Here is a 57,354-nt window from a genome sequence, read left to right as displayed (position 1 = left end):
CATCGCCAAGATTCTGCGCGATGTGATGGAGCGGCACGACATTCCCGCCGCGGCGCTGACCCTGGTCGAAGACCTGCGCCGCGAAACCATGATCGAACTGCTGCAACTGAACGATATCGTGGATCTGGCGATTCCACGTGGTGGCGAAGGCCTGATTCGTTTTGTCGCCGAACACGCGCGCGTGCCGGTCATCAAGCACTACAAAGGTGTTTGTCATCTTTACGTGGATGCATCAGCCGACGAAGCACTGGCGCTGAATCTGCTGATTGACGGCAAGACATCGCGCCCAGGTGTCTGCAATGCGCTCGAGACACTGTTGATCCATCGCGATGTGGCGGAATCCTTCCTGCCCAAAGCGGTGCAGGTGCTCGAAGAGCATGGTGTCGAACTGCGTGGCTGCGAACGTTCACGTGCCCTCATGCAGGGCATGCACGCAGCCAGTGATGAAGACTATGCGGCCGAGTTTCTCGACCTGATTCTCGCCGTGCGAGTGGTTGATGATCTTGGCGCAGCGGTTGGGCATATCCAGCGCTTCGGTTCTGATCACACCGAGGTGATCGTCACCCGTGACGATGAGGCCGCACGTCGTTTCGTCCAGGCGATTCGCTCGGCCGTCGTGATGGTCAATGCATCGTCGCGGTTTTCCGATGGTGGCGAACTGGGGCTTGGTGCTGAAATCGGCATTTCCACCACCCGCCTCCATGCCTATGGCCCGATGGGTGCCGAGGCGCTGACCGTGGAGCGTTTCGTGGTACGCGGCGAGGGGCAGGTGCGGCACCCCTCCAGCCGGGTGGGCCGGACCTAGCCGACAGAACGTTTCAAGTTTCGCCCGCTTCCCGCCGATAGACGCTTGGGATCAATCAAGCCGCAAGGGGGAAACATGGATATCGAAAAATTCAAACGCGAACATGTAGATCTGCTGGCTGCGGTTACCGATCTTCGTGAACTGGTGCAGGCGGGTGTGCAAGAACATGCGGAAGCCATCGTCCATCAGCTCGTCACGATGAGCTCCGTCATCAAGCTGCATCTGGCAGCCGAAGATCGTGTGCTTTATCCGGCATTGATCAATGCCGCTGATCCGCGGATTGCGCATACCGGTAAGCAGTTTCAGGAAGAGATGGGCGATCTGGCTCAGGCCTATACGGCCTTCGTCTCGCGCTGGAATCTGCCGGCAAAAATCAGCAAGGACCCGCAAGGGTTCCGCAGTGACGCCAACAATGTATTCAAGGCACTGCATTTGCGCGTGCAGCGGGAGAACCGTGAGCTGTACCCGCTGGCAGAGCGGGTATAACCGTTACCTACCTGCACGAAAGCCGCCTGCGGATGGCGGAGGACAAAGGCCTGTTCTCTGCCATCGATGGGCTCTACGGCTGGGCTGCGGTAGGGCATACTGCCCTCACTTGGTACCGGGGCTGGTCCATGAAAGAGGGTGTTATCGCAGTGCCAAAGCGATTGCTAGGGTTGTTCTTGCCGCACCGGGCGGCTGTGCCGTCCGAGCAGGCCGATGCATCGACCACGGCGGAATCCGTCGTGGCGCAAAACACCCAGTCCATCGATTCGCAAGGGCTGTTCGTACTTGGCGCAGCGCGCAGCGGCACTACCGTATTGCAGAACGCCCTGAATGACTCGCGCGATATTTTCCTGTTCGGCGAGCCGTCGTTCCAGGATGACCCGGGCAAGGCGGATTTTGCAGCGCGCTATAACGCCATGCACCGGGCCTGGGGCAACCAGGAGACCAAGAGCAGCTTCTGTCCTGCCTTCTTCGGGGGCGATGCGCCATGGTCGGATTATCTGCGGCACCTGGCGACTCTGTATCGCTATGTGGGCAGCAAGATAGTCGTCAACCCCGAAAAGTCACAGGCAACCTGTCAGCGTGTTTTCGATTTCCATTGTCGTTATTTTTATCGCTCGCATTACATCTTTACCTTCCGCAATCCCATCGACGTATTGATGTCTACACGTGGTCTTGCCGAGTTGAATGGCGATGTGGCGGCGAGCTATGAGACGGTGCTGAGCAGCTTCGTGCGGGTTATTGCGTTATACATTCGCATGCTGCGCAACCTGCCTTCGGTTCATGCGGTGTTTCACGAACATATCGATGAAACCATCTTTCGCGACCTGGGATTGAAGCTCCGCGTTGATCTGGCGCACGCTGCCAGTTACTACGACAAGAAGCGGGTCAGGCACTACTCGCTTGATGATATTCCGGTGGATGCACGCGAATCGGCCAGGACGGTGGCTGAGCTTTACGAAGACCTCCGCAAGCACGCACTGGCTGGATTTGGATTAGTCCAACTCGAGCAAAATTCCGGGCACTTCGACATAGCCCATTACACGCCGCTAGGGGCTTTGCAGCGGCGTGTTGATCAATGGTTGGCGCAGCGTTGATGCCACGCTGCGCGGGCATGCATTCATGCCATGCACCGCATCCATAGCAGGATGGCCTTATTAGTACAGGGCATTCTTAAGCTCATCTTGGGCCCGCCTGAACGCGGCGGCGGCGGTACTATGCGCGTTCACTTCAGATAGCCACTCGGCTTTAGCGGTTTGCCGCGAAATCTCATCTGGGGCGGCGAGGACCTTGTTGTGGGCCGTAGTAACACGGTCTTGGATAAGAGCCAGCTCCACTGCCGCCTGCTGACAATTAACTCGAGCCTCACGGAGCCGGGCTTCGCGATCCTCTGGACCGTACTTCACTCCGCCCTTCAATCCGCCGTCGCGCTGCCAGCCGCCTTGGCCATCGGGCATTACTCGTTTGGAGGACTGCGTGTATACACCGGTGTCTGGATCGCGCGTATAGAGCGGCCGCGGACCAGGCTTGGGGTCGTTCTTCACGTAGAAGCCGGACAGCTCGCCCTGCAGCGTTACGGGAGCAAACAGGTTCCCCAATAGTCCGCCGGGTTGGCCGCTTGCGCCATGAGAGGAAAAATCCACTCCGGGGGTTACCGATACCGGGGTCAGGGCGTGTGGGATGTCCGCATGATCCACCTTCGGTGTGTCCGTGTGTGGATGGATATCTGTCGGGAGATGTGGCGAGCTGTGCGTGGAAATATGAAACATAAAGTGTGTCCTCCATGATGGAAAAGCAGTCCATTGCATGTCTCCTGATGCGTGGCCAATGAGGGAAAGTAATACTCCCTCCATACTCTGCGGCATCAAAGCGTGCATGGGATGGTCGCTTATCAAGCGACTGGTGTAAGGATAGGCGTGAATGTGCGTAGCAGTGGAATAGGTCTGCACTACGCATGATGAAATACCGACACATGCACGAAAGTCCGCCAAGGCTACGCAATCGCATGATTTGGCATGATCAGCCAAATGCGCTGGGATCTCTTCATATAGTCAATCCGTTTGTTCGGATGCACTACGAAAACGAGAGCGCCCTTTACAACGGGCGCTCTTTAGCGGTGAAGATGCACAGCAAAAGATTGCTGAACGCTTCGGCTCTCGGTAGTAAACCGACTTCTTCGCTCAAGCGGTGTTTTTCCATTGGCGTACTGCTTCAGCAAACGCGAGGCAATCGGTAAACCGGTTATAGAGCGGTGCTGGTGAAATGCGGATCACATCCGGCTCGCGCCAGTCGCCGATGATGCCGTGATCGATCAGGTATTCGAATAGCGCACGCCCTTGCGCACGTCCACCAAGCACTCGGATGGAAAGCTGCGCACCGCGCTGTGCGGGATTCTTGGGGGTAACGATTTCCAGCACATCCGCCAGCTGGCTCTGCACCAGCCATTCCAGGTAGCCGGTAAGCTGCAGCGATTTCTCGCGTAAACGTTGCATACCCGCGCGGTGAAAAATTTCCAGCGAGATACGCATCGGCACCAGGGCAAGAATCGGCGGGTTGGAAAGCTGCCAGCCATCCGCACCCGGTGTGGGCACGAATTCCGGTCCCATCTGGAAGCGTGTCGTCTTGTCGTGTCCCCACCAGCCGGCAAAGCGGGGCAGGGCAGCACGCGCGTGGCGTGCATGCACGAAGGCGCCACCCACCGCGCCGGGGCCGGCGTTGAGGTATTTGTAGCTGCACCAGATAGCGAAGTCGGCGCCGCTGTCATGCAGTTGCAGCGGCAGGTTGCCGACCGCATGCGCAAGATCGAAGCCCACCACGCAGCCGTGCCGATGCGCCAGTTCGGTGATGGCTTTCAGGTCAAACGCCTGACCCGTGCGGTATTGCACGCCCGGCAGCATGACCAGCGCGATGCGTGAGCCATGTTCGGCCAGCGCACGCTCGATCGCCGCCATGGAAATGGTGCCGTTCGGCTCATCGGCTTGCAGTTCGATCAGCGACAGCTTGGGACTGAAACCGTGGTAGCGGATCTGCGATTCCACCGCATAGCGATCGGTAGGGAACGAGCCCGCTTCAATCAGGATGGCATGGCGGTCCGGCGTGGGGCGATAGAAGCTCACCATCATCAGATGCAGGTTCACGCCCAGCGTATTCATCGCCACGACTTCTTCGGGCTGTGCGCCGACGACTTCGGCGAGGTGATCGCGCACGAATTCGTGATAGTCCATCCACGGCAAGCGGCCCTTGAAGTGGCCTTCCACCGCCAGCTCGCCCCAATAGTTCAGTTCGACGTTGATGGCTTCGCGTACGGCACGCGGTTGCAGACCCAGCGAGTTGCCGCAGAAGTAGTGGCTCTCGCCACCTTCGTGCGGCGGAATCAGGAATTCGTCGCGAAACGCGCGCAGTGGATCGGCAGCGTCGCGGGCCTGGGCCCAGGCAGCGGTGGCTTCATAGGAGGTGGACATCAGTGCATTCCAGCTTGGTTCGTGCAGGCCCCGTGCAAACCGGGGCGTGGCAGAGAGACAACGCGCAGGCGGTCAGGTGCCGAGCGTAGAGGCAATCGAGCTACAGTCCCGATCGAAGGCCGTAGCCCAGGCTTGTCCGGCCTGGCTTGCCGATGGGCGGGCGCAGCGCAACTGGATCGCATGACCGTCGCGGAACCAGTAGTGCTCCACATAAGTGTATGGCGAACCGCTTTCGCTGGCGGTGTAGACGAAACTGTTCTGTTCGCTCGAGGCGCTCTGGCTGGGCTGGTAGTCCTTCAGCTGTTTGGCCTTGGCCACGCCGTCGCCGACGTAGCTGTTGAAGTCTTGCAGGTTGGCCACCTGTTTCACGGTCACACTGACGCGTGCCAGCGTGCTGCTTGCGCTGGGCGAGGGATCGGGTACCTGGAACACCCGCACTTCCGGGTCGCCGTCGGCTTGCATGATGCCGACCCAGTTCGACGGTGTGCTGAAGTGCACGCTGCCGGATGCCATGCTGACATCGTCGGCTTGCGCTACGGCAATGCCGGCCAGCAGCAATACGGCAGTTACCATCATGTAACGCCTGAAATTCATGCGTGCTCCTGAGTTTCTGAATTGAACCGTTGTTGCGGCAGTCCCAGCCATTCCAGGGCAGTGCCGTGAAACAGGCGGGCGCGGGTAGGGTCATCCAGCTTCAGCGACTCGATGCCGCTGCCCGGCTCCTGCTCCCCCAACGGGAAAGGATAGTCGGTGCCGAGCATCACGCGATCGACCCCGGTCACATCCAGCAGATAACGCAGGGCCTGCGGGTCGTGCACGCAGGAATCGAAGTACAGGCGCTTGAGGTATTCGCGCGGGTTGCGTGGGTTGTCGGTGGCCACCAGGTCCGGGCGCATGCGGAAGCCGTGCTCGATGCGGCCGATGGTCCATGGAAAGCTGCCGCCGCCGTGGGCCAGCATCACGCGCAGCTTCGGCAACCGTTCCAGCACCCCACCAAAGGCCAGGCAACACGCGGCGCGCGATTGCTCGGCCGGCATGCCGACCAGCCATGGCATCCAGTACTTGGGCATGGTGGCAGCGCCCATCATGTCCCAGGGGTGCACCATGATCGCGGCGCCCAGGTCGGCCGCTGCCTCGAAGAACGGGAACAGTTCGGGCGCATCCAGATTCCACTCGTTGCAGTGCGAGCCGATCTGCACGCCGCACAAGCCCAGCTCGTCAATGCAGCGTTCCAGTTCGCGAATGGCCAGTTCCGGTGCTTGCAGCGGCACGGTGCCGATGCCGGCGTAGTGCCTGGGAAAATCCCGGCACACTTCGCCCATGTGGTCGTTAAGGTGCCGATGCAGTTCCAGCGCCTGATAGCCCGGCGCCCAATAGGAAAACAGCACCGGCACGGTGGAGATCACCTGTACGTTCACGCCGAAGCGGGCGTAATCGTTGATGCGATGCTGCGGGTCGAACGAGGACTCCCACACTTCGCGGAAGAACTTGCCGTCCTTGTAGATGCGATGGCGGCCGTCGTGATGATTCATCACCGGAAAGGCGTCATTGCCGTATTTGGCGGCGAGATTGGGCCAGTCGCGCGGGAGGATATGGGCGTGGGTATCGATTTTCAGCATTCGCCAAGTGTAGCGCCTGCGGGCTTCCGGAGCCTGTGCGGGGACTTGCCGCAGCGCGGTTTGGGACCGGCGTCTTGAGGGGTGTACTTGCTTGTCTCACGGGGCGTGGTCCCATGGGACGCGTCCGGGAGGGGCGCAATTCGATAATGCGTCACTCAGGGACGCACGTGCTGACTGCCGTGTGCGGTGATCGACTCCTGCGGTCCCCGCCCGACCACATAGGCAAGCGTGTTGATGTTGTCCACCAGACGGTCGCTGATGCGCACCAGCTGTTCCGCGCGTGGTTTGTCGTCGGCCATCGCGAGCAGGGTGGCCAGGCTGCGTTGAAGCTGGCGAAGCTCCGGCGCCGCCGGCGGCAGATGGTTATTGCGTAAGGCTATGGCCAGCGCGTGCAGGTGCGAGGCGGATCGATCGATGAAGTTGGTCACTTCCACCTGCTCCGGCAGGCTGTCGCGATCGTGCAGCAGGGCTTCCAGGGTCATGGTCGTGCGCACTAGCCGGTTGCCATTGAGGAACAGGGCATTGGCCAGTTCCAGCAAGGGCAGTGGCGTAGCCGGCTCGGCTTGCATGCGGTCCAGTGATGCCTGGGCATTCGTGCGCGCGGTGCGGGCGGCCGTGCGGGCCTCGCGATGGCCGTCACGGTGTTCCGGATGGGCCAGCGCGAGCAGGTAATCCGCATACGCGTCGAGCATGGCCGACAGCGCGGCGCGTGCGCGTCCGCGTTCCCAAGTGGGCCACGCGACGTAGGCGAGCAGGGCCATGCCGCTGCCGAGCGCGGTATTCAGCACGCGATCCAGCACCGCCGTGCCGGAATTCACTCCCTCGAATGAAAGAAAAATCACCACTGTGCCGGTCAGCGCGGCCACCGCAATGCCGTAGTGGGCGGTGGCGAGATAGCGAAACGCCATGCACAGCACCGCCATCAGGGCCAAGTGGGCCCAGGGGTCATGCGGGGTGATACGCAGCAACGCCGTCGTTATCACCAGGCCGAGAATGGTGCCGAGCACGCGCAGCAAGCCGAAGTTGAAGGTGGCTGCAAAATCGGGTCGCAACACGATGGCGGCGGTCATCGGCAGCCAATAACCATGCGGCAACTGCCAGACGCGCGAAACAAGCAGGGCGATGCTCAGGCACACCGCGCAGCGCATCGCGTGGCGGAATGCCACCGAATGCGTGGTGAGATTGGCGCGCAGGATGCTGAGCGCCGAGTCGCCGCGCAGCGCGCGAGGCAAGCGTGTTTCCGCGGCGGCGGCGCGTGTTTCGCCGCGCGATCCGGCCCAGTTCGCATTGCGTACTGCCGCCGCCAATTGGCCGGACAGCGCATGGATGTGCGCGGCGATGCTGTCATGGCGTGAACGATTGTCGAGCAGGGCGCGTTCGCTGGCCTGTAAGGTTTGCAGGGCACGTGAGGCTTGTTCGGGTGATTCGCCCGCTTCCAGCGCTTCGGCGATCGCCGTCAGCACGCGCGCGGCATCGGTGCGGAACATCGCGATGGTACTGGTTGCGCCATGCAGGTCGGTCATGGCGATCAATTCCAGCCGGATACGCTCGGCCAGTTCCAGCAGCACGGCAAACGCCTCCATGGCGCGGCCGCGCGCGTGATGCCGGCCAAGCAAGGTCTTTTGCAGGGTGGTCATGGCCTCGGTCAGCGCGGGGACGTCGGCATCATCCTGAGCGTGTTCCCTGGCAAAGGCCGCCAATCCGCGATAAACGGCGGCGAGGGCGTAGCGTTCAGGGCGATAGCGTTGCAGTGGCCATGCGGCGACCGAGAACAACGCCAGCAGCAGGCCGCCGGCGAAAATCAATACAGCGCCGCTCACCGATTCGTGAAGTGTCGCGGGCGACGCCGCGGTGACCACCAGCAAGATCATGCTGGTCATGCCCACGCGCGCCATGTCGGTACCGAACACGACCAGCAAGCCACCGAAAAAGCCAAAAGCTGCGGTCGCCAGCGTGATCGGCACGAGTTCTCCGCCGATCAGAAAGCCACACAGCGAAGCGAGTCCGGCGGCCAGTGAGGCCAGCAACAGCTGCCACAACCTTTGACGGTATGGGCCGGGCTGATCGGAGAACATGGTGTCCAGAGCGCCCGCGGCAATCGCCAGGCCGATTTCGTGATGGCCGGTCAGCATGCCGACCGCCAAGGGGAGCACGACCGCAGCGGTGTTGCGCACGACCACCCATGGCGGCACATCCGGACGCTTGGTCGCGGTCAGGCTCTGCAACACGCTGGCGCGTAGCGAATAGGCTCGGTTAGACATGGCGGGGAACGATGCCTTCGATGGCCCGATTCTGCCTTACCGGTGAGGACGATGTCGCCTGTCGATCAAATGACAAAGCAGTAGGCGTATCACCCTCTCCTTGAAGGGGGAGGGTGATACGCCGTAGTCTCAGGCGCGACCGGCAAATTCACCCGTCAGCGTATTCACCCACACCTTCTCATCGTTGGTGATGTACTCAGGTACCTGGATTTCGATGCCGGTGTTGAGCTTGGCGGGCTTGGTGCGCTTGGTGGCGCTGGCGCCCTTCAGCTCCGGGGCGGTGTCGACCACGGTCAGCATCACGCTGGTGGGTACCTGCAAGCCGACCGGCGCATCGTCGATCACTTGCACGTAATAGCCTTCCAGGCCTTCCACGATGTAACCGGCGTTGTCGCCGACCACTTCCGGGCCAAGCGTGTATTGCGTGTAGTCCTCGTTGTCCATGAACACGAACGCATCGCCATCCATGTACGAGAAGTTGGCCGGTCGGCGCGCCAAATCCACTTCTTTCAGGTCGTCGTCAGCGCGCAGGCTGAGGTCGAACTTGCGCCCGCCCGGAATCGAATACAAGGTGAAGCGGAAAGTGACGTTGCCGCCACGCGCCGTTGGCGAGCTGCGCTCGATATCGCGCACCTGGTAGACGGTACCTTCGTGTTCGATGACGTTGGCTTTCTTGACGTCGGAAGCTTTCATAAGAGCGAAGAGTGAGTAGTTAGTGAAGAGGAGTAAGAGAAAAGCTTGCGTAAATGACGAATGGGGGAGTGAAGCGAGTCAGGGCCTTTCTACTTCTCACTCCTCTCCACTCACTCCTGTCACTTGGGCTGCAACCGTACCGCGCCATCCAGACGAATCGTCTCGCCGTTGATATAGCGATTGCCAAGGATAAACGCGACCGTCGAGGCGTATTCGTCCGGCTTGCCCAGGCGCGAGGGGAAGGGGATCGATGCGGACAGCGATTCCTGCACCTGCGGCGGCATGCCGTCGACCATCGGGGTCCAGAAGATGCCCGGCGCAATGGTCGCCACGCGAATGCCGAAGCGCGAGAGCTCGCGTGCCATCGGCAGGGTCATGCCGACCACGCCACCCTTGGAGGCGGAGTAGGCGGCCTGGCCGACCTGTCCTTCGTAAGCGGCCACGCTGGCGGTGTTGATGATGACGCCGCGTTCGCCGTCTTCACCGACTTCATTGTGTTGCATCAGCGACGCACCAGCCTTGGCGACATTGAAGCTGCCAACGAGGTTCACCATCACCGTGGTGGCGAAGGTACCCAGCGCCATCGGGCCTTCCTTGCCCAGCATGCGGCCGGCCCCCAGGATGCCCGCGCAGTTGACCACCACATTCAGGCCGCCCATGGCGTCACGGGCCGCCGCCACATTGGCGGCGACGCCGTCTTCCGAGGTGACATCGGTGCGGAAGAAGCGTGCGCTGCCACCCAGGGCTTTGGCGGCTTCCTGACCCTTTTCCTCATTGACGTCGAACAGGGTGACCTGGCCGCCGTTCGCTACCAGGTGCTGGGCGACTGCGTGGCCGAGGCCGGAGGCGCCGCCGGTAATGATGGCCTTGACTTGATTGAGCTGCATGGGCGTTCCCGGGAACTGAAAAACGCAATGGTAGCGCACCGGCCACGGGGACCGCTTCGGGTCCTCGGCTGAACAGCGCGACGGAATATTCACGTAGCATTCGGGACGCTGACGCAATCTTGTCGTTCGCATCGAGGCCATGACTTCGAGACGGCACCAGCAAAGCCATGGATTGCCGTACCCGCCACAAGGAGAGTGTCCCATGCGATTCCCGTGCAGTTTTATCCCAACGAGGAGTACGTCATGAAGAAACAACTGGGAGTGATCGCCTTTTGCGGCGTGATGCTCGTCTCGTCACAGTTTGCCCTGGCTCAGGCTTATCGCCCTGGCCCGCCGCCCCCGCCACCGGCGCCTCGCTATCGCGGCATGTACGACCAGGGGCGCCATGAAGGCTGGTACAAGCGCGGCGGCTACGTCCCTGCACAATATCGCCGCGGCAGTTACGTGGTCAGTGATTGGCGCCGCTATCGCCTGAAGCCGCCGCCGCGCGGTTATCAATACATCCGCAGTGATAACGGCGATTTCCTGCTGGCAGCGGTTACGACCGGCGCGATTCTGAGCATTATCGCGGCCAGCCACTGAGCGTGACCCCTGTGGGAGGAGGCAAGCCGCGGCGGGTGTCGCCGCGGCTTGCTCTGTATGAGCGTGTCGCTCAGAGACAATCGATCAGGCCGTCGAAAAGGGACTCATCGGTCTGTGGGAGTTCGCTAAACAATGGCCGCTGATTGGCAAGTGCCTGAACAAGATCGACTGCATGCGTCTGCGGAGCGAGCGGCGAGACGCATGCCCATATTTTGGGCTGTGCAATGATTTTGCCATCGATTGGGTTGATCTGTTCCTCACTCGCGGCAAACAGCCAGGCGCATTCACCCACTATGCCTGTATTGGCATCGACCGAGCAGCGATATCGCAATTCCTGGATATTGGAATACTCGCCTTCGCAGAAGGTATCGCCGCAAACGTCGTTGAAATTTTTCATCAGAAAATAGGTTGCATCCGACCAGGCGTCCCGCTGTGAGCCCTGCAAGTAGTCATCCATGTCGACATAAGGTCCGGCATCACGTGAGTATGATCCGGCCGCATTTTTGGCCATGACTTGTGCCGTCATGCATAAAACGACAAGTGTGGTCAGGCCCAGGAACACGATGTTGAAGTTGATTGAACGAATACCCATAAGTCCATCTCCATTTGATTGAAGGGCGCCGTTGTTGACGCCGGACTATTGCGCACTAATGCGTCGATCTTTGGCATGCGCGCAATCCCAATCGGGATGAGGGCTTTTAATGCGGCGTGTGTCGGTAACTCCGCAGAGGCGTGTCAGTGATGGCTGGGTTTCGGGGCGTTTACGCTGATGGCCACCTTTGCGGGCAGTTTGCACTGGCGCGGCGCGATGGCTCTCGCGTGCCTGCAGGCTTCTTGGCCGGCGACGTAGGCTTCAGATCTGGAGCGCGCGGTGCAATGCCGTCGATGGAAGCATCGACGAGAACGCAAGGACTGCCGACGGCGGATTGGCTGGTGGCTGCAATTCCTTCTGCCACACCCCTACATCCCACCATTGTCCGAGCTTGTATCCGGCCTTGCGCCAGACGCCTGCAGTGGTGAAGCCCATGGTTTCATGCAGCGACACACTCACGTCGCCAGGCAGCGTGATCACGCCAACAGCCTGGTTGATGCCTTGCAAACGCATCACATCGAGCAGCACGCGATAAAGATGTCGTGCAATCCCGCGGCGCCGGGCATTGGCATGCACATAGATCGACGTTTCGGCAATCCAATCGTACGCAGCACGTTCACGGAAACGCGTGGCGTAGGCATAAGCCAGCACTTCGCCGTCTTCTTCCCACACCAGCCAGGGATAGTGTTGCAGGCGGGTCAGAATGCGTTGGCGCATCGCTTCCGCACCGGGTAGCTCTGTTTCGAACGTGATCGCCGTATCGGTAATGGTGGGTGCGTAGATAGCGTGGATGGCTTCGGCGTCTTCGGCGCGAGCGATGCGGATCATTTCATGTATTTCCAGTTACGGTGTTTGCCTTCAGCCAGCCATTCTAAGGCGGTGGCCATGCGTTTTTGCCGGGTGGCATCGGTCTTGGCTTCGATGATCCACTCGACGTATTCGCGTTGCGCGCTGGGGCTGAAGGCTTCGTAGTGCTTGCGTGCGGCAGCGTGCTTTTTCAGTAGCGCGCCGAAATCGGCGGGTAGCTTCGGCGGCGGCTTGGGCCCGACCTTTGGGCGAAGCGCCTGGCTGCCGGTATCTTTCAAGGCCATCGCCTTGCGGATGTAAGCAGTGAGTTCCTTCTTGCTCGGCAGCTCTTTCACCGAAACGATTTTGCCGAACTGGCCCATGCCTTCGTCGGCCGAGGTGCCAACCACTTCCCGGTAGTGCCGGAAGTGAAAACCACAGTGCTGCTTGAACGCCGCCATGGCGCATATCAGGCTTCCTTTGTAGCTGAAATGCGGGGAGCGCCACTTGATGGCTTCTTCCACCTCCGGACAAGTGGCATGAACGACAGCGCGCAGATGTTCGAGGATGGGGCGGGCAAAGTCGGGCGCCTGTGCGATGTAGGCATCGACTTCAGGATCGTAGTGGGGTATGGCCGATCTCATTCGGTGTACCTCATGTATCACAGCCTGTCGTGCCGGCGAGGGCGGAGGGCTTTACCAAGGCAAAGCGGGTTATCCAGTTTTTTGGTGACTTTACAGCTCCAGAATATAAAAGCGGTCGCAGCTGAAATGCCCGGTGCCACCCATGGGTGCAGCCAGCGTCGTGAACCCGTGTTTCCGATACAACGCCTGCGCGGCATCCATGCCGGTGAGGGTTTCAAGGTAACAACGCTTGAAATCGAAGCGGCGTGCGGCATCCAGGCAACGTTGCATCATGCTGGTGCCGGCGCCAATGCCGCGCGCTGCGGGCAGAAAGTACATCTTGCGCAGTTCGCAAACATCGGCGTCGCCGCCGTCCAGCGGGGCGATACCGCCGCCACCGATCACGGCGCCATCGCGCTCCACCACGAAGTAGGCACTACGTGCGCGTGCATAGGATGCGTGCATATCATCCACTTCGGCGTCATGGATGGCGAAGCCGGGACCGTCGGCGCCGAATTCTGGCATGACGGTACGGATGATGGCGGCTACCGCGGCATTGTCGCGCGGCTCGATCGGGCGAATGAGAAAATTGGGCATGACGACAAAGTACCAGTTCGCACCCAACGCTGAGGAGTGACGATCGTTGGGTTGCCTGGGTTCACCCGGATCACATCCGGGATTGAACCCGAACTGCTTCTTCAGGCGGTCGTACGCGCCTTGGTCACGCGGCTGGCGGTGGGCTTGTTGAGTTGGGCAGCCAGCCATGCGCCGGTGGCGACCAGCAGATCCAGATTGATACCGGTCTGCATGCCGATGCCGTGCAGCATGTACACCACATCCTCACTGGCGACATTGCCGGTAGCGCCTTTGGCATACGGACAGCCGCCGGTTCCGGAGACGGCACTGTCAACCACGCGCACGCCTTCATCCAGGCAGGCGAGGATGTTCGCCAGTGCCTGGCCATAGGTATCGTGGAAATGCACGGCCAGGGCGTGAATCGGAATTTCCTGCGCGACAGCGTGCAACATGGCGCGTGCCTTCACCGGCGTACCGACGCCAATGGTGTCGCCCAGCGAGATTTCGTAGCAGCCCATCTCGTACAGGCTCTTCGCCACGCGGACCACGTCGGCCACCGGCACCTCGCCTTGATACGGACAGCCGAGTGCGGTGGATACGTAGCCGCGCACTTTCACGCCATCTGCCTTGGCGCGTTCCAGCACCGGCTGGAAGCGCTGCAACGATTCAGCGATGGTGGCATTGATGTTGGCGCGGTTAAACGCTTCCGAGGCCGCCGTGAATACCGATACTTCGGTCGCACCGGCCGTCCGCGCAAGGCGGTAGCCATGTTCGTTCGGCACCAATACGGGATAGCCTACGCCCGGCACTTTGCGGATCTTGCGGAACACTTCATCCGCATCGGCCAGCTGCGGCACCCAGCGTGCGCTGACGAAACTGGTGGCCTCGATGGTTTTCAGTCCGGTGGTCGACAGCCGGTCGATCAACGCGATTTTTACATCAGACGGCAGCAAGGTCTTCTCGTTCTGCAGCCCATCGCGCGGGCCGACTTCAACGATGCGGACTTCAGAGGCGTTCATGCGAAGCTCCTGCTACCGGGCCAATATTCACGTTCACGGTTTGAAACGAACCAGCACGGTGTCTGCTTCCACAAACTCGCCCTGCGTAGCACTTACGGCCTCAATGGTGCCTGCGCGGGGTGCCTTCAAGGCCAGCTCCATTTTCATGGCTTCCATCACTAGCAGCTCCTGGTCTTTCTCAACGTTGTCGCCGATCTGAGTTTTTACCAAAACAATGCGTCCAGGCATGGGTGCAATGATATGGCTCGTGTCGCCGGCTTCTTTCGATTGCCAGATGAACGCAGGTGCACGAACGAATGCGTGGCGCTGTCCGTTGACATCGTGCAGGGATATTCGCTCCTGGTCGGCGTGCACCGGTACGCGAATGCCCTCGCCGTCGATGCGCACGCTGAGGATGCCGTTGGCATGGCGCGCACCCTGCACCTCGCCGTGTGACTCGCCGTACTGCAATTGGTAGTTGCCGTCATGGCCATGCGCTTCGATTTCGTAACGCTGCTCGCGCAACGAAAGCGCCACGATGCGCTTGCCGGCGTGGCCGATGCGCCAGGCATCGGCGCGCGACCACGGTGAATAGGGATCGTCGCTGCGCAGGGCGTCGTTGACGATGGTTTTTTCATCGTGAAGCAGGGCAGCGGTGGCGGCAGCAAACAGGACATGATCCGAGGGTGCGGCATCGCCGGTAAGAAATTCGCTAAGGTGGCGATCCAGATAGCCAGTGTCGATGCGGCCTTCGATCACCACCGGATGGCGCACCAGCCGCTCCAGGAAGGCGATGTTGGATTTCGGTCCGACGATGTCGCACTCGGCCAGCGCTTCACGCAGGCGTTGTAAAGCCTGCGTGCGATCGGCGTCGTACACGATCAGCTTGGCGATCATCGGATCATAAAAAATCGTTACCGTGTCGCCTTCGACCACGCCGCCGTCCAGGCGGACATGACGGGAAGGCGAGGGCAGTTTGAGCGTGCGCAGCTTGCCGGAGCCGGGCAGGAAGTTCTGGTCGGGATCTTCCGCATACAAGCGCACCTCGATGGCGTGCCCGCGAGCGCGGATCTGCTCCTGCTGCAACGGCAAGGTTTCACCCGCGGCAATGCGTAGTTGCCACTCGACCAGGTCCAGCCCCAGCGTTTCCTCGGTAACCGGATGCTCCACTTGCAGGCGGGTGTTCATCTCCATGAAGAAGAACGTGCCGTCCTGCCCCACGATGAATTCCACCGTCCCGGCGCCGACGTAATTCACGGCCTTGGCCGACGCCACCGCCGCTTCGCCCATCGCTTTGCGGCGTTCGGGCGTGAGGAACGGCGACGGTGTTTCTTCCAGTACCTTCTGATAGCGGCGCTGCGCGGAGCACTCGCGCTCGTTCAGATGGATCACGTTGCCGTGGGTATCGCCGAACACCTGGAATTCGACGTGGCGCGGATGCTCGACATAACGCTCAAGGATCACCCGCGTATCGCCAAATGAACTGGCGGCTTCGCGTTGCGCGGACGCCAACGCGTCGGCGAACTCCTTTTCGGTGCGCACGATGCGCATGCCTTTGCCGCCACCGCCCGCCGCCGCCTTGATCATCAACGGAAAGCCGGTCTTGCGTGCCTGTTCCTCAAGGAAAGCGGCGTCCTGATTGTCGCCGTGATAACCCGGCACCAGCGGAACCTGATGCTTTTCCATCAAGGCCTTGGCCGCTGCCTTGGAACCCATGGCATCGATGCTCTCCGGGCGCGGGCCGATAAAAGCGATGCCGGCATCGGTACAGGCGCGTGCAAAACCGGTGTTCTCGGACAGAAATCCGTAGCCGGGGTGGATGGCCTGCGCACCGGATTTTTTTGCGACGTCCAGAATCGCATCGCCGCGCAGATAGGAGTCGGCCGGGCGCGGGCCGCCGATCGGCCACGCCTCGTCGGCCAGCCGTACGTGCTGCGCGTCCTTATCTGCTTCCGAATAGACCGCAATGGTGTGGATACCCAGCCGACGGCAGGTGCGGATCACGCGGCAGGCGATCTCGCCGCGGTTAGCAATCAGTACGCGCTCGAACATGCGGGGTCCTTACGGGCTTACAGAATCTGCAAAGCGCATAAAACTAACAGATTTGCGTGTCTGATCCGATGCGCGGCGCAGCATTCCACCGCCCCTTCGTGGCTTTCACACTCCGATAATTCAGCAGCTCTCGGGTAGCCAATCACGCGCACTTGCCGTAGCGAGCCGGCACCAGGTGCTTGGTCCGTTGCGGAGGCAAGCTATTCGCCGGGGCGGGATGTTCGCCGATCTTCGCTCCAGGCGAATGGCTTACGGTGAAGTAACGAAGTTCGGCAGCGCCGGGATGATTGGGCGCGAGGTTCCCGTGCCGTCCCAAAGCAGCCATGAGTGGCAAAGGGAAGACGGAAAAGTAACGTGGCTTTGACGCCAGACTTTCAGCTATTCACCTTCCCAATAATCGACATTCTCGCCCTGGCGCACGACGACGCGGATAACTTGCGGCTTGCCTTCCTGGTCAGCGCCAAATTCACCCAGAATGCCGTACTTGTTGGAATCGGGGTATTCGCAGATCTCCGGCGAAAGCTTGCTGCTTACCGCCAGGTAGCGCATTTCGACGGTGCCGGTGTTGATGATCTGGTGCGCGCTTTCAGGGCCGCCGGGCGGGCAGGCGATGATGTCGCCTTGGCGGATCGGATACCGCTCGGCACCGATGCGAATTTCGCCTTCACCTTCCAGGACAAAGAACATTTCTTCGTTTACGCGATGATTGTGCAGGGGAAATGCGCGCTTCCCCGGCGGTACGGCCGTGACGTTATAGCCCAGCCTCTGTGCGCCAAGCGCCAGCGAGATGCGGCCCATGCGCGCCTCGAAACGTTGCGCAGTGTCGCCCGTAGGGCCAAAGCCCGGTGGGAAGGGTTGCAGTTCGATATCGGCGATATTGAGGATGCGTTTCATGCGGCGACTCCGAATCAAGCGTTGAAAGGCAGGTGCCGATAGCCTTGCACAGCCTGCTGCCAGCGTGATGTCAGTGGTCGTGCGTCCAGGCGGGCGCACGTTTGTCGAGGAAGGCGCTGAGCCCTTCCTGTCCTTCCGCCGATACGCGCAAGCGCGCAATCAGCGCGGCATTGTCATGATCGACACGCTCGACGACGTCTTCCGTCTGGCCGTGCATGCCAAAGGCCAGACGCTTGGCCTCGTGCTGTGCCACCGGCCCGGCTTTGGCGAGCATCTTGAGTACGTTGTGTACCGTGTCATCCAGGTATTCCGCCGGTACGGCCTGATGCAGCAAGCCGATCTGCGCGGCGGTATCGGCGTCGAAGATTTCGCCGGTCAGGAACAGGCGGCGCGCATGGCGCATACCGATCGCCGCAATGACATACGGCGAAATCACAGCGGGCACCAGGCCAAGCTTGACCTCGGTCAGGCCGAACTTGGCCGTGTTCACGCCAATCGCGATGTCACAGCAGGCAATCAACCCCACGCCGCCGCCGTAAGCAGCGCCGTTGACGCGGGCGATCGTTGGCTTGGGCAGGAATTGCAGGGTGCGCATCAGCGCCGCGAGGCGCAGCGAATCCTCGCGGTTTTCCATCTCGCTGGCCTTGGCCATGCCGCGCATCCAGTTTAGATCGGCGCCGGCGGAAAAACTGGCGCCCACGCCGGTCAACACCACCACCCGCACGGCGGGATCCTGGCCGGCTGCCTGCAGGGCGGCAGTCAGGTCGGCAATCAACCGGTCGTCGAAAGCGTTGTGCACTTCTGGGCGGTTGAGACGAAGTTCGCGGATGCCGGCATGGTCGGCGACTTGGACGGAGGAGGACATGGGTGAGAAATCCTTGGTCGGGCCGGCGCATCTTAAAGGAGCGCGGGCGGATAGCGATGTCGCCTGGGCATGGCGCGAAGCGCGTCTGCCACGACAACAACCTTGCCGGTGTTACCGGAACCCAACTCGAGCGAATGTACCTGGACCCGCACCGCTCGCCCCCTCCCCGCAGCCTATCCCTGACTCCCCACTGCAACGTACGTGAAAAACCAGTACAATGCGAACCATTCTTATTTAGAAGCGTAACAACCGTGCGCCTGTGTGACTTGCCGAAAGGTGCTTCTGCTGTGGTTGAACGAGTTGAAGATGCCCAAGCCAATGACCCGATCGCGCAGCGCCTGCGCGACCTGGGCTTTGTCGAGGGCGAGCAGGTGAGGCTGGTGGCGTACGGGCCGGTGGGCGCGGATCCGCTGCTGGTCCAGATCGGCTATACCCGTTTTGCCCTGCGCCGCACCGAGGCGGCGCGCGTCACCGTGCAGGAGGTTGCATGAGCACCGGCACCCTGCGCATTGCCCTGGTTGGCAATCCCAATTGCGGCAAGACGGCGCTGTTCAACCAGCTCACCGGCGGTCGCCAGAAGGTCGCCAATTACGCCGGCGTGACGGTTGAACGCAAGGAAGGCCGCTTCACCGCGCCGTCCGGTCGTGTGCTGCAGATCCTGGATCTGCCGGGCACTTACAGCTTCGACGCCACCAGCCCCGACGAGCAGATCACCCGCAACGTGCTGGAAGGCAATTATCCCGGCGAAGCGGCACCGGATCTGATCATATGCGTGGCCGATGCCACCAACCTGCGCCTGCATCTGCGCTTCGTGCTGGAAGTGAAGCGCCTGGGTCGCCCGGTGGTGCTGGCGCTGAACATGATGGATACCGCGCGTCGTCGCGGCATCGAAATCGATATTCCAGAACTGCAGCGACGCCTCGGCCTGCCGGTGGTGGAAACCATCGCCGTGAAGCGTGGCGGCGCAAGCGCGCTGATCCAGCGCGTGGATGGCGAGGTGCCGGTCGCCGCTCCGGCGATGCCGGACGATGCGGCCAGCCGTGCCGGCCTGCATGCGCAAGTGCGTGCACTGCTGGATGCGACCGTGCGCATGCCGCGCGCAACGGCGGCCTTGGATGACGCGCTCGACCGTTGGGCGCTGCATCCGGTGCTCGGTTTGATGATTCTTGCCGTGGTGATGTTCCTGGTGTTCCAGGCGGTGTACTCGATCGGCAAGCCGATGAGTGATGCGATCGGTGATGGTTTCGACTGGATCGGCGCGCATCTGGCCATCTGGCTGCCGGAAGGTCCGCTGCAAGGCTTGCTGAAAGACGGCCTCTGTACCGGCCTTGGCACCGTGCTCGGCTTTCTGCCGGAAATCCTGGTGCTGTTCTTCTTTATTCTTGTACTGGAAGAATCGGGCTACCTGCCGCGTGCCGCGTTCCTGCTGGATCGCATGATGCTTTCGGTGGGGCTTACCGGGCGCTCCTTTATCCCGCTGCTATCAAGCTTCGCCTGCGCGATTCCCGGCATCATGGGCACGCGCAGCATCCAGGATCCGCGCGATCGACTGACCACCATTCTGGTGGCGCCGCTGATGACCTGTTCGGCGCGCCTGCCGGTGTATGCGCTGCTGATTGGCGCCTTCATTCCCATGCATCGCGTGCTCGGCGTGTTCAACCTGCAGGGGCTGGTGCTGTTCGCACTGTATGTCGCAGGCATTCTGGGCGCGATGCTGGTCGGCTGGGTGATCAAGCATATGCGCAAGGACCGCAGCGAACATGCGTTGCTGATGGAACTGCCTTCGTACCGCGTACCGCAACCGCGTGACGTGGTGATCGGACTGTGGGAGCGCAGTGTCATCTTCCTGAAGCGCCTGACTGGCGTGATTCTCGCGCTGACCGTGTTAATGTGGTTTATCTCCACGTTCCCGTCGCCGCCCGCGGGTGCTGCCGGGCCGGCCATCGATTACAGCATTGCCGGTTACCTGGGGCGTGGGTTGCAGTTCATCTTCGCGCCGCTGGGTTTCAACTGGCAGATCAGCCTCTCGCTCATTCCTGCCTTTGCCGCGCGTGAAACTGCGGTGGCTGCGCTGGCGACCGTCTATGCCGTGGGTGGCGATGCGCAAACGGGTGGACTTGCGCATGCCCTGACCGCGAACTTCTCGCTGGCCAGTGCGCTGTCCCTGTTGGTGTGGTTTGCCTTCGCGCCGCAATGCATGTCCACGCTGGCGGTGATTCGTCGCGAGACGAACTCCTGGCGCAACGTGGCGATCTCCTTCAGTTACATGTTCGCCGTGGCGTATGCGGCGTCCTTTATCACCTATCAGGTGACGAGGTTGTTCCTGTGAACACGAGCCTGCTTATCCAGTACATCGTGATCGCGCTGATCGTGCTGGCCAGTGCGTTGTACGCGTTCCGCAAACTGGCACCGCTGCTGACCAACCGCTGGCTGGCCTCCGCGTCGATTCACCTCAGTCAGCCGGGGCACTCCACCGTGGTGCGTGCCTTCGGCCGTCACTTGCAGCCGAAGCAGGCCACCGGTAGTTGCAGCGATGGTTGCAGTACCTGCGGCGCTTGCGGTCCGAAGCCGCCGGCGAACGCGAAGGGTGATGCGGTGCCGTTGGAATTTCGTCCGCGTCGCGACTAATCCTACGTAGGTTGGATTACCCCGGACAAAGTCCGGGGCAACCCAAGCAACACCCTTATCTCCCCGGCTTTCCTCCCCTGCGAAAAGGGGGAGCCTGAAGCCTAGAACTTAAATCACTCCGACCAGGGCGTGCCGCCCGAGTAGTCGCTGCTCATCGTAGTTTCGAGCCCGGAGATAATGCTCGTATTGGTCGTGGTCAGGCCCAGCTCGCGGTTCTTGGTGAGCGAGGCGCTGGAGAAGTTCTCCGAACCCACGAAGGCAACCTGGTTGGATGCGCCGTAGTCGGCCACGATGGCCTTGGCGTGGATGTACAGCGAGGTACTGTTGTCCGGATAGGTGCTGATGTTCACCCCGGCGTCGGCCAGTTCATCGAATTCGCTGGCGTATTCGTTATCGTCGTTGGTCATCACCACCGTCACACTCACGCCATTCTCAGCGGCATTTTCCAATGCCTCGACGATGGCGCTGTCACTCATCTCTTCATTTTCGACCAGCAGGCTGGTCTGGGCGTTGTTGATGATGGCGAGCAGGGACGATTCGGAGTTGGTCGGGCTCCACACCAGGTCGTCGCCATCAGGCGGAGTGACCGTCGCGTGCGCGAAGTCCTTGTTGAAGGTGGTTTCGATCGCGGAGATGTCGTTGGCATCGTTCTCGAACACCGCAAAGTCGCGGGTGGTGCTGTAGTAGCGGCTGGTCAGGTTCAGCGTCATGATCGCCGTCTGTGCGTTCGAGGTCGCGGCGTCAATGGTGATGGTCTTCTGGTGCGTGGCTTCGTACTTGGTCCAGGCCCATTCCACATTCACGCCGCAATCCTTCAGCTGACCGTAGGCGGCGGTGTTGTTGCTCTCCTCATCATTCACGTCGAGGATCACGCGAACGGTGACGCCACGAGCCGCAGCGTTGCAAAGATCATTCTGCGCGGTGGTGTCCTGCAATTCGTACATCGTCATGTCGATGGTCGACTTCGCTGAGTTGATCAGGTTGTAGACCGACGTCATGCCTTGATCGGGTTCAATCAGCAGCGTCTGCGTGCCGGTCTGCGCCGCAGCGGGCAATGCAGCGCCGAAAGCGCAGGCAGCGACCAGTGCGGCGGAAAGGGCGGTCTTTGCGAAGATGGAACGCTCACAACGGCTTTTCATGATTTGGTCCTTATCGTCGAATGAAAGTGGACGCATCTCCCTGCGTTATCGACTGCCGCTCTCCCTGGGCGGCTTCGGCCGACCGGTCCATCCGGTCTTTCCCAATGACGGCGCACATGCGCGCCGCAGCCGAAGCGGCGATATGAACTGCCGCGGATGACATGGATCTTTCTGTGGGATTGCACGCGCCGTGTCTGTTTAAGCGGTGTGCGCCTTCGTCACGTTTCGGTGAACGTGAATAATCCGTGGATGTGATGAAACGGTGTACGCGAACTTGCGCAACGCTTACGCGACACGAGCATGTTCGACTATCGGCGCGCCAGTTTCGGATGCAGGTGGGCGCGATGACGCCACATGTCTGCAAACCAGGTGCCGAATGTGATGCAGACGGCAGCGGTCATGAACGGCAGGTCGGAATCAATTTGCACTTGCGTGAACGCGTTGAAGATGACGATACATAAGAAGGCGATTCCCGGCGCCGTCGCGCCGATGCGCCATGCCCGTTTGGAGGTGCGCTGGATGGAACGTCTCCGGAATCGGCGCACTGCCAGCACGAGGCTCGCAAATACCAACGGGCCTGCGAGAAAAGTTGGGGCACCTGTCTGGTACAGAGTGAAGCCGATAGCGCAGAGCACCGGGATGATCAGTCGCCGCAACCAGGGCAGACGGGATGGTGCGGATTCCGGAAGGCCCTGCCAGTGGTCCACATATATCCAGCCTGCGAAGAGCAGCCAAAGGCTGATCAGGCTGCCCATGATGGTGAGCGAAAACGTGGTGGAGAAGCGTAGTGCATCCCTTCCTGGCATGCCTCCTGTCGCAAAGTCGGCAAGGAATACGGCGGTGGTAAGCAGTGCGCACGCAAGCCCGATAGCCGTGACGCGCAATGAGTTGATGGCGAAGCGCGGCCAGCTCATCGCCCCGGCGCGCGGCGTGGCCTTGTACCAAAACAGCACGCTGCGTTGGTTGAATGAAGCGGGCAGATCATTGATGTGCCCTTGGCAGAGTGCGTATAGAAAGTGCCCGATGCGATCGACGGCGCCTCGATGCAGAGCTATCTTCACGGCCTTCAACCAATCAAGAGGCTGCTGCAAAAGTTGCAGGTATAGCTTCAGGGTCTCCATGTCCGGCCGGCCATGACGTCGCAACTGGATTCGTTGCGCAAGCTCGTAGTGATGCTCCGGCATCAGCTCCCACTGCAAGGATTGCTGCCGTCGCAGCCGCTGCAGCGCAAACGGATTGATGCCCGACAGCACGTGATCCAGGTCGAAGAAGCGCAACAGCGTGTCCAGGCAGTCGGCAGACATCGATTGCGGCTGTTGGAACAAGCGCTGTATGACGATTTGGCCAGTTTGCTGTTTGACCAGAATGGACCAGAAATCCTGGCGCGATTGCAGCCAGGAACTGAGGTCCCGGCTGCTATCGGCATGTATCGCAGTGCGAATCACTTCATGGGCGAGCGCGCCGATATTGACGATTGGCGCCGCCGGTGGCGCTGGTTGCGTGATGGGTTCGTGCGTGCGTTGTGCTGCGCCAGCCGGGGTGTCGCCGGCTGCTGCGGGTGATGGCGAGCCGGTGCTGGAGAGGGTTTGCTCGCTGGGCTGTGCCGCAGGGACGGGTGACTTGCCCGCCTTCGCCAAGGCTGATTTGTACGCCGCGTGCAGCCGCTGGAACGCTTCAGGATCGTCATCGGGCCGTGTCGTACGCAACAGGCGAGCATAGGCGCGCTTGATGCTTGCGGCGTCTGCATCCAGGGGCAACCCCAGCAACTCGAACGCCCAGTTCAAAGCTTCGCTTCCAGCGAGTCCAGGGCGCTGCTGAAGTTCTGTCGGTGTTCCTGGATCAGTCGTTCATCCTGGCTTTCCAGGGTCTGGCGGAACTGCCCGATCCATTGTTGCAGCACTTGCCGTGCCGCGAGGTGTTCTTCGAACAGGCGTTCCGCGCGCGCCAGCAGAGCAATGTTTTCCTGCTTGATACGTGGGTGGATTTTCAGTTCCGACAATACGGCGAGACGCGAGTGGATCTCTGCCGCGCTCAACATGCCGGGATTCTGCTCCAGCACCAGTTCGTGTCGCAGCCCGCTGGCTTTCGGCGTGGCTTCGATCTGCAGCACGCCGTTGATGTCATAGGTGAAGCGGACGACCACTTCATTCTGCGTGAGGGGCAAGTTCGGGTTGAGTGGAATATCCAGCTCACCCAGCTTGATGTTGTTGGCGACCAGTGGGTTTTCGCCCTGGTATACCTTCAGGGTCAGGCGAGCCTGCTGCTCGATCATCGGCCAGTAGCTGCTTTCCCGGCTGATCGGTACCACGCTGTTGCGCTGGATGATCGGCGAGAACAAGCCATTCTGTACATGACCTTGTGCATCGCGTTGCCCGACTTCCACGCCCAGGGTGTAGGGGCATACATCGGTCAGGATGATTTCTTCCAGTTTGGCATGGCGGCGCTTCAGGCCTGAGGCGACGCACGCGCCCAGCGCAATGGCTTCATCCGGATTGATGTGACGCAGCGGGAGTTTGCCGAACATGCGCGCAATCAGGCGTGATACGAGCGGCATGCGGCTGGCGCCGCCAACCAGCACGATTTCACTGAGCTGATCCGGGCGCAGCCGCGCATCGCGCAGTGCGCGTTCCAGCGGCGCCCGCATGCGCTGCAGCAGGGGATCGGCCAGATACAGGAAACGGCCCTGATCGATGTTCCAGCGGATGTCATGCCTGCCGATCTGGCACTCGATGCTTGCCTCGTGATGTTGGCTGAGGCTGCGCTTTGCCGTTTCCAGACGGCGGCGCAACACGCCGCGCTCCACCGGTGAGAAATCGTCGGCCTGAAGTTTCAGGTCGGCCAGGCAGGCGTTTTGCAGCAGCTCAAGAAAGTCTTCGCCACCCAGATAGTTGTCACCGGCGCTGGCGTGCACTTCAACTACGCCTTCGAACATCTCCAGCACTGATACATCGAAGGTGCCGCCGCCGAGATCGAACACCAGGAATCGGCTGCCTTCCTGTCGCTCCTGCAAGCCGTAGGCGAGCGCGGCGGCGGTGGGTTCGTTGATCAGGCGCTCCACCTTGATGCCGGCCAGTTCTCCTGACGCACGAGTCGCTTTGCGTTGCGCATCCGAGAAATAAGCCGGCACGCTGATAACGGCCTCGCGTACTTTTTCGCCCAGTGCCGCCTCGGCATCGGCAAGCAGGGAGCGCAGCACCAGGGCGGATAATTCCTCCGGGCGGAAACGGCGTTCGCCCAACTGTGTTTCGCGAGCCGTGCCCATCCAGCGCTTGAACGCGGCGACAGTCGAGGCCGGATGGCTGATCAGACGATCGCGTGCCGCATCCCCGACCAGCATGTGCCCGTCTTCGTCGACGCTGACTACCGACGGTGTCAGGAAGTCACCCAGTGCGTTGCGAAAGAGCTGCGGTCCCGCATCGCTGTAGTAACCGATAAGCGAATGCGTGGTGCCCAGATCAATGCCGACGATCATGCAAAAACGTCCCCCTGAAACATTCCTTGGCTACGTGGTCGTCCGGCCATTGGGCCATGGATGCCGATTACATGCGGAATACACCGTAGCGTTGTGGCTCGATCGGCGCATTCAAGGATGCAGAAATTGCCAGCCCCAACACGCGGCGCGTATCGGCCGGATCGATGATGCCGTCGTCCCACAAGCGCGCGCTGGCGTAGTAGGGATGCCCTTGGCGCTCATACTGGTCGCGGATCGGCGTCTTGAAGGCATCTTCTTCTTCCGAGCTCCAGCTCTTGCCGGAGGCTTCGAGGCCATCACGCTTGACCGTCGCCAGCACGCTGGCCGCCTGCTCGCCACCCATCACGCTGATGCGCGCATTCGGCCACATCCACAGGAATCGTGCGCCATAGGCCCGGCCGCACATGGCGTAGTTGCCGGCGCCGAAGCTGCCGCCGATCACCACGGTGAATTTCGGCACATGCGAACAGGCCACCGCGGTGACCATCTTCGCGCCGTCTTTGGCGATGCCGGCGTTCTCGTATTTCTTGCCGACCATGAAGCCGGTGATGTTCTGCAGGAACACCAGCGGCACGTTGCGCTGATTGCACAGCTCGATGAAGTGCGCGCCCTTGAGCGCCGATTCGGAAAACAGGATGCCGTTGTTGGCGACGATGCCGACGGGGTAACCGTGAATGTGCGCGAAGCCGCAGACCAGCGTCTTGCCGTAGCGGGCCTTGAATTCGTGGAACTCGGAGCCGTCGACAATGCGAGCGATCACTTCGCGGATATCGAACGGGCGGCGCGTGTCCAGCGGAATCACGCCATACAGCTCTTCGGCGGCATAGCGCGGCTCGGCCGGTGCCTGCAGGGCAAGCGGCATGCTCTTCTTGCGGTTGAGGCTGGCGACGATATCGCGCGCAATCGACAGTGCGTGGGCATCGTTTTCGGCAAAGTGGTCGGCCACGCCGGACGTGCTGGTGTGCACGTCCGCGCCGCCCAGTGCCTCGGCGTCCACCACCTCGCCGGTCGCCGCTTTCACCAACGGCGGGCCGCCGAGGAAGATGGTGCCCTGTTCGCGCACGATGATGGTTTCGTCGCTCATGGCGGGCACGTAAGCGCCGCCGGCGGTGCAGGAACCCATCACCACGGCGATCTGCGGAATGCCCAGGCCCGACATGCGCGCCTGGTTGTAGAAAATGCGTCCGAAGTGTTCCTTGTCCGGAAACACCTCGTCCTGCATCGGCAGGAAGGCGCCGCCGGAATCGACCAGGTAAATGCAGGGCAGGCGGTTTTCCAGCGCCACTTCCTGCGCACGCAGATGCTTTTTCACCGTCATCGGGAAGTAGGTGCCGCCCTTGACCGTGGCGTCGTTGGCCACAATCACCACTTCGGCCCCATGCACATGGCCGATGCCGGTGATGATCCCGGCCGCCGGGGCCGCATCGTCGTACATGCCGTGTGCGGCGAGGGGAGACAGTTCGAGGAACGGCGAGCCTGGATCGAGCAGGGCGCGGATACGTTCGCGCGGAAGCAGCTTGCCGCGGGCGGTGTGCTTGTCGCGCGCCTTGGCGCCACCGCCTTCGGCGCTGCGGCCCAGCTCACGATGCAGGTCGTCGACCAGGGTGCGCAGCTGCGTGCTGCTGGCTTGGAATTCGGGGGAACGGGGATCGATCTGCGAGGTGAGGACGCTCATGGTTTCGTACTGCGACCGTCGGGGGTAAATGGTGGATGATAACGGCGCGGATAGTCCTTCTGCATTTGCGCTCGCAGCTTGACCCGGCGCAAAAGTGTCCCGACCAAGGCCCATAAAAAAACCGGCCGCCAGGGGCGGCCGGTTTCATGGAGGCCTGAAACGAAGGATTAGTTACCCTTCGAGGCGTCCTTGGCAGCAGTGCTCTTCATCGCATCGCCAGCAGCCGGAGCAGCAGCAGCGGTGGAAGCCGGGGCGGCAGCCGGAGCAGCGGCGGTGGAAGCCGGAGCAGCAGCCGGAGCGGCAGCGGTGGAAGCGGAAGCAGCGGCCTTCTGAGCCTGGTCAGCAGCCTGCGAAGCTGCTTGCTGGGCCTGATCAGCCGACTTCTGTGCGTCCTGCGCGGCATCCTGCGCGCCATTGCTGCAAGCCGCCAGCAGCGCGACAAGCGCGGAGGCGAGAAGGGTACGCGTGAACTTCATGATGGAATCTCCTTAGCCGTGGAATGCCAATTGGCACGATTATTAATAGCGCGTTCGTGTTAAGGGCGCTACCAGTTTTATGAACAACTTTTATGCCGCATTAACCCGCTGGCGAGAGATTGACCACCCGCCAGACGGGATACGCGGGGAGACAGTCTAATCCAGACGCTCCACCGCGATAGCCGTGGCTTCGCCACCGCCGATGCACAGGGATGCAACCCCGCGGCGCAAACCACGCGTTTTCAAGGCGTTGAGCAAAGTGACCACCAGGCGGGCGCCGCTGGCGCCGATCGGATGGCCCAGTGCACAGGCACCGCCATTGACGTTGAGCTTGTCATGCGGGATGCCCAGCTCACGCATCGGCGTCATGGCCACCACGGCGAAGGCTTCATTGATCTCGAACAGGTCCACGTCACCCACTTTCCAGCCGGCCTTGTCCAGCACCTTGCTGATGGCTGCCACCGGCGCGGTGGTGAACCACTCCGGTTCCTGCGAGTGGGTGGCATGGGCGACGATGCGGGCCAGCGGCTTGATGCCGCGAGCCTTGGCATCATCGGCCGACAGCAGGATCACCGCGGCCGCACCGTCGGAGATGCTCGACGAACTGGCGGCGGTGATGGTGCCGTTTTCCTTGCGGAACGCGGGCTTGAGCGAGGGGATCTTGCCGATGTCGGAGCGGCCCGGCTGTTCGTCGGTATCGACCTGCACGTCGCCTTTGCGGCCGGACACGGTCACCGGCACGATTTCATCGGCAAACGCGCCGGAAGCCTGGGCAGCCTGGGAACGCCTCACCGATTCGATGGCGTAAGCGTCCTGCTCTTCACGGCTGAAGTGGTACTTGTCGGCGCACAGTTCGCCGAACACGCCCATGGCCTTGCCGTCGTAGGGATTGACCAGGCCGTCCCACGCCATGTGGTCGACCAGCTGGCCGTCACCATAGCGGATGCCGCCACGGGCGTTGACCATGTGCGGAGCGTTGGTCATCGACTCCATGCCGCCGGCCACCACGACGGCGGCCGAGCCGGCCTTGATCAGGTCATGGCCCAGCATGATGGCCTTCATGCCCGAACCGCAGACCTTGTTGACCGTGGTGCAGCCGGTGCCGACCGGCAAACCGGCGTGCAGCGATGCCTGGCGGGCGGGGGCCTGACCGAGGTTGGCAGGCAGCACGCAGCCCATGATCACTTCGCTGACATCGCCGACAGCAACGCCGGCCTGTTCGAGCGCCGCGCGAATCGCGGTTGCGCCGAGCTTGGGGGAGGGTACGCCAGTGAACTGGCCGAGGAAGGAGCCGATGGCAGTGCGCTTGGCACCTGCAATAACAACGCTGACGTCCGACATGATGGTCTCCGAAGGAGCTTTGATGCGCACCCCGCCAAGGGCAACGCTGGGGGAAAAAACTTGCGGAATTATCGCGCCTTCGATGCAAAGCAGCAAATCCGGGTTTTCGTGAGAAATCACGTGCTCGGGAGCTCCCAAAAACACAAAGCGAGCGAATAAGCTATAGACCGGATGTCGTAACTGGAGTAGCGGCAATCCGACGTGTTGTGGGGACCAACATTGCGGACTTAGGGGTAAGTTCTATGGCAATGGGAATGCAGGTTTTGCGTCGCCGCGAAATCGCCATCCTGATTTCGCTTTCGCTCGGTTTAAGCGCCTGCGGAGGAGGCGGCGGCAACAGCAACGTGGCGCCGTCGCCGTCACCCACGTCCAGCAGCGTTACCGTCACACCGCAACAGCAGACGGCACAGATTGCGGAAACGAATGCCGCCGCCGCACACAATGCCGGTTATACCGGTGCAGGGGTCACCATCGGCATCGTCGACAGCGGCATCATGCCGAACAATCCGGCTGTCGCCGGACGCGTGATTCAAGAATTCATCGACGTCGATCCGTCGACCAACAACACCAGCATTCCCGACGTGGTCGGACATGGCACCTGGGTGTCGGAGATTGCCGCAGGCGTTCCTTATCAGGGCTTTGCCGGTGGTATTGCGCCAGGCGCCGACCTGGTATCGGCACGCATCATCGACGACAACGCGCCGGACGATAACGGCTCGACTCCGCCAACCCAGGTAGTACCTTCCGACGCCACGCCGCTGGGCCAGGTCAACCAGCAATTGATCAGCGCCGGCGTGCAGGTCATGAACAACTCCTGGGGCGGCATTACCTGGAGCAGCTCGGATACGGCGACGACCGCGGCCTTCGATCAGGCTTATGCGCCCTTCGTCGAGCAGCACAACGGCCTGGTGGTGTTTGCGGCGGGCAACGACTCGGCAGCCAATCCAAGCACCATCGCGTCGCTGCCCTCCGTCGCGAACGATCCTGCGCTTCAGCAAGGTTGGCTGGTGGCGGTCGCGCTCAACAGCAACAGTCCGACCCAGCTCGACAGTTATTCGAACAAGTGCGGCATCGCCATGAACTACTGCCTGGCTGCGCCGGGTGATGTCGTGGTGCTGGATAAAGATACCCTCGCCTCTACCACCAATCCGACGTACTACCTGGTCGAAGGCACCTCGTTCGCCGCGCCGCAGGTATCGGGTGCGGCGGCGCTGGTGTGGCAAGCCTATCCGTATTTCTCCAACTTCCTGGTGCAGCAGACGCTGTTGGGCACAGCCACACCACTGGGCGGTTCGCAACCCAATCCCACGTTTGGCTACGGCGCGCTCAATGTGGGTGCGGCGGTAAACGGTCCGGAGCAGTTCAACTGGGGCAATGTCACGGTCAGTTTCAGCGGTACATCGAGCTGGAACAATCCCATTTCGGGTGCGGGCGGCTTGACCATGCAGGGCCCTGGTTCGCTCAACCTGACGCAGGCCTCAACCTTCACCGGTGCAACCAGCGTCACGGGCGGTACCTTGAATGCGATATCGCTCGCTTCGCCAACGGTGAGTATCGGCGCCAGCGGCACGCTCGCCATGTCGGGCGCTTCCAAGATCAGCGGCAGCGTGCAGAACGCCGGAGCGCTGGTCGTCGGCAGCACCAACCTCACGGTTGGCGGGAATTACACGCAGACGGGTGGCTACCTGGCGGTGCCGCTGGGTTCTGAATTGGCGGTATCCGGCACCGCTTCTCTCAGTAACAGCGCGGGGCTGGACGTCTACGGTGCGGATTCGGGTTACCAGACCAACTCACATACGTTGGTACTCACCGCCACCGGTGGTTTGACCGGCCAGTTTTCAGGCATCACCACGCCGCCCTCGGTCGCGCTGAAGGCCACGCTTGGTTACGACGCCAATGACGCCTACCTCAATGTCCAGCAAGTCAACCTGACGCAGATCACCGGCCTGCCATATTCCACCGCTACGTATGCGGCGGCCGAACGCGTGCAGAGTGCTTTCAATACCATTAACACCGCCATCGCCAGCGGCGCCAATGCGCAAGCCTTGCCCGGCAGCTTTGTCAGTGGCGCCGCGAGCATTCAGCAGACGCAAACGGCGGCGGCAATGCAGCAGTCGTTGAATAGCCTGTCCGGCCAGCTGTACGCGGCCAGTGCGGCGATGACCTTCGAAGCCATCGATGCCGATACGCGGGCGCTGTCCGACCGTTTCGATGAATTGCTCGACCATCCGCAGTTGCTTAGCCTCAACAAGTTCCAGAGCTGGTCGCAGAACCTGGGCTACCAGGGCAGCATGTCGCGCGGCGGCTTTGACAGCCTGGGCTTCCAGCTCAACGGCGCGATGGTCGGTGGCGATCGCGCGCTCGGCAACGGCGCGATCGTGGGTTATGCGATCAGCCAGAGCCAGGGTCTGGGCAACATCGAACAGAGCGCGGATGAGGGCTTCAGCCGTGCGCTGGAAGGCATGGTCTACGGCGGCTTCGTCCAGGGTAACTGGTATGCGATGGGGCGCTTCGGCGTCGGCAGCGATTGGCAGGATACGCGTCGCGAGCTGATTCTCGGCAGCCAGACGGCTGGCGTGTCGAGCTTCAGCAACGGCAGTTACAACGTGGTCTACGGCGAGAGCGGTTATCGCCTCAACCTCGGTGGCTGGAAACTCACCCCGTTCACCAATCTTGAATACGCCAGCCTCAACCGCGACGGCTTCGATGAATCGGGCGGCGACGGCTTTGGCCTGATCTCGCAAGCGCAGTCCATCCAGCGCTGGCAAGGTGGCTTCGGTCTGCGCAGTTCGCGTCAATGGGTGATGGCCGACGGCACCAGCCTGAGCTTCCAGGCGCGCTTGCTGTGGCAGGACGCATTCGCGATGCACGGCGAACTGCCGAATGCCAGCTTCACGGCCGTGCAGCAATTCACGCCGATCGAAGGCATCGGCCTGTCGCGTTATGGCACGGTCGGTGGCGTGTCGCTCGCCTGGAGCTTCTCAATGCGTTCGAACCTGTCGTTCGGTGTCGATGAGTACGATGCGCAGCATGAACACGCCACGATGGGAACCTTGAACTACAGCCTGCATTTCTAGGCATTGCCCGCCATCCTCTCCTCTATGGGGAGAGGATGGCGGTGAGGGCGAATGACGTTACGCCTTGCCGTGGAACAGCTCACGCCCGATCAGCATGCGGCGAATTTCATTGGTGCCCGCGCCAATCTCGTACAGCTTGGCATCGCGCAGCAGACGGCCGGCGGGAAATTCGTTGATGTAACCGTTGCCGCCAAGCGTCTGGATGGCTTCCAGTGCCACTTGCACCGCGTTCTCCGAGGCGTTTAGCAGGCAGGCGGCGGGATCGATACGCGACTTCACGCCAGCGTCGAACTCCCTTGCCACCATGTACGCAAAACCACGCGAACTTTGCAGCTTGGTGTACATATCGGCGATTTTCGCCTGCATCACACCAAAGGTACCAATCGGCGCATTGAACTGCTTGCGTTCACGCACGTAAGGCAAGGCAAGATCGAGCGACGCCTGCATCAGCCCGATCGGTCCGCCGGAAAGCACCAGCCGCTCCGTATCCAGGCCGCTCATCAGCACGCGCACGCCTTCGTTCACTTCGCCGACGATGTTCTCCGCGGGAATCTCGCAATCCTCGAACACCAGTTCGCAGGTATTGGAGCCGCGCATACCGAGCTTGTCGAGCTTCTGCGCCGTGCTGAAACCCTTCATGCCTTTTTCGATAATGAAGGCTGTCATGCAGCGGCTACCCGCCACGCGCGGTGCAGTGCGCATATACACCAGCAGGACGTCTGCATCGGGGCCGTTGGTGATCCACATCTTGGAGCCGTTGGCCACCCACACATCACCGCGCTGCTCGGCCTTGCAGGTCATCGAGCCGACGACATCGGAACCGGCGCCGGGTTCGCTCATCGCCAGTGCGCCGACGTACTCGCCGGAACACAGCTTCGGAATGTATTTGCGTCGCTGCGCTTCGTTACCGTTATGGAAGATGTTCTGCACGCACAGGTTGGAGTGAGCGCCGTACGACAATCCCACCGAGCCGGACGAGCGCGAGATTTCCTCCATCGCCACCATATGTGCGAGGAAGCCCATGCCGCTACCGCCGTACTCTTCCGGGACGGTAATGCCGAGCAAACCCATGTCGCCCATCTTGCGCCACAGGTCGTGCGGGAACTGGTTCTCACGGTCAATATGATCGGCGCGCGGCGCGATCTCCTTTTCCGCGAAGGCCGCAACGCTATCGCGCAGCAGATCGATTTCTTCACCGAGCGGGAACGGACGCATCACAAAACTCCTGGGGAAGGGGATTTAGCCAGGGAATTGTAGCGCAGCGGGCGTTAGGGACTCTGACGCAACGCATCAGGTGGGCCGCATTAGCCCCCTCTCCCCTTTGGGGAGAGGGGGCAATGCTGGCTAGATGGGGGTTTACTGCTTCCGCCTTTCAGCACAACCCACCATTCACCGCGAGCACCTGCCGCGTGATGTAACCAGCTGCCGGACTCAGCAAAAACTGCACCGCGGCAGCAACTTCATCGGCGGTACCGGCACGCTGCATGGGTATCATTTTCATGATCTCGTCAAGCGGTACGTCGTCGCTGATCATGTCCGTATCGATCAAGCCCGGCGCCACGCAATTGACGGTGATCTTGCGCTTGGCCAACTCCACCGCAAGCGCCTTGGCGGCGCCGATCACGCCGGCCTTGGATGCGCTGTAATTCACCTGGCCGCGATTGCCGATCAGGCCGGATACCGACGTGATGCATACGATGCGTCCAGCGGCGCGACGACGGATCATCGGCATGATGATCGGATGCAGCACGTTATAGAAACCATCCAGATTGGTACGTAATACCTGATCCCAATCTTCGTCGGTAAGCGCAGGAAAAGCTGCGTCGCGGGTCAGTCCTGCATTGCAGACGATGCCGTAGTAAGCGCCATGTGCTTCCACATCCGCTTCGAGTGTGGCAGCGCAGGCAGCGCGATCGGCTATGTCACATTGCAGGATGCGTGCATGGCGGCCGAGCTGTTCGATCGACGCCTGCACCTGTTCGGCTTCATCGCGCCGGCTGCGGCAATGCAGGATCAGATCATAGCCTGCCTGTGCCAGGCGCAAGGCAATCGCGCGCCCGATGCCACGGCTGGAGCCGGTGACCAGAACCGTATCAGTCATGCTGTGTTTCTCCGGCGATCTGTTTAAAGAAGGCATCTGCATCGGGCGGACGATAAACGTTCAAGCGAGCTTCGGCGTGAATGCCCGGCGCGTCGATGCGGCAGTTGAAAACGCCCATGCCGTGCTCGTCGTGGAACGACCGTTCCGCCTCGATGCGCAAGCAAGTGCCGGCCGGGAATGCATCGACATTGCAGGCGTAGTGACGCGTGCCGAGCAGAAAGCCCAGTTGTACCGGTTGCTGATCGGCACGGGCGCGGCAACCGGCCCAGGCGGCGATGCTTTGCGCCATCAATTCCACGCCCACCCATGCGGGCAGGCTGCCGTCGGGATCTTGAAACAACCCATCTGTTTGCAAGGTTCTTGTACAAACGATGCGGTCGGCTTCGAGCTCTTCGACGTGGTCGAGCAGGATCATGTCGCCGGCGTGCGGCAACACCTCGGCGATCGGCCACGGCGTCATGCCGGATCCCCAAGAATCAACGCTGTATTGTTGCCGCCGAAGGCAAAGGAATTGCTCATCAGATAGCGACGGCCGCCCGCGGGCAGATGGCCACCGGCTTGCACGAAGTTCAGCGGCGGCAGGGCCGGGTCGGCCTCGCCATCCCATCGATGCGGTGGCAGACGGCGCTCCGCGCGACGGTCGCTCAGGCTCAACCAGCAGAATGCAGCTTCCAGCGCGCCAGCGGCGGCCAGGGTGTGGCCGGTCAGCGATTTGGTGGAAGAGCAGGGCACGGCATGCGCAAACGTGGCGGTAACCGCCAGGCTTTCCATGCTGTCGTTGTGTTCGGTGGCGGTGCCGTGCAAGTTGATGTAGTCGATCTGCTTTGCATCCAGTCTCGCGTTGCGCAGCGCATCCTGCATCGCCTTCTGCGCACCGGTTCCGTGTGGATCGGGTGAGGACATGTGATACGCATCGGAGCTGGCGCCGCCACCGAGCAGTTCCACCGGACCGTCTTCACGCGTCATCAGGAACAGTGCTGCCGCTTCACCGATATTGATGCCGCGGCGGTGCCGGGAGAATGGATCGCAGCGCTGCAAGTCCACGGCTTCCAAGGCATGGAAGCCGTTGATCGCCAATCGGCACAAGGTATCCACGCCGCCACACAGTACCGCGTCGCACAGGCCGGTCCGCAGCAGGCGTTGCGCACTCAGCAGCGCACGCGCACCTGAGGTACAGGCGGTGGAAATGCTGTAGCAGGGGCCGCCCAATCCCAGCCATTCAGCGAGGAAGGCAGCGGGTGCGCCCAGCTCCTGGTGTGCGTAGCGATAATCCGCCGGCCACGTGCCATCGCGGCGATAGGCACCGATCCCCTGCGTGGCTTCCTCGATGCCGGTGGTACTGGTGCCCAGCACCACGCCGATGCGTTCGTGACCATAGCATTCGATGGCGGCACGGATATCTGCCTCGATCTCCTGCGTCGCGGCAAGCAGCAAACGGTTATTGCGATTATCGCGATGGCTGCGCAGTGCTTCGGGTATCGGCGGCAACGCCACATGCACGCGGCCCAAGGGCGGGGCATGGCCGGGAATCCAGTCCTGCTCGGGACGAATGCCGCTGTCGTCGCCGGCGAACAGTGCTTCGGCAACGGCGGATTTGCCTGCGCCGAGATTGCAGATTACGCCTAGCGCATTGAGGTAGGTGTTCATGCGAAACCTCCATTCGCCGGGGCGACGGTGAGGTAACGTTGAAATAGCTGATCAATCATGGGCCGGTTTGCGTACAGCAGCATTAACCAGGGTTTCTTCGCGCTGTCCCGGTGGCGGCGGCGCCCGTAGGCCCCAGCGTTCGAGCAGGCCGAAATCCTTCGAGCGACTCCACCACAGATAAGGAAAGGACACATTCCGCGGGCCAAACGCAAAACCTTGCCCGCGCAGCATGTTCAGATATTCGTCCGCGCTTTTTTGCACGTGCATGGGATGCCGGAAAAACCAGCGGATCACCCAGGTATCGATGTACGCCTTGGTGGATTCGGCGAACAGCAGCCAGCCGCCCGGCTTCAGTACGCGCCAGAACTCGGCAAGTGCACGCTCCTGCTCGACCAGATGATGGAAGGTCTGGTGGCAGAACACGATGTCGACGCTGCTGTCGGGTAGCGGGATCTCGGCACAATCGGCGGTCAGCAATTCCACGCGGATGCCTTCGCGCGCGGCTTCTGCTTCGGAAAGGCTCAAGCTATGCGGATCAGCATCCAGTCCCAGCATGCGCACCGGCTGAAAGGCGTCACGCAACAAGCGGAACGATTTGCCCTGGCCACAGCCCGTGTCCAGCAGGGTGCCGCCTTGCGGCAGCGGCTCGCCGATCAGGCGCTTGAGGTCGTTGATTGCCACGCGCAGAACATGATGCTGCCAGGTGTGGCTGCGCAGGAAATGGAAGCCAATGCGCGTTTCCTCGACATAAGTGGGGCTGGCGTAATTCATGGCGTGATCACGGGGGAAGGAGTTTGCGGAGGGTTGCGCAGCCGGCGTTCCACCGCCTCGATAAAGACATCCGGCGAGACCAGCTGCATTTCGCCATTGGCGATTTTTACCGCGACTTGAATGCTGCTCGCGCGGGTGATGCGCTGGCCGGTGGCGGCATCCTGGATCAGGTAATGGATGCGCAGACGGTTTTGCCATTCGATCAGGTCCGCGCGCACGTGCAGCCGCTGGCCGAAACGGGAGGCCTGCACATAGCGCAATTGCAGATCGATCACCGGCCAGACGTAGCCGGATGCCTTCATCTGCGTGTAGTTATGGCCGATCTCGTCGAGCAGGGCACAGCGCGCCACTTCCAGATACTTCACATAATGGCCGTGCCAGACCACGTCCATCGAATCGACATCGAAGAACGGCACCACCACGTCCACCGTGGCATGCAGAACGCCGCTAGTTCGCATCGGTGGCCTCCGTGTCGGCCGGTTGCCAGTAAGCGTAGAAATTGAACCACTGTCGTGGCGCCATCAGGCATTGTCCGGCGAGATGATCCGCATAGCGTTGCACCCACGCCTGCACGGCTGCATCGCGCTGACCACGCTCCCAACGGGCAACATCCAGGAACGGGTCCAGATGGATGCGATAGCGGCCATCCACTTTCAAACAGCAGAGCAGGTTCACCGGGCAGCGCAATAGTCCGGCCAGCAACCACGGACCTTGCGGAAATGTGGCCGGATGTCCGAGGAAATTCACCATGACGCGTCGGCCATCGTGCAACGGCACGCGGTCGCCGGCCATCGCCAGCCATTCACCGCGCTCAAGCCGTTGCGATAAGTCCATCATCATCGCCGTATCCAGTTCGCTGACCTGGATCAGCCGCATGCTGCGGTCGCCGGCTTCGCCCAGCAGGCGATTGAATTGCGCGACATGCCGGTTATGTACCAGCACGTTGAGCGGGACCTGTTCGCCCAGTTCCGCCATGGCGCGGCAGACATCCGGATTGCCAAGATGGGTCACCACCAGGATCTCGCCGCGCCCGCCATGCTGGCTGCGCAACAGGCGCGGGCGGATGCCGGAAGGATCGACCAGTTGCACCTGTTCGAAGCGCAGGCGGCCGCGCCATACATCCAGGCGATCGAGCAGATTGTCCGCGAAGGCGATGAACTGCCCGAATACGCTGCCGAGCGAGGGATGGAGCGCCGGGTTGCCGCTCCAGTCCGCAAGATATGTCTGGTATTGCCGGATATGGCGCCGCGCGCTGCGCGCCGAGACAAAGAAGTACAGCACGATCAGATACAGCACAGGCGCCAGCAGGCGGCGCCCGAACATGCGCACGCTCAAGGCGGTCAGGCGCATCAGGAACAGGCTGCCGCGTTCCTTCTGTGTTGACCAGTGACGCTCCTGTGCAATCTGTTCGTTCATGACGTGGCGCTCCATGCCAATCGACCCGAGGAATACGCCTTGTCGCCATGACGATAGGCGAAATGTAGTTTGTTGCGCGCCGCATCGTGGTGCAGAGTCAAATCCGCGCGATTACCCGGACGCAGCAATTGCTGAAACTTCAGCGCTTCCATCATCTGGCACCGCGCCGGCGTGCCGAGACGTGTGGCGGCGAAGCTCAGCGCCCACGCGATCTGCACTGCGCCTGGCAACACCGGGGCTTGCGGAAAGTGGCCGGGGAAATAGACCAGATCGAGCGGAATGCGCAGCGCCAGCGTCCAGACACCGTCATGCTGTTGCTCGTCCAGCAGCAAGGCTTCACGTGGCAGCGGCGCTTGCAGCCAGGCATCGATCTGCTGGGCAGATGCCGAGGCGGGCAGGGTGTCAAGCAGACGCCACGTCACCGGCTCGCCGGTGTATTCGATGTCACGCTGCAAGCGGTCGATCAAGCGTGAGCGGCCCAGGCGGCAAAGCGCGTCGATCCCCGTACTGTGCAAGACCAGCACGATGCCCGGCGCGTTCTCGCCGGCATGTCCGCAACGCGCATCGGCGACCCAGGCATGGGTGCGCAAACGTTCGGCGGTGCAGACAAGTTCCATGCTCACGCAGTGCCTCGCAAGCGTCGGCGCAACAGCCACTCACCGATAAACAGCGTACCCATAATGAAATACACCAGCAGGCCGTTGTACAGCGTCCACCAGGCCAGGGGTGCCCACAAGGTGAGCACGGCGGAGACTGCGCCGTTGAAGACAAAAAAGCCCACCCAGACCCAGGTGACCTTGCGCGTATAGGGAATCGCGGCGTCGGGCAGGTCCGGTTCGCGCACGCGGGCGATGCGTTCGACGATCGGCGGGCCGTATCTCAGGCTCAGACCGAACGCGCACAGCAGCAGGGCGCTGATCAGGCTGGGATACCAGCGCAGCAGCACGGCTTCGCCACTGAGCGCCAGCAGCGCGCAATAGACCAGCGCCGCCGTCAGCATCCAGCGTCCGCCGGGCTGCTTCAACAAGCTGGGCGCGCGGATCAGCCAGATGGCGCCAAGCACCAGCGCAAACATCGGCGGCGGCACGCGGTCCATGCCGAAATACACCACGAACGGGTAAAGCACACCCGCCAGCGGTAACAGAATAGAGGTTATTTTGCGCATGCGTCCCGCTGCGATTGCACGAAGGCGGCGAGACTGGCGACCGTGGTGAAATGCTGGCGCGCGTCTTTCGAATCCGAAGCGATACGGATGTCATAGCGCTTCTGCAAGGCCAGAGCCAGTTCCAGTGCGTCGACCGAATCAAGGCCAAGCCCTTCGCCGAACAGCGGTTGCTCAGGCGGAATATCCGCAACGGTGACATCCTCCAGATTGAGGGTGTCGATGATCAGCTGGGTGATTTCTTGCTGTAGGTCATTCACGATGACGCAAGCTCCCTCAGGAAAAGTTGATGCAGATGTTCGTTGAGCCGGCGCGAGGCGATCGGCATCGCGGCTTGCGCATTGAACGTATTCGGATCGATGTCCTTGCCCACGCGTAGCGTGATCTTCACCCGTCGCGCCGGAATGCGATACCAGGGCTCGGCCTTGGTCAGCGTGGTCGGCTTTACGCTGATGAACACAGGCGTGATGGTGCGTGCGCCACGCAGCGCAATCGCCGCCGCGCCACGGTGAAATATCGGTGCGCGGTTTGGCGTGGTGCGCGTGCCTTCGGGAAACACGATCAGGGTCTCGCCCTCGCGCAGCGCGTCGGCCGCCTGCTCCAGCATATCCGGGCTACCATCGTTGCTGATGTATTGCGCCCGGCAGACCGGGCCGCGCGTGAACGGATTGCGCCACATGCTTTGTTTGACGATGCAATTGGCATCGCGGATATGCGCGATCAGAAACACCACATCGATCAACGAGGGATGATTGGCAATGATCATCTGACCCGGACAGCCAAGGCGCTCGGCGCCCTCGAACACGTATTCCAGCACGCCGCTGCGATACATGAACTGCACATGCAAGTAGAACGCCTTGCTGATGGCGGCGCGTGCGCGCTGGCGGCGAGTTCTGGTGTCGCCCGGCAACAGGCCGAGCAAGGGCAGCAGGATCAAGCGCAGCAGCAGTCCGCCCAGGCCGAACAGTGCGAAGCTTGCGCCGGTGGCTAACAGCCGCCAGACGTAATTCCCCGCACTGAAACGCCTTACGGAGTTCGCTGCCAGATCCATCGACGTGTCTTCCATGTGTGTACAAGTGTGTCGTTGTGCTGATGCAGTGCACCCACAAATTGCAGCGCATGCGGCCATGCAGCGGGAGCATCATCGCCACGATTCGGTTCCAGCCGCAGCTGCCATCGCGCGCCGGCCTGCTTGCTGTTATCCGCCTCGATTCCCCTTACCCTCAGTGCCAGAGCATACGAAAACGGTACATCGTCGATCCAGTCTCGGTAGGGTTCGGGTGGGTATTCCTCGGCCACCACCACCAGCACTGCCGGTGCGCCTGTACTTAACAAGGCTGCGGCTTCCACCATGGCGTGCTCAAAGGTATCGGCTTCCCCCGCGATGGCGACGGACTCACCGTGCTGACCACGCAGAATCGACCATTGCCCGGCGATGGCGTTATGCACCGACAAACCGAACTGCGTCGGCGATAGCGGTTGCTGATCGGCCACATCACTCAGCAGCGCATAGGTGCGGGGTGTTTCGCCGTGACGCGAGGCAAACACGAACGGCAACTGCTCGGATTCACCGCACAGCGGCCAGGCGACATGCAAGGTCATACGCGCCAGGCGGCTAAGGCGCCGGCGTTGCATGGCCGGCAGAAATTCGCAGGCGGGTTGGGTATCGCCATCGGCGACGCGCACGGGATTCAGCGACCAGGCCTGCCAGGCCTCGTCGCTATCGAGGCCCGGTGCCCATGCGCGCCATGCATCGATTTGGAAATCCATCATCAACCCCCGTCACCGCGTACTGCTTTTCTCCCTCTCTCCGCAGGAGAGAGGGAGAAAAGCAGTTTCAGTTCCACGCCTTGAAAATCAGCGAGGTATTGATCCCGCCAAACGCAAAGTTATTGTTCATCACATAATCCGCCTGGATCGCACGTCCCGCTCCAACGATGTAATCCAGTTCCGCACAAGCCGGGTCTGTTTCCGTCAAATTGATGGTCGGCGCAAACCAGCCTTGACGCATCATCGCCACCGCCCACCATGATTCCAGCGCGCCACAGGCGCCCAGCGTGTGGCCGACATAGCTCTTCATCGAGCTGACCGGCACGCGCGTACCAAGCACATTCGCGGTCGCATGACTCTCCGCGACATCACCACGATCCGTAGCGGTGCCATGCGCACTGACATAGCCGATGGCGGCGGGCGAAAGCTGTGCGTCCTGCAAGGCCAGCTGCATCGCTGTGGCCATGGTTTCGCTGGTTGGTTGGGTAATGTGATTGCCATCGGAGTTGCAGCCGAAGCCGACCACTTCCGCGTAAATGCGCGCGCCGCGTGCGCGCGCATGTTCGTATTCCTCCAGCACGAGCGTGGCCGCACCTTCGCCGACCACCAGTCCATCGCGGCTGCGATCGAAGGGGCGCGGGGTAAGGTTCGCTTCGTCATTGCGCGTGCTGGTGGCGAACAAGGTATCGAACACCGCCACGCTGGGACCGGACAGCTCTTCCGCGCCGCCGCACAGCATCAGCTTTTGCTTGCCCTGCTGGATGGTTTCGTAGCCGTAGCCGATCGCCTGGCTACCGGAGGTACAGGCGCTTGACGTAGGCAGGATGCGTCCCTTCAAGCCGAAGAACACGCCGACATTCACCGCCGTGGTGTGCGCCATCATCTGCACATAGCTGGTTGCGGTAACGCCCTGCATGGAGCCGGTTTCCAGCATGCGGCCCATCACGCGGATCGGATCGATGCTGCCGCCGGATGAGCCGTACGCCACGCCCATGCGCCCGTCGCCGATGCTGGCATCGCCGTGCAAGCCGGCGTCGCGCAAGGCGTGTTCGCTGGCCGCGACAGCCAATTGGGCGACGCGGCCCATCGAGCGCAGATGCTTGCGCGGCCAGTCAGGCAATTGGAAGTCATCGACCGGACAGCCCAGCCGGCTATTCAAGGAATCGAAGAAATCCCACTCCGGCATCTTGCGCACCGCATTGCGGCCCTCGCGCAAGCGCGCTTCGATCTGTGACCAATCATGTCCCAGTGGCGTGATGCCACCCATGCCGGTGATGACGACACGTTTCATCGGCGAATGCCCCGTGCGAAGTAAACAATGTTCATGAGGAAGTGGCCCGGTGTATCACGCTGGTCGGTACGAGCAAGGCGGTAAAGCCGATACCCAGCAGCAAGGTAAGGCCAAAGTCGCGCAGCGCGGGCATAGAACTCAACGCCAGCAAGCCGAACGACAGCAAGGCGGTGATCGCGGAAAGCAGCACGCTCGCATACATCGCACCCGGGCGATGTACCACGTGCGGTTCACCCTCGCGCAGGAACACGGCGTAGTTCGCGCCGACGCCAAGCACCAGCATCAGCGCCATCCAGTGAAACAGGGTGAGCGGCTGATGCAGATAACCCAGCATCGCCAGCGCCAGGCCGATACCGAGCACCGGCGGCGCCAGCACACGCGGCACATTGTGCAAGCCATAGCGCCAGCCAAACACCGGCACGATCAGCACGATCGCCGCCAGCAACCAGATGCTGGCGTAGTGACGATAACGGCCGAACAGTGCAGAAATGCTGGCAGGTTTGTCGACCAGCGTGACGCCAGGCAAGCCGGAGGCGGCGTGTTGCAGCAGTGCGCTCGGAGCATCGCCTTGCGGCAACACCAGGGACGCGGCGCCATCGTGCACCGCATCGCCCATCCACAGATAACGGAATGGTGTGGCGAGTGGGCTTTTCAGCCATGTCTGCAAATCAAGCGGCGTACCTGGCCAGGCATCGATGAAAGGCTCGATGTCGGCAACGCGAAAGCCTGCGCTGCTCAGCCATTGGCGCATACGATCGGGTTGGGTGAACAGCGGCGCCAGCAAGCGCTGATCGGCTCGCTGCCGTTGCAGCGAAGGCACCATGCCGGCCAGGCCCAGCCACCCCTGCAACCGGTTGGCGTCGACTAGCTGTTGCAGGCGCAGTTCCAAGGCTTCTTCGCGTTGCAGAACCTGCTCCTGGTTCGCGCCTTGCACCAGATAGAACTGCGTGCCGTTGCCCAGGCCGGTAATGTCGCGGATTTGTCTTTCCTGCTGGGACAACACCGCAGGCGGCGAGATCAGCAGATGCACATCGTCGTCGTGACGCAGCTGCCACCAGCCGGGTATGGCCAGCAGCAAGGCGACGACCGCGAGCGCGATGCCGCGCTTTCCCGATGCCATGCGTGCGACAAGATTCTGCACGGCAAGCGCACCACGCACCGACGCCTGCGACAACGGTTTGGCCGGACCTTGCAGCAAGGCCGGCAACAAGCCGAACACGCTCAGGCATGCCACGGTCATGCCGGTCATCGCGAAGCAGGCCATCTGGCGCAAGGCCGAAAACGGCACCAGTCCGAGCAAGGCGTAACCCAGCAAGGATGTTCCCAGCGCCAGCAACAGGGCAGGGCGCACCTGACGCAGGCCCTGGCGCGGTTCCCACGCATCGCCGGCATTCGCGCGCGCACTCAGATACTGAATGGAATAATCGACCGCTTCACCCAGCAAGGCTGCGCCGAACACCAGCGTGAGCAGATAGATCTGGCCAAAGATCAGCACGCTTACGGTGGTCGCCGCCATCACGCCGATCGCGGTGGACAGAAACGCCAGCAGCAGCGGACCGGGCGAGCGGAACACGCCCAGCAAAAGCAGAGCAATGCCGAAAGTGGAAACCAGTCCGACCAGATGCACATCATGTTCTGCGCCAGCGCGTGCAGCGGCAGCGTAGAACAGCGCGCCGGTGCGCAGCACGCGCGTGCCAGGTTGATCGTGTTCGATCGTGCGTTCGGCATCGCCCAGGGCATGCAATGCGCGTCTCTGGATGGCGTCGTCATAAGCGGAACCATCCAGCGTGGCCGTGACCAGCACGTAGCTGACGTTATCGCGATGCGCCGTCAGCAGATTGTCTTCCGGCACCAGTGGCGAGCGGCTCCACGGTTGCTGATCCAGCCAATGTTGCAGCCAACCGAAGGGATCGTCCTGCAAGCGTGTACCTACGCCGGTCGCGAACGGTTCGTTGACGCGCTGCGCCAGGGCCTGCGCCGGGTCGTAGCTGGCGTTTGCCAGCGCCGTGCGATCGGCATCGGTAAGCAGGCTGAAGCGATGCGCCAGGTAAGGGGTGATCAGCTGTTGCAGATCGAACGGCGGTAATTCGGCGGTGACCGAGGCAAACACATCGTCATGCGCCAGTACATGACCAAGCTCGCGCGCGGCGGCCTTGGCGCGATCGTCATCGGCGTTGGCGACCAACACGATGACCCGATCACCATCGGCGTGCGCCAATCGCTGCGCGGCCACTTCCGCCAGCGGGTTGCGTTCGGTGGCCGGCAGCATGGCCAGCAGATCGGTCTGGATCGGCGAACGGTCGCGGCCGAATAACAGCCACGCGCCGAGCAAGGCGATCAGCAAGGTCGCCACCGCAAACCATCCTGCGCGCAGCCACAGACTTCGTTGCTTCATGGCAGGCCGAGCGCGTGCTTTTCCAGCTCGCTCAGCGGGCCGGCCTCGCGCGTATTGGTCATGCGGATATCGGTGAGCGTGCCGTCCTGCATATCAATGCGAATACCTTGCAGATAGGCGTCGCCGTCAAGCTGGATGCTGCGCAGCACCTGCGCCACGCGCGCCTGCTTGGGAGTGAAATGCAGCGTCCATTGCGCGGCCGTGCCATCGGCGCTGACGTTGAACTGCCGCATCACCGCATCAAGCTGGCCGGCCAGCATGGATTGCAGCATCTGTGAAATCTGGCTGACGCCGCGTTCATTGCGCACGGGTTGGACATGGCCAGATGCATCGATTCGTACGGTCTGGTTGCCGGTAAGCGCCAGCGTTTCCTGATAAGGCTGCTGCACTTGCCACAGCATGCCGTGACCGGTCACGAACAACAGCTGTCCGCTGCTGTTCTGCGGTGTTGCCAGGGCAGGGTTCTGGCGTTGCTGGGTGAAGGCGGCGCGTACGGCGGTGTGTTGGCTGAGCTGGTTCAGGACTGTGTGAAGCAGGACCGGTGATTGCGCTTGGACGTTGAAACAAGCGAACAGCATCAATAACAGCGCAATCCAGCCACGCATCGCAAACCAGCTCCCTCTCCCCTTCGGGGCACGCGGGGAGAGCACATGGATGTGCTCGTCTTTGAGGAGCGAGGAGAGGGCTGGGGTGAGGGGACAGTCTTGCGATGAAGGTGCTTTTTGCGAAAAGCCAAAATCATTGTCGTGCTGGGATGAGGGTCTATCGCAAGATTGGCCCCTCACCCCAGCCCTCTCCCCGAAGGGGAGAGGGAGTTTGCGGCTCAAGGAATAGATGGTCATGCCACCCATGCCGCCCTCCTGCGCTTGCGCCACAACAGCATCGGCGCGCGCGGCAGCATCCCAAGCAGCAGGCGGGTATGCATGGCGGAGATGCGCAGGTTGTCGTGCAGCATGCGGAAATGGGAGAGGCCGTTTTCCGGGTAAATCACCCGGGTAGGTAGATTGCGCACCGGTACGCCGCGCCAGATCAGCCGCACCGCCACCTCCGTATCGAAATCCATGCGCGCGGGCAGTGGCGCGCGGTCGATTTCGGCACAGGTTGCATCCAGCGGGTACAGACGGTAACCGCACATCGAATCACGCAGCGTGAACGACAGCGTTTCCAGCCACACGCAGACATGCGTGACATAGCGCCCATACAGCCGTGCGCGCGGCACACTTTCATCGTAGAGCGGGTGGCCGCAGATCAGCGCGTGCGGATCGTTTTGGCCTTCGGCAAGAAATCGCGGTACGTCGCCTACGTTGTGCTGGCCGTCCGCATCGATCTGCAAGGCATGTGTGTAGCCGGCATCGCGCGCCGCGATCAGTCCCGCGGTCAAGGCGCGGCCTTTACCGCCGTTGCGCGGCAGGCGTATCAGTTTGACCGCGTCTTCCTTGCTGGCCAGCGCACGCAGCACTGCGCGCGTGGCGTCGTTGCTGCCGTCATCCACGATCACCACCGGCAGACCGTGCGCGCGCAGCCCATGCACCGTTTCGGTGATGGTGTCCTTGTGGTTGTAGATGGGGATCAGCGCGCAGGGCCGGAAGCTTGCTGCGACGGATTCGGGCGCATGCAGCATGAACGTCGTCAGCGCGTCAGCAGCATACGGACCGTGGCGACCACGTCGCCCACCGTTCGTACGTTCTTGAAGTCCTCGGGCTTGATGCGCATGCCGGTCATGTCCTGCACCTGGATCGCCAGGTCGACGGCATCAATGCTGTCCAATTCCAGATCGGTGAACAGGTGAGTATCCGGGTGGACCCTGGACGGATCGATCTCAAACGTCTCGCGCAGCACATCCTTCAGCCTGAACAGGATGTCCTCATCGCTGATCCCGGTTTCCATGATTGCGCTCATACCTACTCAACCTGCTCTTGTATCCCGCGTTTCCCACGCGTACGCGAATCCATTGCCGGCTCCCCAGCCCTCCGTAACCGTGATGGTAAACAGAAGACAGCCGGTGACGCGTGGGCCGTGAAGATATTTTTTGTACTGCACCCGCGAAGCGGGCCCCCTTAGCGCTCGAAATAGGCCGGTTTTTTGCCGGTTCGGGCAAAGACTTGCGGCACATTTTCTTACGAGTCGGGAGTCTAGCAGAACTGTATGCGCCGGACGTTGAAGAACGGATTTCTATACGCGGTGGATCACATTTCAGCGCGGATCCTTACCTTGAAAACCGGTATGCGCCGACACCCGTAGTGCCAAAGGCGCGGGCCGGGTATCACCCCAGTTGGGTTGGCGCGTGGGTGGCGCCATGGTTCACCCATGGGGAGGCGGCCTGGATGGGACCGCTTGCGGATTTGACCCGGCCGTGCAAGTTTCATCGGGTCAATAGGGGGAAGACATGACTGCGCGCGTGCTTTGGCTGTCGCTGGCAGGAGCCGTCTTGATCGGCGCCGCCTGTTTTATGTCCCATCGGCTTTCAAGGATCGAACCAACGGCACCGGCCGTTCCCCGTACCGTGTTTCGGCGGCCGCCGCCCTACAAGCCACCGAAGCCGCTGTTTTCCGACGCGCAACTTCAGCAGTTCCTGAGCGACGCGCGGAAAGCCGAAGCCATCGCCGATCCCTTGCAGCGTTGCCTTGCATATCCCAATCCGCCGGGGCTCGATTGGTCCGATGCGGCGACGAGCGCGTATTGCCGTTACGCTTTGGATCCGGCCATCAAGCAGGAAGAAGCCTTTCAGCTGATCCGCGCCGGACATACAGCCGAATTGGATCGCCGCCTCGATGACATCATGCGTACCCCGCGCACTGCGCCGGATGCGCAAGATGTGCTGGACCGTACCTTCAACATCGACTTCGCGAATGGATCGGATACGGTCCGTGGGCTGATGGATGCGTGGAAGCGTCAAGATCCCAACAGCCCCTTTGCGCTGGCGGCAAGCGGCATGGCTTATGTCGCCATGGCACAGCAAGCACGTGGCAACGATTACGCTGCCAACACGCCGCAATCGGCGCTTGATTCGATGGACCGCTTGTTGCAACGGGGACGCGCCGATCTGGATGCTGCGGTCAAACTTGAACCGCGGATTACGCCTGCCTATGGCGCCATGATTTACGCTGCGGCGCTGATCAGCGACACCAGTTATGCAATAAGCGCTGCCAGGCAAGGCCTTGCGGTCGAGCCGGCCAGCTACATGATCTACGCGCGCATGGTGTGGATGGCGCAACCCAAGTGGGGCGGCGACGTTCCCACGATGCGGGGCTTGATCGCATCCGCTCAGCGGCACGTGAAGGAAAATCCACTCTTGCTGGTGCTTCGCGCCGAAAGTACGGGCGGCGAGCAGTTTGTCGAGGACACGCCGTGCCTACCCGCCAGCGAGTACGAACTTTACAAAGTTCTCTACGCCCAGCCGGGCAAGGTTGGCATGCTTATGAGCGCGGGCTGGTGGGCAAGACATTGCTACCGGTCGGACCTGTCGCTCATCTTCCGCTCCGAGGTGCTGAGGTTTGATCCATCAGCCATCGTTCAACGCCAGATGCGCGTATCCGATCTGGTAGACCTCGGGCAACCCCAGTGGGCGTTGTCGGAAGGCAATGCGCTGGTTGCCTTGGCGCCGCAGGATGAGAACAGCTATGAAGCGCGCGGTGTCGCCTACGAATCGATGGGGCAGACGGATGAGGCCATTGCAGACTACGAGCAAGCCATGCGCATCAATCCGGATGACAGCTGGGATCTGATCGAATTGGGCAACTTGTACGTCAACTCGAAACACGATTGGGACAAAGGCTGGGCGATTGCCGATCACCTGCTGCAGGTCCATCCCGAAGAGCCGCGCGGCTGGCTGCTGCGGGCACGTATCCAGCGCGAGCAACCGCGCGCTGGATTGGATCAAACCGTATCCGATTTCATCGCCAGGTTCGGCAATGGGCCGGACCAACAGATATGGATCATGCAGATGAAGCCGCCATCAGTGCCATCAATGACGCACGCGGCAGCGAGCGGGCACGGATGATCACGCCATAAAAAAAGCCGCCGGAAACCGGCGGCTTTTTCGTTACATCAACTGCGTCGATTACTGTCCACGCATGCGGCCGGCAAAGCGCGGCGCGCCATTGCCCATGTGCGGCAGCTTGATCTTGCCGATGGCGTCGATACGCTCTTCGGCCAAACGGTCGGCTGCCTTGTAGGTCGCCACGTTCTGCGTCTTGCTGATTTCGAAGATGCGACCCAGGTTGTAGTAGATCGTGCGCATCATGCGCATCGCACGTTCGCGGTTGTAGCCGTCGATTTCCAGCGACACGTTCATCACGCCACCGGCGTTCACCGCGTAATCCGGCGCGTACAGCACGCCGCGGCGGGTCAGCTCGTCGCCGATCGCGTCGTTGGCCAGCTGGTTGTTGGCCGCGCCGCAGATGATCTTGGCCTTGATGCGGTCGATGGTCTGCTCGTTGACCGTACCGCCCAGGGCGCACGGCGAGTACACGTCGGCGTCGACGTCGTAGATTTCGTCCAGGCCCACGGCTTCGCAGCCCAGCTCATCCACGCAACGCTGCACCAGATCCTTGTTGATGTCGGTGACGAACACCTTCGCGCCCTGTTCGCGCAGCAGCTTAATGAATTCGCTGCCCACGTGGCCCGCACCCTGCACGGCGTAGCTGTACTTGCCCACGTCTTCGTTGCCGTGCTTGAAATGCAGCGCAGCCATCAGGCCCTGCAGCGTGCCGTAGGCGGTGAACGGGGAGGGGTCGCCCGAACCGCCATGCACCTGGTGCACGCCGGTCACGTATTCGGTTTCACGGAACACGTATTCCATGTCGTTGACGTCGATGCCCACGTCTTCGGCCGTGATGTAGCGGCCGTTGAGCGAGTTGACGAAACGGCCGAAGGCGCGGAACAGCGCTTCGGACTTGTCCTTCGACGGATCGCCGATGATCACCGCCTTGCCGCCGCCCAGGTTCAGACCTGCCACAGCGTTCTTGTAGGTCATGCCGCGCGACAGACGCAGCACATCGTTCACTGCATCTTGCTCGGTCTTGTACGGCCACATGCGCAGGCCGCCCAGTGCCGGGCCCAGCACCGTGTTATGGATCGCAATGATGGCTTTCAGGCCTGCGTCTTTGTTATGGCAGAAGACGACTTCTTCGTGGCCTGTTTTGGCGATGGTTTCGAAAATCATTGGAACTTGAACTCCACGTATGACGGTGCCAGGGATGGCAACCTACTATTGGAAGCGCTTGGCCCCGCCAAGGACCTGACGCCTGAAACTCAAAGCCCCAGCAAGAGGCTGGGGCGGCGAGTTAGCCCCGTAAGTTTAGTACGACTCGACTTGAGGTGCTGATGCGCCGCAGCAAAAGCCTTGCGGTGCGGGGGCGATGTTGCCTCATTCGCTACGGCCTGCGTGGTGTAACCCTTCGATTGCCGCCTGCTCAGTGGGCCATTCGGCGCGCCCTGTTCCCGCGCTTGCGCAGGACATAAAAAAACGCCCCGCTGAAGCGGGGCGTTTCGAGCCTCACGGCAAAGCCGTCGATCAGCCGGCCACCCAGATACCGGCACTGAAGTGCCAGCCACCCGGACCGCGTTCCCAGTGCGGATGCACATAGTGGTAACCCGGACGGACCGCTTCCCAGTGACCGCGCACCGCCACATAGCGGGCGCCGTCCCAGTGCCAGTAGCCACGTGCCCAGATATAGCCATGGCGCGGCGGCGGGATTTCTTCCACCACGGCAACCGGCGGCGGCTGCGGGGCGACGACTTCAACCACCGGCGGCGGGGGCGGCGGTGCTTCATAGACCACGCGGCGCGGCGGTGGAGCAGGTTGTTCCACTACGCAGCCGGCGGTAACGGCAGTAACGCCGGCCAGGGCCAGCAGGGTTGCAAGACGTAATGACATGGAATCTCCCCAGATGAAAGGTTGGATCGAAGAATCTATCGAACCAAAAGCGGTTCGCAAATTTAATCGCCCTTAGCCCGCTAAAACCTGCGCCCGATCACGCGATCGGGCGCAGATTGTTACGCGATCAGCGACCCCAATAGCCGTCACGCCAGCGCCAGCCACCACGGCCCTGCACCCATACGCCCTGGTGCCAACGCCAGCCCGGACGGGCCACCATCCAGGTGCCCGGCACCCAGACGTGACGATGCCAGCCTGGATTCCATTGCCAGTAACCCGGCACCCACACATAGCCCGCGCGCGGCGGCGGAACCACTTCGTAGCGCGGGGCCGGCGGCGCCACGCCGATATTGACGCCTACACCGACCGATACCTGCGCGGCGGCGGATGGGATGTAACTCACACTGGCCAGCGCAAGGCCGATGCCTGCAACAAGGGCCAATTTGCGGGTCATGCTGATCATGGTGTCCTCTCCATTATTAAAAGCAGCCGCGACAGGGGCGGCTTGCAGTACGGGAAACGTAATCGTATTTCGCGATGTTGACGTTATTGCTTTCGCTTGTTCAGGAATCAGCCGAATTACTTGCGATCCCGCGGCGCGCATGCCTTTCCATCCCCCTGGTGTCGTGTCCGCCTCGTCGGCGGCTTCAAAACGTAAGTTGATACCGGGCGAGGCTGACCTTTGGCTTACCAGAAGGCAGCGATGTGTTTTCCTGCCGATGACGTCACAGACCTTGCCCGTCGCCCCGGCGCAGGCCCGGGCCCAGCGTCTTTGTGCGCCTCAAAGTCACTAGGCCCCGGCCTGCGCAGGGGTGACGGGAGGGTTGAAATAATACGAACGGTCGTGCTATTTTTGCCGCCCATGAACCCTGCCATCACCCCCGGCAAAGGCGCCGCCACCCGTGAGCTGATCCTCGATCACGCCTACGAACTGGCCCGCCAGGACGGCCTCGAAGGTCTCTCCATCGGCGCCCTGGCCTTGGGCGTGGGCATGTCCAAGAGCGGCGTGTTCGCGCATTTCGGCTCGCGCGAAGAACTGCAACTGGCCTTGCTGGAATCCGCCACCCGGCGCTTCATCGAATTCATCATGCGTCCGGCGGTCAAGCAGCCGCGCGGGTTGAAGCGCCTGCGCGCGATCCTCCAGCGCTGGTCCGAGTGGTCGCATATCCATCAAAGCGGCTGCGTGCTGATCAGCGCCGTCGTGGAATACGACGGCCGCGAAGACAGCCCGATGCGCCAACGCGTGAAGGAACAGCAAGCCGGCTGGCGCGCGGAGTTGGCGCGCGCCATCACGCAGTCGATCGAAGTCGGCGATCTGCGCGCCGACACCGATGCGGATCAGCTCGCCTTCGAGGTCTATGCCCTGATGCTCGGTTTGCAACACGACGCCGCCCTGTTTGGTTTTGAACAAGCCAATCGCCGCACCTGGACAGCGCTCGATCGTCTATTTGCCAGTTATCAATCCTGAACATCGGGAGGTCGCCATGACACGCCAAGCCACTCACTCACGTCGCCACAAGTCGCATGCCGCGTGGAAGCTTGGCGCGGTACGCGTTGGCTTTGCGCTCGGCGGCCGGCTCGCACCGCGACGCACGGTGGAGCGTGCCGCGCGCCTGTTTGCCACCCCGTTCGCCAGCAGCCGCAGCCGTGCACGCGCGGCCAAACCCGATAGCGACATGCAACGCGGCCAATTGCAGGTCCGTGGCGAGACCATCGCCACCTATGTATGGGGCGATCCCGCGACGCAGCCCTATGCATTGCTGGTGCATGGCTGGTCCAGCTTCGGCCTGCGCTTTCTGGCGTGGGTGAGCAAATTGCGCGAGCTGGGTTTTGCCGTGGTCAGTTTCGATCAACCCGGACATGGCGCCAGCACCGGCGGCTTGTGCACCTTGCCCGATTGCATCGTCGCCACGCGCGAAGTGGGCAAGCACTTCGGCACCGCTGCGCTGGCGATTGGCCATTCGATGGGTGGTGCGGCACTTACGCTGGCGCAAGGCGAGGACTGGCATGCGGAACGCCTGGTGTTGATCGCACCCGCAGCGGACCTGGAAGCCGCGGCCAATCGCTTTATCCATTTCGTGCATCTGGGCGAGCATCTGCGCGATGCCTTCTACCACTGGTTCGAAAACCGCACCGGCTTCGCACCGCGCGATCTTGCCGCGCATCATCACGTACCCATGCTCGGACAACCCGGCTTGATCGTGCACGATCTCAACGATCGTGAAGTGCCGTGGGAAGAGGGCGAGCGTTACGCGCGCTACTGGCCTGGCGCACGATTGTTGACCACGCAAGGTCTGGGGCATCACAAAGTGGTTGATGCGCCGGAAGTGATCGATGCCACCCTGGCGTTCGTAAGCGGCCAGTGCATCGGCGACCGCATCGTGGCATCGCCCAATCTACCGTTCGGCCTTGCCTGACGGCTCTTGCTCTCTCTCGCGAAAGAGAAACAGCAGCGCTCCGCTTTTGCTCCCTCTCCCCTTTGGGGAGAGGGTTGGGGTGAGGGGCAACCTCGCGCTGATGTGGGCGCGTAGCGTGAGCAATTAGAGAGACATCGCGCGGTGGCCATGATGTTCGAGGCAAGCGCAGCCCCTCACCCCAGCCCTCTCCCCGGAGGGGAGAGGGAGGAAAACAGCGCTGCACTTATGCCTGGTAGTGACACGCCGCATCACGTGATCGCTTTGCTCCCTCTCCCCTTCGGGGAGAGGGTTGGGGTGAGGGGGCAGCCTCGCGCTGATGTGGGCGCGTAGCGTGAGCAATTAGAGAGACATCGCGCCGTGGCCATGATGTTCGAGGCAAGCGTAGCCCCTCACCCCAGCCCTCTCCTCGCTCCTCAAAGCCGAGCACATCCATGTGCTCTCCCCGCGTGCCCCGGAGGGGAGAGGGGGCAAAGCTACGCCTGGTAGTAACACGCCTCATCCAACACCCCTTCCGACTTAGCCACCATCACCGCCGTCACGCTATCGCCGGTGACATCGGCCGCGGTGCAGCACACGGTCATAAACGCGGGCCATCTGCGCTATCGCAACAGCTCAAGCCCTATCCCCAGTCCCCGTGTCACCTAGGCTGCACCGCCCCCACACCCCTGGCAAAACCGTCAGCGGCCAGGCCGCCACGAGCCATCCATCCCCAACCACACTAGAATGGCCGGATTGAACGCACACGTTGTCGGAGTCCCCATGAGTTCCCCCGCCAAGCATGTCCCTGCCAGCACCGCGCAGGCAGAAACCAGTCCGTTGCGCTTTGTCACCGCCGCCAGCCTGTTCGATGGCCACGACGCCGCGATCAATATCATGCGCCGCATCATCCAGTCGCAAGGCGCGGAAGTGATTCACCTCGGGCACAACCGCTCGGTGGAGGATGTCGTTCGTGCTGCACTGCAAGAAGATGCCGACGCGATCGCGCTGTCCTCCTACCAGGGCGGCCACGTCGAGTACTTCAAGTACATGGTGGACATGCTCAAGGAGAAGGGTGCCGGGCACATCCGCGTGTTCGGCGGCGGTGGCGGCACCATCACCCCGGAAGAAATCCGCGAACTGCAAACCTACGGCGTGGAGCGTATCTACCACCCGAACGACGGCATGAAGCTCGGTCTCACCGAGATGATCGAAGACGTGATGAAGCGCGCCGGCAACGCCTCCGCCCAGCGCGCACAGAGCGACGCCAGTGTGCCCGCCAAGATCGACATCAACGACGAGATCAGCATCGGCCACATGCTCTCCGCCATCGAGGAAGGCAAGCTGGGCGAAGCCGAACTCGCACGTCTGCGCAAGGAATGGGCGCTCGCCGGCAAGCAAACCCCCGTGCTCGGCATGACCGGTACCGGCGGCGCCGGTAAATCCTCCGTGGTGGACGAACTGCTGCTGCGCTTCCTGCACGCCTTCCCGCACATGCGCATCGCTGTGCTCGCGGTCGACCCAACCCGCCGCCGCAGTGGTGGCGCCTTGCTCGGCGACCGCATCCGCATGAATGCGCTGCGCAGCCATCGCGTCTACATGCGCTCCATGGCCACGCGTCGCCAGCACGCTGCCACCAACGAAGTGCTGCACGACTGCATTAACTTCCTCAAGGCGCAGCCCTACGACCTGGTGATCGTGGAAACCGCCGGTATCGGCCAGAGCGATTCGGAAATCGTCGACCTGGTCGACTTCCCCGTCTACGTGATGACCAGCGACTACGGCGCCGCCAGTCAGCTCGAAAAAATCGACATGCTCGATTTCGCCGAACTCGTCGTGCTCAACAAATTCGACAAGCGCGGCGCCGAAGACGCCCTGCGCGACGTACGCAAACAGTGGAAGCGCAACCGCACCGCCTTCACCCTGAAAGACGAAGACGTGCCGGTGTATCCCACCATCGCCAGCCAGTTCAACGATCCAGGCGTCACCTGGATGTTCACCAACCTGTGCCGCCTGATGCACGGCAAGCTCGCCAACAAGAGCGAGCACGGCATCGAAAGCGAACACTGCAACTGGCAGCCGAAACTGGACACCACGCTCAAGGAGCCGCGCGCCACCGTGCTGATTCCCGGTGCACGCGTGCGTTACCTCGCCGAAATTGCCGAGCAGGGTCGTGGCATCAACAGCCAGATCGAGAGCGAAGCCGAATTCGCCAGCAAGGCGCAGCACTACTACGAAGCGCTGAAAGAACTCGGCGATGAAAAGCTGCCGCACGAACTGGAACGCTACGACCACGAAGCCACCCACGACGCCAACGTCGACCGCAGCCTGCTGGTGCTGCGTCAACGCTACAACGCCGCCCTGCGCGAGCTCAGCCACGAAGCCGTGCACCTGCTGCGCGACTGGCCCAAGCTGTACAAATCCGTCACCGACGAGGTGAACGAATACAAGGTGCGCGACAAAGTCATCCGCGTCGAAAACTACCGCGAATCGCTCAGCCACCAGAAAATCCCGAAAGTCGCGCCGCCCAAGACCAAAGACTGGGGTGACCAGCTGCGCTTCCTGATGCGCGAAAACCTGCCCGGCCATTACCCCTACACCGGAGGTGTGTATCCGTATCGCCGCAGCGGCGAAGATCCCACCCGCATGTTTGCGGGCGAGGGCACGCCCGAGCGCACCAACCGCCGCTTCCACTACCTCAGCCAGGGCGGTGCCGCCACGCGCCTGTCCACCGCGTTCGACTCCGTCACTTTGTACGGCGAAGATCCCGCACCGCGTCCCGATATCTACGGCAAGATCGGCAACTCCGGCGTCAACGTTGCCACCCTCGACGACATGAAGAAGCTGTACTCCGGCTTCGACCTCAGCGCGCCGACCAGCTCCGTGTCGATGACCATCAACGGTCCCGCGCCGATCATCCTCGCGATGTTCATGAACACCGCCATCGACCAGAACGTCGAGAAATACCTCAAGGAAGATCCCGCCCGCTGGACAGCCGCGCAAAAGCGCCTCGACGAACTCTTCACCGGCAAAAAGCGCCCGCAATACTCCGGCGGTCTGCCCAAGGGCAACGAAGGCCTAGGCCTCAGCCTGCTCGGCGTTACCGGCGATCAATTGGTGGATGCTAATACCTACGCCCGTATCAAAGAGGAAACCCTGCAAACCGTGCGCGGCACCGTGCAGGCCGACATCCTCAAGGAAGACCAGGCGCAAAACACCTGCATCTTCAGCACCGAATTCGCGCTGCGCATGATGGGCGACATCCAGCAGTACTTCGTCGACCACAAGGTGCGTAACTTCTATTCGGTCTCCATCTCCGGCTATCACATCGCCGAAGCCGGCGCCAACCCGATCAGCCAGCTCGCCTTCACCCTCAGCAATGGCTTCACCATTGTCGAGTACTACCTTGCGCGCGGCATGAACATCGACGACTTCGCGCCGAACCTCAGCTTCTTCTTCTCCAACGGCATGGACCCGGAATACACCGTCATCGGCCGCGTCGCCCGCCGCATCTGGGCCCGCGCCATGCGCGAACGCTACGGCGCCAGCGCCCGCAGCCAGATGATGAAGTACCACATCCAGACGTCGGGCCGCTCCCTGCACGCGCAGGAAATCCAGTTCAACGACATCCGCACCACCCTGCAAGCGTTGTATGCCCTGTTCGACAACTGCAACAGCCTGCACACCAACGCCTACGACGAAGCCATCACCACGCCCACCGAAGAAAGCGTGCGCCGCGCCGTAGCCATCCAGATGATCATCAACAAAGAACTCGGCCTCAACTTCAACGAAAACCCCTGGCAGGGCAGCCACGTCGTTGATGCCCTTACCGACATCGTCGAAGAAGCGGTCTATAAGGAATTCGAAGCCATCAGCGAACGTGGCGGCGTGCTCGGCGCCATGGACACCATGTACCAGCGCGGCAAGATTCAGGAAGAATCGATGTACTACGAGCAAAAGAAACACGACGGCAGCCTGCCGCTGATCGGCGTCAACACCTTCCTGCCCAAAGATCACGGCGGCGAGATCGCTACCGAAATCGAGCTGATTCGTTCCACGGAAGAAGAGAAGGGCCAGCAGATCGACAACGTGCAGGCGTTCGGTAAAGCCCGCAACGGGCTGGCGCCGGAAAGCCTCAAGACGCTACAGAACACGGCGCGTGAGCGTAAGAATGTGTTCGAGCAGTTGATGGAAGCCGTGAAGTACAACTCCCTCGGGCAAATCAGCCACGCGCTCTATGAAGTGGGCGGTGAATACCGCCGCAACATGTAACACCGCCGCAAATCAAACTCCCTCTCCCCTTCGGGGAGAGGGCCAACCCCGGACTTGATCCGGGGTTAGGGTGAGGGGCCATCCGAAGCGCCATACCAAGCTCCAAACAAACCCGCCAACACACAACCGTCATTCCCGCGAACGCGGGATGTTTGAAAAACCCTTTCCGCATACCGCATCCATGCCGAGCGAACGCCCAAAAGGTCAGAAAGAAGGATTCATGAAGTTCCTCGTGGCCACCTTGTCGGTGGTCACGGTGATCAAGCAACT

At 61.7% G+C, this 57,354-nt stretch carries 53 protein-coding genes (1 of these 53 only partly in view); 12 read left to right on the top strand and 41 right to left on the bottom strand.

Translation table 11 applies throughout. From position 1 onward, the window contains the following. The 3 genes from ISP19_RS13590 to ISP19_RS13580 form a co-directional block, all read left to right on the top strand. Positions 1-805, top strand: the 3' portion of a protein-coding gene (locus ISP19_RS13590) for a glutamate-5-semialdehyde dehydrogenase (RefSeq protein WP_204682958.1). Its footprint begins 467 nt before the window's first position; the window shows 805 of its 1,272 coding nt (coding positions 468-1,272); its start codon lies off the left edge, out of view; the stop codon is at positions 803-805. Positions 806-880: 75 nt separating this feature from the next. Next, positions 881-1,291 carry a hemerythrin domain-containing protein gene (locus ISP19_RS13585; RefSeq protein WP_204682957.1) on the top strand — a complete coding sequence of 137 codons (411 nt, stop codon included), beginning with the start codon at positions 881-883 and terminating at the stop codon, positions 1,289-1,291. Between the two features lie 128 nt (positions 1,292-1,419). Beyond that, positions 1,420-2,388: a sulfotransferase gene (locus tag ISP19_RS13580; RefSeq protein ID WP_204682956.1), complete on the top strand. Its 969-nt coding sequence runs from the start codon at positions 1,420-1,422 to the stop codon at positions 2,386-2,388. A gap of 60 nt (positions 2,389-2,448) precedes the next feature. Here the strand turns inward: ISP19_RS13580 and ISP19_RS13575 are convergent, their stop codons facing one another. From ISP19_RS13575 to ISP19_RS13545, 7 genes are all read right to left on the bottom strand, one after another. After that, a complete protein-coding gene (locus ISP19_RS13575) occupies positions 2,449-3,060 on the bottom strand; it encodes a hypothetical protein (protein ID WP_204682955.1) in 612 nt (203 codons plus the stop codon). A gap of 411 nt (positions 3,061-3,471) precedes the next feature. Next, complete coding sequence (gene kynU / locus ISP19_RS13570) at positions 3,472-4,752, bottom strand: kynureninase (protein WP_204682954.1); 1,281 nt, start codon at positions 4,750-4,752, stop codon at positions 3,472-3,474. Positions 4,753-4,824: 72 nt separating this feature from the next. After that, on the bottom strand, positions 4,825-5,346 hold the full coding sequence (locus ISP19_RS13565; protein ID WP_204682953.1) for a hypothetical protein: 522 nt from the start codon (positions 5,344-5,346) through the stop codon (positions 4,825-4,827). After that, the gene (locus tag ISP19_RS13560; RefSeq protein ID WP_204682952.1) at positions 5,343-6,371 is read right to left on the bottom strand and encodes an amidohydrolase family protein; all 1,029 of its coding nucleotides are present in this window, start codon (positions 6,369-6,371) and stop codon (positions 5,343-5,345) included. The genes ISP19_RS13565 and ISP19_RS13560 overlap by 4 nt, the downstream gene beginning before the upstream one ends. Positions 6,372-6,526: 155 nt before the next feature. Next, positions 6,527-8,632, bottom strand: coding sequence for an FUSC family protein (locus tag ISP19_RS13555; RefSeq protein ID WP_204682951.1), 2,106 nt, complete (start codon positions 8,630-8,632; stop codon positions 6,527-6,529). 129 nt (positions 8,633-8,761) lie between these two features. Continuing rightward, the gene (gene efpL, locus ISP19_RS13550) at positions 8,762-9,325 is read right to left on the bottom strand and encodes an elongation factor P-like protein EfpL (protein ID WP_204682950.1); all 564 of its coding nucleotides are present in this window, start codon (positions 9,323-9,325) and stop codon (positions 8,762-8,764) included. Between the two features lie 119 nt (positions 9,326-9,444). Further along, positions 9,445-10,212 carry an SDR family NAD(P)-dependent oxidoreductase gene (locus tag ISP19_RS13545; RefSeq protein WP_204682949.1) on the bottom strand — a complete coding sequence of 256 codons (768 nt, stop codon included), beginning with the start codon at positions 10,210-10,212 and terminating at the stop codon, positions 9,445-9,447. Between the two features lie 243 nt (positions 10,213-10,455). Between ISP19_RS13545 and ISP19_RS13540 the strand changes: the two genes are divergently transcribed. Beyond that, a complete protein-coding gene (locus ISP19_RS13540) occupies positions 10,456-10,794 on the top strand; it encodes an RcnB family protein (RefSeq protein ID WP_239556816.1) in 339 nt (112 codons plus the stop codon). A gap of 70 nt (positions 10,795-10,864) precedes the next feature. On the opposite strand, the gene ISP19_RS13535 is transcribed toward ISP19_RS13540, so the two are convergent. The 8 genes from ISP19_RS13535 to ISP19_RS13500 all read right to left on the bottom strand — a co-directional run bounded on the left by ISP19_RS13535 (position 10,865) and on the right by ISP19_RS13500 (position 18,180). After that, a complete protein-coding gene (locus tag ISP19_RS13535; protein ID WP_204682948.1) occupies positions 10,865-11,386 on the bottom strand; it encodes a hypothetical protein in 522 nt (173 codons plus the stop codon). Between the two features lie 261 nt (positions 11,387-11,647). Beyond that, a complete protein-coding gene (locus tag ISP19_RS13530) occupies positions 11,648-12,214 on the bottom strand; it encodes a GNAT family N-acetyltransferase (RefSeq protein WP_204682947.1) in 567 nt (188 codons plus the stop codon). Further along, on the bottom strand, positions 12,211-12,816 hold the full coding sequence (locus ISP19_RS13525) for a YdeI/OmpD-associated family protein (RefSeq protein ID WP_239556815.1): 606 nt from the start codon (positions 12,814-12,816) through the stop codon (positions 12,211-12,213). Before ISP19_RS13525 ends, ISP19_RS13530 begins: the two co-directional genes overlap by 4 nt. Positions 12,817-12,906: 90 nt before the next feature. After that, complete coding sequence (locus ISP19_RS13520; protein ID WP_204682946.1) at positions 12,907-13,392, bottom strand: GNAT family N-acetyltransferase; 486 nt, start codon at positions 13,390-13,392, stop codon at positions 12,907-12,909. A 101-nt stretch (positions 13,393-13,493) separates the two neighbouring features. Further along, a complete protein-coding gene (locus ISP19_RS13515; protein WP_204682945.1) occupies positions 13,494-14,390 on the bottom strand; it encodes a hydroxymethylglutaryl-CoA lyase in 897 nt (298 codons plus the stop codon). A 33-nt stretch (positions 14,391-14,423) separates the two neighbouring features. Beyond that, the gene (locus ISP19_RS13510) at positions 14,424-16,421 is read right to left on the bottom strand and encodes an acetyl/propionyl/methylcrotonyl-CoA carboxylase subunit alpha (protein WP_204682944.1); all 1,998 of its coding nucleotides are present in this window, start codon (positions 16,419-16,421) and stop codon (positions 14,424-14,426) included. 378 nt (positions 16,422-16,799) lie between these two features. Further along, positions 16,800-17,315: a cupin domain-containing protein gene (locus tag ISP19_RS13505; RefSeq protein ID WP_204682943.1), complete on the bottom strand. Its 516-nt coding sequence runs from the start codon at positions 17,313-17,315 to the stop codon at positions 16,800-16,802. 70 nt (positions 17,316-17,385) lie between these two features. Then, positions 17,386-18,180 (bottom strand): enoyl-CoA hydratase-related protein, encoded by a 795-nt coding sequence (locus ISP19_RS13500; RefSeq protein ID WP_204682942.1) that lies wholly within the window; start codon positions 18,178-18,180, stop codon positions 17,386-17,388. Between the two features lie 251 nt (positions 18,181-18,431). Between ISP19_RS13500 and ISP19_RS13495 the strand changes: the two genes are divergently transcribed. Genes ISP19_RS13495 through ISP19_RS13485 form a run of 3 tightly spaced genes read left to right on the top strand, consistent with a single transcriptional unit; the run spans position 18,432 to position 20,808 of the window. Then, entirely contained in the window at positions 18,432-18,671 is a 240-nt protein-coding gene (locus ISP19_RS13495) for a FeoA family protein (protein WP_204682941.1), read from the top strand. Then, positions 18,668-20,509, top strand: a complete 1,842-nt coding sequence (feoB, locus tag ISP19_RS13490; RefSeq protein ID WP_204682940.1) for a ferrous iron transporter B — start codon at positions 18,668-18,670, stop codon at positions 20,507-20,509. The genes ISP19_RS13495 and feoB overlap by 4 nt, the downstream gene beginning before the upstream one ends. Next, positions 20,506-20,808, top strand: a complete 303-nt coding sequence (locus tag ISP19_RS13485; protein ID WP_204682939.1) for a DUF6587 family protein — start codon at positions 20,506-20,508, stop codon at positions 20,806-20,808. Before feoB ends, ISP19_RS13485 begins: the two co-directional genes overlap by 4 nt. Positions 20,809-20,921: 113 nt before the next feature. On the opposite strand, the gene ISP19_RS13480 is transcribed toward ISP19_RS13485, so the two are convergent. From ISP19_RS13480 to ISP19_RS13455, 6 genes are all read right to left on the bottom strand, one after another. After that, positions 20,922-21,947: a phospholipase D-like domain-containing protein gene (locus ISP19_RS13480; protein ID WP_204682938.1), complete on the bottom strand. Its 1,026-nt coding sequence runs from the start codon at positions 21,945-21,947 to the stop codon at positions 20,922-20,924. Between the two features lie 308 nt (positions 21,948-22,255). After that, the gene (locus tag ISP19_RS13475; protein WP_204682937.1) at positions 22,256-23,731 is read right to left on the bottom strand and encodes a J domain-containing protein; all 1,476 of its coding nucleotides are present in this window, start codon (positions 23,729-23,731) and stop codon (positions 22,256-22,258) included. After that, positions 23,728-25,419, bottom strand: coding sequence for a molecular chaperone HscC (locus ISP19_RS13470; protein ID WP_204682936.1), 1,692 nt, complete (start codon positions 25,417-25,419; stop codon positions 23,728-23,730). Before ISP19_RS13470 ends, ISP19_RS13475 begins: the two co-directional genes overlap by 4 nt. A 67-nt stretch (positions 25,420-25,486) precedes the next feature. Then, the gene (locus ISP19_RS13465; RefSeq protein WP_204682935.1) at positions 25,487-27,094 is read right to left on the bottom strand and encodes a carboxyl transferase domain-containing protein; all 1,608 of its coding nucleotides are present in this window, start codon (positions 27,092-27,094) and stop codon (positions 25,487-25,489) included. Between the two features lie 167 nt (positions 27,095-27,261). After that, positions 27,262-27,570 carry a hypothetical protein gene (locus ISP19_RS13460; RefSeq protein WP_204682934.1) on the bottom strand — a complete coding sequence of 103 codons (309 nt, stop codon included), beginning with the start codon at positions 27,568-27,570 and terminating at the stop codon, positions 27,262-27,264. 156 nt (positions 27,571-27,726) lie between these two features. Continuing rightward, the gene (locus ISP19_RS13455) at positions 27,727-28,911 is read right to left on the bottom strand and encodes a thiolase family protein (protein ID WP_204682933.1); all 1,185 of its coding nucleotides are present in this window, start codon (positions 28,909-28,911) and stop codon (positions 27,727-27,729) included. Between the two features lie 242 nt (positions 28,912-29,153). Here ISP19_RS13455 and ISP19_RS13450 point away from each other — a divergent pair, with 242 nt between their 5' ends. Continuing rightward, positions 29,154-31,988 carry an autotransporter serine protease gene (locus ISP19_RS13450; RefSeq protein ID WP_204682932.1) on the top strand — a complete coding sequence of 945 codons (2,835 nt, stop codon included), beginning with the start codon at positions 29,154-29,156 and terminating at the stop codon, positions 31,986-31,988. Positions 31,989-32,045: 57 nt separating this feature from the next. Here the strand turns inward: ISP19_RS13450 and ISP19_RS13445 are convergent, their stop codons facing one another. The 17 genes from ISP19_RS13445 to ISP19_RS13365 form a co-directional block, all read right to left on the bottom strand. Continuing rightward, a complete protein-coding gene (locus tag ISP19_RS13445) occupies positions 32,046-33,203 on the bottom strand; it encodes an isovaleryl-CoA dehydrogenase (protein WP_204682931.1) in 1,158 nt (385 codons plus the stop codon). Between the two features lie 157 nt (positions 33,204-33,360). Next, a complete protein-coding gene (fabG, locus tag ISP19_RS13440) occupies positions 33,361-34,089 on the bottom strand; it encodes a 3-oxoacyl-ACP reductase FabG (RefSeq protein WP_204682930.1) in 729 nt (242 codons plus the stop codon). Then, positions 34,082-34,549, bottom strand: a complete 468-nt coding sequence (locus ISP19_RS13435) for a hotdog family protein (protein WP_204682929.1) — start codon at positions 34,547-34,549, stop codon at positions 34,082-34,084. The genes fabG and ISP19_RS13435 overlap by 8 nt, the downstream gene beginning before the upstream one ends. After that, the gene (locus ISP19_RS13430) at positions 34,546-35,736 is read right to left on the bottom strand and encodes a beta-ketoacyl-[acyl-carrier-protein] synthase family protein (RefSeq protein WP_204682928.1); all 1,191 of its coding nucleotides are present in this window, start codon (positions 35,734-35,736) and stop codon (positions 34,546-34,548) included. The genes ISP19_RS13435 and ISP19_RS13430 overlap by 4 nt, the downstream gene beginning before the upstream one ends. 51 nt (positions 35,737-35,787) lie before the next feature. After that, positions 35,788-36,507 carry a class I SAM-dependent methyltransferase gene (locus tag ISP19_RS13425; protein WP_204682927.1) on the bottom strand — a complete coding sequence of 240 codons (720 nt, stop codon included), beginning with the start codon at positions 36,505-36,507 and terminating at the stop codon, positions 35,788-35,790. Further along, positions 36,504-36,965 (bottom strand): acyl-CoA thioesterase, encoded by a 462-nt coding sequence (locus ISP19_RS13420; RefSeq protein WP_204682926.1) that lies wholly within the window; start codon positions 36,963-36,965, stop codon positions 36,504-36,506. Before ISP19_RS13420 ends, ISP19_RS13425 begins: the two co-directional genes overlap by 4 nt. Then, positions 36,955-37,923 (bottom strand): lysophospholipid acyltransferase family protein, encoded by a 969-nt coding sequence (locus ISP19_RS13415; RefSeq protein WP_204682925.1) that lies wholly within the window; start codon positions 37,921-37,923, stop codon positions 36,955-36,957. Before ISP19_RS13415 ends, ISP19_RS13420 begins: the two co-directional genes overlap by 11 nt. Beyond that, positions 37,920-38,540, bottom strand: a complete 621-nt coding sequence (locus tag ISP19_RS13410; RefSeq protein ID WP_204683339.1) for an ApeI family dehydratase — start codon at positions 38,538-38,540, stop codon at positions 37,920-37,922. The genes ISP19_RS13415 and ISP19_RS13410 overlap by 4 nt, the downstream gene beginning before the upstream one ends. Positions 38,541-38,542: 2 nt before the next feature. Next, the gene (locus ISP19_RS13405; RefSeq protein WP_204682924.1) at positions 38,543-39,088 is read right to left on the bottom strand and encodes a COG4648 family protein; all 546 of its coding nucleotides are present in this window, start codon (positions 39,086-39,088) and stop codon (positions 38,543-38,545) included. After that, positions 39,076-39,345 (bottom strand): phosphopantetheine-binding protein, encoded by a 270-nt coding sequence (locus ISP19_RS13400; RefSeq protein ID WP_204682923.1) that lies wholly within the window; start codon positions 39,343-39,345, stop codon positions 39,076-39,078. The genes ISP19_RS13405 and ISP19_RS13400 overlap by 13 nt, the downstream gene beginning before the upstream one ends. Then, complete coding sequence (locus ISP19_RS13395; RefSeq protein WP_204682922.1) at positions 39,342-40,136, bottom strand: lysophospholipid acyltransferase family protein; 795 nt, start codon at positions 40,134-40,136, stop codon at positions 39,342-39,344. Before ISP19_RS13395 ends, ISP19_RS13400 begins: the two co-directional genes overlap by 4 nt. Then, entirely contained in the window at positions 40,112-40,858 is a 747-nt protein-coding gene (locus ISP19_RS13390) for a beta-ketoacyl synthase chain length factor (protein WP_204682921.1), read from the bottom strand. Before ISP19_RS13390 ends, ISP19_RS13395 begins: the two co-directional genes overlap by 25 nt. A gap of 64 nt (positions 40,859-40,922) precedes the next feature. Next, a complete protein-coding gene (locus ISP19_RS13385; RefSeq protein ID WP_204682920.1) occupies positions 40,923-42,146 on the bottom strand; it encodes a beta-ketoacyl-ACP synthase in 1,224 nt (407 codons plus the stop codon). A 31-nt stretch (positions 42,147-42,177) separates the two neighbouring features. Continuing rightward, the gene (locus ISP19_RS13380) at positions 42,178-44,541 is read right to left on the bottom strand and encodes an MMPL family transporter (RefSeq protein ID WP_204682919.1); all 2,364 of its coding nucleotides are present in this window, start codon (positions 44,539-44,541) and stop codon (positions 42,178-42,180) included. After that, on the bottom strand, positions 44,538-45,146 hold the full coding sequence (locus tag ISP19_RS13375) for a LolA family protein (RefSeq protein WP_204682918.1): 609 nt from the start codon (positions 45,144-45,146) through the stop codon (positions 44,538-44,540). The genes ISP19_RS13380 and ISP19_RS13375 overlap by 4 nt, the downstream gene beginning before the upstream one ends. 233 nt (positions 45,147-45,379) lie before the next feature. Further along, positions 45,380-46,162, bottom strand: coding sequence for a glycosyltransferase family 2 protein (locus tag ISP19_RS13370; protein WP_204682917.1), 783 nt, complete (start codon positions 46,160-46,162; stop codon positions 45,380-45,382). Positions 46,163-46,170: 8 nt separating this feature from the next. Further along, positions 46,171-46,440, bottom strand: coding sequence for an acyl carrier protein (locus tag ISP19_RS13365; protein WP_204682916.1), 270 nt, complete (start codon positions 46,438-46,440; stop codon positions 46,171-46,173). A gap of 487 nt (positions 46,441-46,927) precedes the next feature. Between ISP19_RS13365 and ISP19_RS13360 the strand changes: the two genes are divergently transcribed. Then, positions 46,928-48,541 (top strand): tetratricopeptide repeat protein, encoded by a 1,614-nt coding sequence (locus tag ISP19_RS13360; RefSeq protein WP_204682915.1) that lies wholly within the window; start codon positions 46,928-46,930, stop codon positions 48,539-48,541. Positions 48,542-48,601: 60 nt separating this feature from the next. On the opposite strand, the gene ISP19_RS13355 is transcribed toward ISP19_RS13360, so the two are convergent. The 3 genes from ISP19_RS13355 to ISP19_RS13345 all read right to left on the bottom strand — a co-directional run bounded on the left by ISP19_RS13355 (position 48,602) and on the right by ISP19_RS13345 (position 50,882). After that, positions 48,602-49,705 (bottom strand): Glu/Leu/Phe/Val dehydrogenase dimerization domain-containing protein, encoded by a 1,104-nt coding sequence (locus ISP19_RS13355; RefSeq protein WP_204682914.1) that lies wholly within the window; start codon positions 49,703-49,705, stop codon positions 48,602-48,604. A gap of 351 nt (positions 49,706-50,056) precedes the next feature. After that, a complete protein-coding gene (locus ISP19_RS13350) occupies positions 50,057-50,419 on the bottom strand; it encodes a YXWGXW repeat-containing protein (protein ID WP_204682913.1) in 363 nt (120 codons plus the stop codon). A gap of 127 nt (positions 50,420-50,546) precedes the next feature. Then, positions 50,547-50,882, bottom strand: coding sequence for a YXWGXW repeat-containing protein (locus tag ISP19_RS13345; RefSeq protein ID WP_204682912.1), 336 nt, complete (start codon positions 50,880-50,882; stop codon positions 50,547-50,549). A 399-nt stretch (positions 50,883-51,281) separates the two neighbouring features. Here ISP19_RS13345 and ISP19_RS13340 point away from each other — a divergent pair, with 399 nt between their 5' ends. The 3 genes from ISP19_RS13340 (at position 51,282) to ISP19_RS13330 (ending at position 57,084) form a co-directional block, all read left to right on the top strand. Beyond that, positions 51,282-51,887, top strand: a complete 606-nt coding sequence (locus ISP19_RS13340) for a TetR/AcrR family transcriptional regulator (RefSeq protein ID WP_204682911.1) — start codon at positions 51,282-51,284, stop codon at positions 51,885-51,887. A gap of 16 nt (positions 51,888-51,903) precedes the next feature. Beyond that, entirely contained in the window at positions 51,904-52,836 is a 933-nt protein-coding gene (locus ISP19_RS13335) for an alpha/beta fold hydrolase (protein ID WP_204682910.1), read from the top strand. Positions 52,837-53,595: 759 nt separating this feature from the next. Further along, positions 53,596-57,084: a methylmalonyl-CoA mutase family protein gene (locus ISP19_RS13330; protein ID WP_204682909.1), complete on the top strand. Its 3,489-nt coding sequence runs from the start codon at positions 53,596-53,598 to the stop codon at positions 57,082-57,084. Positions 57,085-57,354: the final 270 nt, after the last annotated feature.

The organism is Dyella flava, assembly GCF_016904955.1.
Classification (GTDB): domain Bacteria; phylum Pseudomonadota; class Gammaproteobacteria; order Xanthomonadales; family Rhodanobacteraceae; genus Dyella_B; species Dyella_B flava.
This window is presented reverse-complemented; position numbering and strand designations above follow the sequence as displayed.

Bases quoted from the DNA above. Each gene is read 5' to 3' on its own strand.
- ISP19_RS13585 (WP_204682957.1), top strand. From the start codon at position 881: ATGGATATCGAAAAATTCAAACGCGAACATGTAGATCTGCTGGCTGCG.
- ISP19_RS13580 (WP_204682956.1), top strand. From the start codon at position 1,420: ATGAAAGAGGGTGTTATCGCAGTGCCAAAGCGATTGCTAGGGTTGTTC.
- ISP19_RS13575 (WP_204682955.1), bottom strand. From the start codon at position 3,060: ATGTTTCATATTTCCACGCACAGCTCGCCACATCTCCCGACAGATATC.
- kynU (WP_204682954.1), bottom strand. From the start codon at position 4,752: ATGTCCACCTCCTATGAAGCCACCGCTGCCTGGGCCCAGGCCCGCGAC.
- ISP19_RS13565 (WP_204682953.1), bottom strand. From the start codon at position 5,346: ATGAATTTCAGGCGTTACATGATGGTAACTGCCGTATTGCTGCTGGCC.
- ISP19_RS13560 (WP_204682952.1), bottom strand. From the start codon at position 6,371: ATGCTGAAAATCGATACCCACGCCCATATCCTCCCGCGCGACTGGCCC.
- ISP19_RS13555 (WP_204682951.1), bottom strand. From the start codon at position 8,632: ATGTCTAACCGAGCCTATTCGCTACGCGCCAGCGTGTTGCAGAGCCTG.
- efpL (WP_204682950.1), bottom strand. From the start codon at position 9,325: ATGAAAGCTTCCGACGTCAAGAAAGCCAACGTCATCGAACACGAAGGT.
- ISP19_RS13545 (WP_204682949.1), bottom strand. From the start codon at position 10,212: ATGCAGCTCAATCAAGTCAAGGCCATCATTACCGGCGGCGCCTCCGGC.
- ISP19_RS13540 (WP_239556816.1), top strand. From the start codon at position 10,456: ATGAAGAAACAACTGGGAGTGATCGCCTTTTGCGGCGTGATGCTCGTC.
- ISP19_RS13535 (WP_204682948.1), bottom strand. From the start codon at position 11,386: ATGGGTATTCGTTCAATCAACTTCAACATCGTGTTCCTGGGCCTGACC.
- ISP19_RS13530 (WP_204682947.1), bottom strand. From the start codon at position 12,214: ATGATCCGCATCGCTCGCGCCGAAGACGCCGAAGCCATCCACGCTATC.
- ISP19_RS13525 (WP_239556815.1), bottom strand. From the start codon at position 12,816: ATGAGATCGGCCATACCCCACTACGATCCTGAAGTCGATGCCTACATC.
- ISP19_RS13520 (WP_204682946.1), bottom strand. From the start codon at position 13,392: ATGCCCAATTTTCTCATTCGCCCGATCGAGCCGCGCGACAATGCCGCG.
- ISP19_RS13515 (WP_204682945.1), bottom strand. From the start codon at position 14,390: ATGAACGCCTCTGAAGTCCGCATCGTTGAAGTCGGCCCGCGCGATGGG.
- ISP19_RS13510 (WP_204682944.1), bottom strand. From the start codon at position 16,421: ATGTTCGAGCGCGTACTGATTGCTAACCGCGGCGAGATCGCCTGCCGC.
- ISP19_RS13505 (WP_204682943.1), bottom strand. From the start codon at position 17,315: ATGAAACGCATCCTCAATATCGCCGATATCGAACTGCAACCCTTCCCA.
- ISP19_RS13500 (WP_204682942.1), bottom strand. From the start codon at position 18,180: ATGTCCTCCTCCGTCCAAGTCGCCGACCATGCCGGCATCCGCGAACTT.
- feoB (WP_204682940.1), top strand. From the start codon at position 18,668: ATGAGCACCGGCACCCTGCGCATTGCCCTGGTTGGCAATCCCAATTGC.
- ISP19_RS13480 (WP_204682938.1), bottom strand. From the start codon at position 21,947: ATGAAAAGCCGTTGTGAGCGTTCCATCTTCGCAAAGACCGCCCTTTCC.
- ISP19_RS13470 (WP_204682936.1), bottom strand. From the start codon at position 25,419: ATGATCGTCGGCATTGATCTGGGCACCACGCATTCGCTTATCGGTTAC.
- ISP19_RS13465 (WP_204682935.1), bottom strand. From the start codon at position 27,094: ATGAGCGTCCTCACCTCGCAGATCGATCCCCGTTCCCCCGAATTCCAA.
- ISP19_RS13460 (WP_204682934.1), bottom strand. From the start codon at position 27,570: ATGAAGTTCACGCGTACCCTTCTCGCCTCCGCGCTTGTCGCGCTGCTG.
- ISP19_RS13455 (WP_204682933.1), bottom strand. From the start codon at position 28,911: ATGTCGGACGTCAGCGTTGTTATTGCAGGTGCCAAGCGCACTGCCATC.
- ISP19_RS13450 (WP_204682932.1), top strand. From the start codon at position 29,154: ATGGCAATGGGAATGCAGGTTTTGCGTCGCCGCGAAATCGCCATCCTG.
- ISP19_RS13445 (WP_204682931.1), bottom strand. From the start codon at position 33,203: ATGCGTCCGTTCCCGCTCGGTGAAGAAATCGATCTGCTGCGCGATAGC.
- fabG (WP_204682930.1), bottom strand. From the start codon at position 34,089: ATGACTGATACGGTTCTGGTCACCGGCTCCAGCCGTGGCATCGGGCGC.
- ISP19_RS13435 (WP_204682929.1), bottom strand. From the start codon at position 34,549: ATGACGCCGTGGCCGATCGCCGAGGTGTTGCCGCACGCCGGCGACATG.
- ISP19_RS13430 (WP_204682928.1), bottom strand. From the start codon at position 35,736: ATGAACACCTACCTCAATGCGCTAGGCGTAATCTGCAATCTCGGCGCA.
- ISP19_RS13425 (WP_204682927.1), bottom strand. From the start codon at position 36,507: ATGAATTACGCCAGCCCCACTTATGTCGAGGAAACGCGCATTGGCTTC.
- ISP19_RS13420 (WP_204682926.1), bottom strand. From the start codon at position 36,965: ATGCGAACTAGCGGCGTTCTGCATGCCACGGTGGACGTGGTGGTGCCG.
- ISP19_RS13415 (WP_204682925.1), bottom strand. From the start codon at position 37,923: ATGAACGAACAGATTGCACAGGAGCGTCACTGGTCAACACAGAAGGAA.
- ISP19_RS13410 (WP_204683339.1), bottom strand. From the start codon at position 38,540: ATGGAACTTGTCTGCACCGCCGAACGTTTGCGCACCCATGCCTGGGTC.
- ISP19_RS13405 (WP_204682924.1), bottom strand. From the start codon at position 39,088: ATGCGCAAAATAACCTCTATTCTGTTACCGCTGGCGGGTGTGCTTTAC.
- ISP19_RS13395 (WP_204682922.1), bottom strand. From the start codon at position 40,136: ATGGATCTGGCAGCGAACTCCGTAAGGCGTTTCAGTGCGGGGAATTAC.
- ISP19_RS13390 (WP_204682921.1), bottom strand. From the start codon at position 40,858: ATGATGGATTTCCAAATCGATGCATGGCGCGCATGGGCACCGGGCCTC.
- ISP19_RS13385 (WP_204682920.1), bottom strand. From the start codon at position 42,146: ATGAAACGTGTCGTCATCACCGGCATGGGTGGCATCACGCCACTGGGA.
- ISP19_RS13380 (WP_204682919.1), bottom strand. From the start codon at position 44,541: ATGAAGCAACGAAGTCTGTGGCTGCGCGCAGGATGGTTTGCGGTGGCG.
- ISP19_RS13375 (WP_204682918.1), bottom strand. From the start codon at position 45,146: ATGCGTGGCTGGATTGCGCTGTTATTGATGCTGTTCGCTTGTTTCAAC.
- ISP19_RS13370 (WP_204682917.1), bottom strand. From the start codon at position 46,162: ATGCTGCATGCGCCCGAATCCGTCGCAGCAAGCTTCCGGCCCTGCGCG.
- ISP19_RS13365 (WP_204682916.1), bottom strand. From the start codon at position 46,440: ATGAGCGCAATCATGGAAACCGGGATCAGCGATGAGGACATCCTGTTC.
- ISP19_RS13360 (WP_204682915.1), top strand. From the start codon at position 46,928: ATGACTGCGCGCGTGCTTTGGCTGTCGCTGGCAGGAGCCGTCTTGATC.
- ISP19_RS13355 (WP_204682914.1), bottom strand. From the start codon at position 49,705: ATGATTTTCGAAACCATCGCCAAAACAGGCCACGAAGAAGTCGTCTTC.
- ISP19_RS13350 (WP_204682913.1), bottom strand. From the start codon at position 50,419: ATGTCATTACGTCTTGCAACCCTGCTGGCCCTGGCCGGCGTTACTGCC.
- ISP19_RS13345 (WP_204682912.1), bottom strand. From the start codon at position 50,882: ATGATCAGCATGACCCGCAAATTGGCCCTTGTTGCAGGCATCGGCCTT.
- ISP19_RS13340 (WP_204682911.1), top strand. From the start codon at position 51,282: ATGAACCCTGCCATCACCCCCGGCAAAGGCGCCGCCACCCGTGAGCTG.
- ISP19_RS13335 (WP_204682910.1), top strand. From the start codon at position 51,904: ATGACACGCCAAGCCACTCACTCACGTCGCCACAAGTCGCATGCCGCG.
- ISP19_RS13330 (WP_204682909.1), top strand. From the start codon at position 53,596: ATGAGTTCCCCCGCCAAGCATGTCCCTGCCAGCACCGCGCAGGCAGAA.